Annotated in this window: 59 protein-coding genes and 1 tRNA gene (2 of these 60 running past the window's edge); 39 read left to right on the top strand and 21 right to left on the bottom strand. The window is 35.3% G+C overall.

The genetic code is table 11. The features are described from left to right. From EG344_RS08455 to clpB, 9 genes are all read right to left on the bottom strand, one after another. A protein-coding gene (locus EG344_RS08455; RefSeq protein WP_185145601.1) for a phosphatase PAP2 family protein crosses the window boundary here: on the bottom strand, positions 1-269 show its start. 1,117 nt of this gene lie to the left of the window's left edge; 269 of the gene's 1,386 nt are visible here — the first part of the coding sequence; its start codon is at positions 267-269; its stop codon lies beyond the left edge, outside the window. Positions 270-380: 111 nt separating this feature from the next. Continuing rightward, entirely contained in the window at positions 381-1,394 is a 1,014-nt protein-coding gene (locus EG344_RS08450; protein ID WP_123909081.1) for a zinc metalloprotease, read from the bottom strand. Between the two features lie 405 nt (positions 1,395-1,799). After that, positions 1,800-2,438, bottom strand: coding sequence for a response regulator transcription factor (locus tag EG344_RS08445; RefSeq protein ID WP_123909080.1), 639 nt, complete (start codon positions 2,436-2,438; stop codon positions 1,800-1,802). Then, positions 2,435-3,220 (bottom strand): sensor histidine kinase, encoded by a 786-nt coding sequence (locus tag EG344_RS08440; RefSeq protein ID WP_123909079.1) that lies wholly within the window; start codon positions 3,218-3,220, stop codon positions 2,435-2,437. Before EG344_RS08440 ends, EG344_RS08445 begins: the two co-directional genes overlap by 4 nt. Beyond that, the gene (locus EG344_RS08435) at positions 3,202-3,846 is read right to left on the bottom strand and encodes a hypothetical protein (RefSeq protein ID WP_123858912.1); all 645 of its coding nucleotides are present in this window, start codon (positions 3,844-3,846) and stop codon (positions 3,202-3,204) included. Before EG344_RS08435 ends, EG344_RS08440 begins: the two co-directional genes overlap by 19 nt. A gap of 30 nt (positions 3,847-3,876) precedes the next feature. Then, positions 3,877-4,395 carry a hypothetical protein gene (locus EG344_RS08430; RefSeq protein ID WP_123909078.1) on the bottom strand — a complete coding sequence of 173 codons (519 nt, stop codon included), beginning with the start codon at positions 4,393-4,395 and terminating at the stop codon, positions 3,877-3,879. Between the two features lie 194 nt (positions 4,396-4,589). Beyond that, positions 4,590-4,742, bottom strand: a complete 153-nt coding sequence (locus EG344_RS23870; protein WP_164464409.1) for a hypothetical protein — start codon at positions 4,740-4,742, stop codon at positions 4,590-4,592. 99 nt (positions 4,743-4,841) lie between these two features. Beyond that, the gene (locus EG344_RS08425) at positions 4,842-5,738 is read right to left on the bottom strand and encodes a hypothetical protein (RefSeq protein ID WP_123909077.1); all 897 of its coding nucleotides are present in this window, start codon (positions 5,736-5,738) and stop codon (positions 4,842-4,844) included. 104 nt (positions 5,739-5,842) lie between these two features. Further along, on the bottom strand, positions 5,843-8,437 hold the full coding sequence (gene clpB, locus EG344_RS08420; RefSeq protein WP_123909076.1) for an ATP-dependent chaperone ClpB: 2,595 nt from the start codon (positions 8,435-8,437) through the stop codon (positions 5,843-5,845). Between the two features lie 283 nt (positions 8,438-8,720). Here clpB and EG344_RS08415 point away from each other — a divergent pair, with 283 nt between their 5' ends. The 21 genes from EG344_RS08415 (at position 8,721) to EG344_RS08315 (ending at position 29,456) form a co-directional block, all read left to right on the top strand. Next, the gene (locus tag EG344_RS08415) at positions 8,721-9,377 is read left to right on the top strand and encodes a TetR/AcrR family transcriptional regulator (RefSeq protein WP_228412890.1); all 657 of its coding nucleotides are present in this window, start codon (positions 8,721-8,723) and stop codon (positions 9,375-9,377) included. After that, on the top strand, positions 9,349-10,068 hold the full coding sequence (locus EG344_RS08410) for a hypothetical protein (RefSeq protein WP_123909075.1): 720 nt from the start codon (positions 9,349-9,351) through the stop codon (positions 10,066-10,068). Before EG344_RS08415 ends, EG344_RS08410 begins: the two co-directional genes overlap by 29 nt. 89 nt (positions 10,069-10,157) lie before the next feature. Beyond that, on the top strand, positions 10,158-11,474 hold the full coding sequence (locus EG344_RS08405; RefSeq protein ID WP_123909074.1) for a phenylacetate--CoA ligase family protein: 1,317 nt from the start codon (positions 10,158-10,160) through the stop codon (positions 11,472-11,474). Continuing rightward, on the top strand, positions 11,474-12,559 hold the full coding sequence (locus EG344_RS08400; protein ID WP_123909073.1) for a 2Fe-2S iron-sulfur cluster-binding protein: 1,086 nt from the start codon (positions 11,474-11,476) through the stop codon (positions 12,557-12,559). Before EG344_RS08405 ends, EG344_RS08400 begins: the two co-directional genes overlap by 1 nt. 85 nt (positions 12,560-12,644) lie before the next feature. Further along, positions 12,645-13,583, top strand: a complete 939-nt coding sequence (paaA, locus tag EG344_RS08395) for a 1,2-phenylacetyl-CoA epoxidase subunit PaaA (RefSeq protein ID WP_123909072.1) — start codon at positions 12,645-12,647, stop codon at positions 13,581-13,583. A gap of 123 nt (positions 13,584-13,706) precedes the next feature. Then, positions 13,707-13,988 carry a 1,2-phenylacetyl-CoA epoxidase subunit PaaB gene (paaB, locus tag EG344_RS08390; RefSeq protein ID WP_002981782.1) on the top strand — a complete coding sequence of 94 codons (282 nt, stop codon included), beginning with the start codon at positions 13,707-13,709 and terminating at the stop codon, positions 13,986-13,988. Positions 13,989-14,057: 69 nt separating this feature from the next. Then, positions 14,058-14,807, top strand: coding sequence for a 1,2-phenylacetyl-CoA epoxidase subunit PaaC (paaC, locus tag EG344_RS08385; protein WP_123909071.1), 750 nt, complete (start codon positions 14,058-14,060; stop codon positions 14,805-14,807). Positions 14,808-15,059: 252 nt separating this feature from the next. After that, the gene (gene paaD, locus EG344_RS08380; protein WP_123909070.1) at positions 15,060-15,524 is read left to right on the top strand and encodes a 1,2-phenylacetyl-CoA epoxidase subunit PaaD; all 465 of its coding nucleotides are present in this window, start codon (positions 15,060-15,062) and stop codon (positions 15,522-15,524) included. Between the two features lie 152 nt (positions 15,525-15,676). Beyond that, positions 15,677-16,477, top strand: coding sequence for an enoyl-CoA hydratase-related protein (locus tag EG344_RS08375; protein ID WP_123909069.1), 801 nt, complete (start codon positions 15,677-15,679; stop codon positions 16,475-16,477). Positions 16,478-16,570: 93 nt separating this feature from the next. Continuing rightward, positions 16,571-17,704 carry a 3-hydroxyacyl-CoA dehydrogenase NAD-binding domain-containing protein gene (locus EG344_RS08370; protein ID WP_123909068.1) on the top strand — a complete coding sequence of 378 codons (1,134 nt, stop codon included), beginning with the start codon at positions 16,571-16,573 and terminating at the stop codon, positions 17,702-17,704. A gap of 89 nt (positions 17,705-17,793) precedes the next feature. Then, positions 17,794-18,108: a hypothetical protein gene (locus EG344_RS08365; RefSeq protein WP_123909067.1), complete on the top strand. Its 315-nt coding sequence runs from the start codon at positions 17,794-17,796 to the stop codon at positions 18,106-18,108. A 5-nt stretch (positions 18,109-18,113) separates the two neighbouring features. Further along, the gene (locus EG344_RS08360) at positions 18,114-18,527 is read left to right on the top strand and encodes a PaaI family thioesterase (protein WP_123858924.1); all 414 of its coding nucleotides are present in this window, start codon (positions 18,114-18,116) and stop codon (positions 18,525-18,527) included. Between the two features lie 108 nt (positions 18,528-18,635). After that, the gene (pcaF, locus tag EG344_RS08355; protein ID WP_123909066.1) at positions 18,636-19,841 is read left to right on the top strand and encodes a 3-oxoadipyl-CoA thiolase; all 1,206 of its coding nucleotides are present in this window, start codon (positions 18,636-18,638) and stop codon (positions 19,839-19,841) included. Between the two features lie 97 nt (positions 19,842-19,938). After that, positions 19,939-20,532 (top strand): transferase hexapeptide repeat family protein, encoded by a 594-nt coding sequence (locus tag EG344_RS08350; protein ID WP_123909065.1) that lies wholly within the window; start codon positions 19,939-19,941, stop codon positions 20,530-20,532. 19 nt (positions 20,533-20,551) lie between these two features. After that, positions 20,552-21,379 carry an alpha/beta hydrolase gene (locus EG344_RS08345; RefSeq protein ID WP_123909064.1) on the top strand — a complete coding sequence of 276 codons (828 nt, stop codon included), beginning with the start codon at positions 20,552-20,554 and terminating at the stop codon, positions 21,377-21,379. 114 nt (positions 21,380-21,493) lie between these two features. Continuing rightward, positions 21,494-23,989 (top strand): phenylacetic acid degradation bifunctional protein PaaZ, encoded by a 2,496-nt coding sequence (gene paaZ, locus EG344_RS08340; protein WP_123909063.1) that lies wholly within the window; start codon positions 21,494-21,496, stop codon positions 23,987-23,989. Positions 23,990-24,085: 96 nt separating this feature from the next. Then, positions 24,086-24,796 carry an XAC2610-related protein gene (locus EG344_RS08335; protein ID WP_123909062.1) on the top strand — a complete coding sequence of 237 codons (711 nt, stop codon included), beginning with the start codon at positions 24,086-24,088 and terminating at the stop codon, positions 24,794-24,796. A gap of 138 nt (positions 24,797-24,934) precedes the next feature. Continuing rightward, entirely contained in the window at positions 24,935-25,195 is a 261-nt protein-coding gene (locus EG344_RS08330; RefSeq protein ID WP_123909061.1) for a transposase, read from the top strand. A 64-nt stretch (positions 25,196-25,259) separates the two neighbouring features. Beyond that, a complete protein-coding gene (locus EG344_RS08325) occupies positions 25,260-26,036 on the top strand; it encodes a DUF4241 domain-containing protein (protein ID WP_123909060.1) in 777 nt (258 codons plus the stop codon). Positions 26,037-26,041: 5 nt separating this feature from the next. After that, on the top strand, positions 26,042-26,728 hold the full coding sequence (locus tag EG344_RS08320) for an SMUG2 DNA glycosylase family protein (RefSeq protein ID WP_123909059.1): 687 nt from the start codon (positions 26,042-26,044) through the stop codon (positions 26,726-26,728). 43 nt (positions 26,729-26,771) lie between these two features. Next, a complete protein-coding gene (locus EG344_RS08315) occupies positions 26,772-29,456 on the top strand; it encodes a DEAD/DEAH box helicase family protein (protein ID WP_123909058.1) in 2,685 nt (894 codons plus the stop codon). A gap of 90 nt (positions 29,457-29,546) precedes the next feature. On the opposite strand, the gene EG344_RS08310 is transcribed toward EG344_RS08315, so the two are convergent. Further along, positions 29,547-30,368 carry a T9SS type A sorting domain-containing protein gene (locus EG344_RS08310; RefSeq protein WP_123909057.1) on the bottom strand — a complete coding sequence of 274 codons (822 nt, stop codon included), beginning with the start codon at positions 30,366-30,368 and terminating at the stop codon, positions 29,547-29,549. Between the two features lie 33 nt (positions 30,369-30,401). Further along, on the bottom strand, positions 30,402-30,950 hold the full coding sequence (locus tag EG344_RS08305) for a phage tail protein (protein ID WP_123909056.1): 549 nt from the start codon (positions 30,948-30,950) through the stop codon (positions 30,402-30,404). A gap of 346 nt (positions 30,951-31,296) precedes the next feature. Between EG344_RS08305 and EG344_RS08300 the strand changes: the two genes are divergently transcribed. From EG344_RS08300 to EG344_RS08270, 7 genes are all read left to right on the top strand, one after another. Beyond that, positions 31,297-32,061 carry an enoyl-CoA hydratase/isomerase family protein gene (locus EG344_RS08300; protein ID WP_123909055.1) on the top strand — a complete coding sequence of 255 codons (765 nt, stop codon included), beginning with the start codon at positions 31,297-31,299 and terminating at the stop codon, positions 32,059-32,061. Between the two features lie 275 nt (positions 32,062-32,336). Further along, positions 32,337-35,288 (top strand): SusC/RagA family TonB-linked outer membrane protein, encoded by a 2,952-nt coding sequence (locus tag EG344_RS08295; protein ID WP_228412889.1) that lies wholly within the window; start codon positions 32,337-32,339, stop codon positions 35,286-35,288. 6 nt (positions 35,289-35,294) lie between these two features. Then, positions 35,295-36,812: a RagB/SusD family nutrient uptake outer membrane protein gene (locus EG344_RS08290; RefSeq protein ID WP_317126491.1), complete on the top strand. Its 1,518-nt coding sequence runs from the start codon at positions 35,295-35,297 to the stop codon at positions 36,810-36,812. 124 nt (positions 36,813-36,936) lie between these two features. Then, positions 36,937-37,554: a hypothetical protein gene (locus EG344_RS08285; RefSeq protein WP_123909054.1), complete on the top strand. Its 618-nt coding sequence runs from the start codon at positions 36,937-36,939 to the stop codon at positions 37,552-37,554. A 72-nt stretch (positions 37,555-37,626) separates the two neighbouring features. Then, complete coding sequence (locus tag EG344_RS08280) at positions 37,627-37,917, top strand: winged helix-turn-helix domain-containing protein (RefSeq protein WP_123909053.1); 291 nt, start codon at positions 37,627-37,629, stop codon at positions 37,915-37,917. A gap of 73 nt (positions 37,918-37,990) precedes the next feature. Further along, positions 37,991-38,296: a hypothetical protein gene (locus tag EG344_RS08275; RefSeq protein WP_123909052.1), complete on the top strand. Its 306-nt coding sequence runs from the start codon at positions 37,991-37,993 to the stop codon at positions 38,294-38,296. A gap of 50 nt (positions 38,297-38,346) precedes the next feature. Continuing rightward, positions 38,347-38,832: a Coq4 family protein gene (locus EG344_RS08270; protein WP_123909051.1), complete on the top strand. Its 486-nt coding sequence runs from the start codon at positions 38,347-38,349 to the stop codon at positions 38,830-38,832. Positions 38,833-38,967: 135 nt separating this feature from the next. On the opposite strand, the gene EG344_RS23865 is transcribed toward EG344_RS08270, so the two are convergent. Further along, the gene (locus EG344_RS23865) at positions 38,968-39,123 is read right to left on the bottom strand and encodes a hypothetical protein (RefSeq protein WP_164464408.1); all 156 of its coding nucleotides are present in this window, start codon (positions 39,121-39,123) and stop codon (positions 38,968-38,970) included. 98 nt (positions 39,124-39,221) lie between these two features. On the opposite strand from EG344_RS23865, the gene EG344_RS08265 reads away from it, so the two are divergent. The 4 genes from EG344_RS08265 to EG344_RS08250 all read left to right on the top strand — a co-directional run bounded on the left by EG344_RS08265 (position 39,222) and on the right by EG344_RS08250 (position 42,541). Continuing rightward, a complete protein-coding gene (locus EG344_RS08265; protein ID WP_123909050.1) occupies positions 39,222-40,592 on the top strand; it encodes a DUF4173 domain-containing protein in 1,371 nt (456 codons plus the stop codon). A gap of 12 nt (positions 40,593-40,604) precedes the next feature. Then, positions 40,605-41,291 (top strand): DUF1361 domain-containing protein, encoded by a 687-nt coding sequence (locus EG344_RS08260; protein WP_123909049.1) that lies wholly within the window; start codon positions 40,605-40,607, stop codon positions 41,289-41,291. 138 nt (positions 41,292-41,429) lie between these two features. Next, positions 41,430-41,969 carry a hypothetical protein gene (locus EG344_RS08255; protein WP_123909048.1) on the top strand — a complete coding sequence of 180 codons (540 nt, stop codon included), beginning with the start codon at positions 41,430-41,432 and terminating at the stop codon, positions 41,967-41,969. 59 nt (positions 41,970-42,028) lie between these two features. Then, the gene (locus tag EG344_RS08250) at positions 42,029-42,541 is read left to right on the top strand and encodes a hypothetical protein (protein ID WP_123909047.1); all 513 of its coding nucleotides are present in this window, start codon (positions 42,029-42,031) and stop codon (positions 42,539-42,541) included. Positions 42,542-42,668: 127 nt separating this feature from the next. Here EG344_RS08250 and EG344_RS08245 read toward each other — a convergent pair whose 3' ends face one another. The 4 genes from EG344_RS08245 to EG344_RS08230 all read right to left on the bottom strand — a co-directional run bounded on the left by EG344_RS08245 (position 42,669) and on the right by EG344_RS08230 (position 45,908). Further along, a complete protein-coding gene (locus EG344_RS08245; RefSeq protein WP_123909046.1) occupies positions 42,669-44,318 on the bottom strand; it encodes a S8 family peptidase in 1,650 nt (549 codons plus the stop codon). A gap of 152 nt (positions 44,319-44,470) precedes the next feature. Further along, on the bottom strand, positions 44,471-45,064 hold the full coding sequence (locus EG344_RS08240) for a hypothetical protein (protein WP_123909045.1): 594 nt from the start codon (positions 45,062-45,064) through the stop codon (positions 44,471-44,473). 14 nt (positions 45,065-45,078) lie between these two features. Beyond that, positions 45,079-45,528, bottom strand: a complete 450-nt coding sequence (dtd, locus tag EG344_RS08235) for a D-aminoacyl-tRNA deacylase (protein ID WP_123909044.1) — start codon at positions 45,526-45,528, stop codon at positions 45,079-45,081. A gap of 8 nt (positions 45,529-45,536) precedes the next feature. Continuing rightward, entirely contained in the window at positions 45,537-45,908 is a 372-nt protein-coding gene (locus EG344_RS08230) for a hypothetical protein (protein ID WP_228412888.1), read from the bottom strand. A gap of 200 nt (positions 45,909-46,108) precedes the next feature. On the opposite strand from EG344_RS08230, the gene greA reads away from it, so the two are divergent. From greA to EG344_RS08195, 7 genes are all read left to right on the top strand, one after another. Continuing rightward, complete coding sequence (gene greA, locus EG344_RS08225) at positions 46,109-46,579, top strand: transcription elongation factor GreA (protein WP_068938932.1); 471 nt, start codon at positions 46,109-46,111, stop codon at positions 46,577-46,579. 57 nt (positions 46,580-46,636) lie between these two features. Next, the gene (locus tag EG344_RS08220) at positions 46,637-47,026 is read left to right on the top strand and encodes an HIT family protein (protein WP_045492597.1); all 390 of its coding nucleotides are present in this window, start codon (positions 46,637-46,639) and stop codon (positions 47,024-47,026) included. A 66-nt stretch (positions 47,027-47,092) separates the two neighbouring features. Then, positions 47,093-48,280, top strand: coding sequence for an ATP-dependent Clp protease ATP-binding subunit ClpX (clpX, locus tag EG344_RS08215; protein WP_123909042.1), 1,188 nt, complete (start codon positions 47,093-47,095; stop codon positions 48,278-48,280). A gap of 75 nt (positions 48,281-48,355) precedes the next feature. Further along, positions 48,356-50,311: a T9SS type A sorting domain-containing protein gene (locus tag EG344_RS08210; RefSeq protein ID WP_123909041.1), complete on the top strand. Its 1,956-nt coding sequence runs from the start codon at positions 48,356-48,358 to the stop codon at positions 50,309-50,311. A 5-nt stretch (positions 50,312-50,316) separates the two neighbouring features. Further along, positions 50,317-50,529 carry a signal peptidase gene (locus EG344_RS08205; protein WP_123909040.1) on the top strand — a complete coding sequence of 71 codons (213 nt, stop codon included), beginning with the start codon at positions 50,317-50,319 and terminating at the stop codon, positions 50,527-50,529. A gap of 62 nt (positions 50,530-50,591) precedes the next feature. Then, entirely contained in the window at positions 50,592-51,884 is a 1,293-nt protein-coding gene (locus tag EG344_RS08200; RefSeq protein ID WP_123909039.1) for a peroxiredoxin family protein, read from the top strand. 44 nt (positions 51,885-51,928) lie between these two features. Then, a tRNA-Met gene (locus EG344_RS08195) sits at positions 51,929-52,002 on the top strand. Positions 52,003-52,493: 491 nt separating this feature from the next. On the opposite strand, the gene EG344_RS08190 is transcribed toward EG344_RS08195, so the two are convergent. The 5 genes from EG344_RS08190 to EG344_RS08175 all read right to left on the bottom strand — a co-directional run. Then, entirely contained in the window at positions 52,494-53,792 is a 1,299-nt protein-coding gene (locus EG344_RS08190; RefSeq protein WP_123909038.1) for an HlyD family secretion protein, read from the bottom strand. A 46-nt stretch (positions 53,793-53,838) separates the two neighbouring features. Beyond that, positions 53,839-54,033: a bacteriocin-like protein gene (locus EG344_RS08185; protein WP_123909037.1), complete on the bottom strand. Its 195-nt coding sequence runs from the start codon at positions 54,031-54,033 to the stop codon at positions 53,839-53,841. A gap of 70 nt (positions 54,034-54,103) precedes the next feature. Further along, complete coding sequence (locus EG344_RS08180; RefSeq protein ID WP_123909036.1) at positions 54,104-56,296, bottom strand: peptidase domain-containing ABC transporter; 2,193 nt, start codon at positions 56,294-56,296, stop codon at positions 54,104-54,106. Between the two features lie 82 nt (positions 56,297-56,378). Further along, on the bottom strand, positions 56,379-56,543 hold the full coding sequence (locus EG344_RS23860; RefSeq protein WP_164464407.1) for a bacteriocin-like protein: 165 nt from the start codon (positions 56,541-56,543) through the stop codon (positions 56,379-56,381). A 93-nt stretch (positions 56,544-56,636) separates the two neighbouring features. Continuing rightward, a protein-coding gene (locus EG344_RS08175; RefSeq protein WP_123909035.1) for a vitamin K epoxide reductase family protein crosses the window boundary here: on the bottom strand, positions 56,637-57,671 show its 3' portion. Its footprint extends 474 nt past the window's final position; the window shows 1,035 of its 1,509 coding nt (coding positions 475-1,509); the start codon falls outside the window, past its right edge; it ends in the stop codon at positions 56,637-56,639.

The following is a 57,671-nucleotide window of genomic DNA, read 5'->3' as shown; positions in this document are numbered from 1 at the left end:
TTAACTTTGAAATTGGGAAGATATCGGTTCCTTACCTCACGGATATTCTCTTTTTCTCCCCATGTAGCTGCAGCTGCAGTAAAAAGAATAGCAGGAGCCACAGATTTTTTAACCCATTCTTTCTTGAAAAATGGAGTAGGTTCCTTTATCGTTGAATTGTTATTGAGTAACGAAATATCTTGCTGAAGGTTTCGATTCTGGATGGTATCCTGTGCTTTCATACAAGCTAGGTGCAATAGTATTCCTGATGCTAGTGCTATTTTTTTCATCTTAGTTAAGGGTGCTGAAATTAAATCGCGTAAAAATATAAAAAAAATCTATCCCAAAAATTGAGATAGACTATTTTAATGATTTTATAATATTTCAATCGATTTTGTTGATTATCTTAATCCAGATCTTGGTCCGGATGCAGATACTACAGCTTGCATTCTTGTTTTTTGATTGGCAGAGAACATAAACATTGCTTTATCATCCACATAATCCATATAGTTCATAAACATCTGAGAACGGCTTACCCCTCCACAAACTCTGTTCAGAGGATATGTTGGAGTTCCATAATTTGGACCTGGCGAAGTTGGAGTATCATTAGAGTAATCTGTCTGGCAGCCTGCATTAGACGATCCCCAAAGGTGTGGAAGGTTTAAGTAGTGGCCTACTTCATGCGTTACTGTTCTTCCTAAGTTGAATGGAGCAGAAGCACCGGTTTTTCCTATATACTGATATCCTATTACAAGACCGTCATACCATTGGCCTGCATTTTCGGGATAATAAGCATAACCTAAAGTTCCAGGCTGGCTATTTTCGTCAAGGATTGAGTTGACAACCCATATGTTCATATTTTTATTCACATCAGTTGCATCAATGCCTCCGGTGCTCGCTTTTTTCATCTGTTCGAGATCAGATCTCCAGCCTGTTTTTGTGCTCTGTTTACGGTTAGTCGCTACTAATTTAAAACGGATTTTTACATCACCAGCTGCTGAAGGTTGAAAGGCAGAAGGAATTTTAGTAATGTCGGAATTGGTAGCCCCATAATCAGCATTCAATACTGCAATTTGTTCTGCGATTCTTGCATCGGAAACATTTTGAGCAGAAGTATTGTAAATTACATTAAATACAACCGGGATCTCAACAGTTCCATCTGCGAGCACTTTTCCTAATTTAAGATTTTCAGAGAATTTTTCGGTATTGAACTCAATATCTGCCATTTTTTGCTTAAGTGCAGGGTTCTTCAGAAGCATTGCTTGTCTTAGTTCTTCTGACGGACAGCTTCTTTGAACAGCGCTTGGAGTAGGTTTTCCCTGATCCAGTGGCGCTTCGTTTTGATTGGTTAAGCTGTCAGAGTTACATGCTGACAAAAAACCTAGAGCTAAAGCTCCAAATAAGAATTTTTTCATATCGTTATAATATAATGTGGTTGAAGGTGTGAAATTATATTATTTAAAATTGATATGCAAATAATTTTAGCTATTATTTAACAAATACTTATTTAATATTTATTTTCTTTATGTATATTGTAATATAATTTAATTTGTATTGAATTTTAATCATTTTTAATTAATTGTTTTATATTTCACATTTGAGTGTATTTTTAAAGAAAATAATTTTATGCTTTATTCGTTTTTCATAGAATTTTTTTTACAATGAACTGGCCCGGAAAGGCTATGTTAGAAGAAGGGAAGAAATTATTTTTTTGATTGATTCTTTTTATTAGAGTTTTTTCAGGATGATTATATGTTCAGAACAAAAAAATCTATCTCAAATCGAGATAGATTTTAAAGTGGTAAGTCTTTCCTTATAATTTAATTGGCAAAACCGTTTTTAATAGCAAAAACAGCAAGGCCAACACGGGTTTTTAAATCCAGTTTTTCGCATAACTGATCACGATAACTTTCTACTGTTCTCGGACTACAACACATTCTGTCTGCTATTTCTTTATAACTTAGCTCTGTTACAGTGTATTTTAAAAATTCTTTTTCCCGCTCAGAGATTTTTACTGATGTTTCAATGTCATTTTTATTGAGATTGGAGAAAATAATCTTTGAGGCCCATTCAGGATAAAAGAAACCGTCTGTATTTAATCTTGTAAGTGCTATTTCCAGATCTTTGGGATGGGTATTTTTTAAAAGATATCCTTTTGCCCCATTTTTAATCATTTTAATAACACTGTTATCATCACCCTGCATACTGAGTGCCATTATTTTAATATCTGGATGATTTTTGGTGACCCAGGCTGCAGTTTCAAAACCGTCCATAATTGGCATGCTGACATCCATAAGAATAATATCCGGAATTGTATTTCCTTCTTCGAATTTTTGAATCAGGTCTTTGCCGCTTTCACAGACATAGATAACTTCGAACTCACTGAAGTTACCAATAATCCCTTCCAGGGCCTTAGCAATAAGTATATGATCGTCAACAATTACTATTGTTTTTTTCATGGCTGTTTCTTTAAGATAATATTAAGTTGGGTTCCTATATTCTTTTCGCTCTCTAGACGGAAATCTGCTCCAATAATTTCAGCTCTGTTTTTCATATTAGTGAGACCAATTCCATTAGATTGAGTCCGGGTTGGGTCAAATCCGATTCCGTCATCACGAATGGTAAGTTCCCAAAGTATGTTTTCCGATGTATTTAAGCTGATGAAAATATTTTTGCAGTGAGAGTGTTTTATACTATTTTGGATAAATTCCTGAGTGATTCTTAGCAATAGATTTTTATGAACAAAGCCAAGATCCAGGTAGTCAAAATTATGTTCAAAACTGATCAGGCATTTCTTCAAAGAATTGGTATTATCAACTTCTTCCTGAATTAAAGTTACAATTTCTTTTTGACTGATATTATCATCAGTCAATGTTTTTGAAAGGCTGCGCAGATCCTGCAATGACTGATTGATGATCTGGGAAACCTGGTCAATTCTCTCATTGGCTTCAGGAACTTTGTTCTCATAAAGCATTTGCTGAACATATAAGCTCACCAATGTCAGCTTTTGCCCAATATTGTCATGCAATTCTCTTCCAATCTGCTGCATGGTAGCTTGCTGGATCTCGAGCTGAGTAGAAAGGAGTTCTCTTTGGTGAATTTCATTTTTCATCTCTATTTCATTAAGATATTCTTTTTTACGCTGTCTGTAATTTCTGATATAGATGGCCACAGCAACGGCAAACATTACAAAGAATGTATTGAAAAGGATGATCGTAATTATTAATTCTGCTTTCCCCATATGAATGAACTTGCAAATAAAAGATACATGATAGTTCCCGAAACCTGAAAATAAGCAAAATATAGATCCCATAGATCTCTATATTCCCAAAGAAGAGACATGAAGGTCATAAACGGGAGTGTTCCTATATAAAAAAGAGTATTACCCAGATTAATATAAAACATCCTGTTGGTACTGAATTTTAGGATTTCTGTTGAATTAACCTGCTTATAATATTCCATAACGACCAGAACCATCAAAAATATACATCCTAAAGTGTAATTGGGAGCATACACAACTTTTCTTTCTACAAAGAGTGAAAGTTGTGGAATAAACGCTGCAAAATATAGCAAAGAAAAGATATAGAATAGTTTGGGTTTCTTCAGAGATTTTATCGCATATAACCAATAAAAGAAAATAAACTGCAATGGCATTACAAAATAATTGTAAAAAATAATCCTATCGATACGAAGCTCCTCCTCTGCCCATTTCACAGATGATTCACATAGGAATATAGCAATAAGATACAAAGCGAAAAGTTTCCAATGCAGCTTTTTTTCACGGTTAAAATAAATAATGGATACTAAAGCAGCGATAGCCTCTCCGGTATACATAAATTGTGAGAAAAACCTTTGGAATTCAGTCATAGTTTATAATAAGTTCTTTTTTAATTAATACTAAAGCATTCCTATTGAGCTTGCTGGAGGTGATAAGGTTCCTTGATTTTCTCCTATACCTTGGAGTTTTGGACCACGTGCATTGAGTGTAAGGTTTTTCAGGTTATTATTTGGTAATGAGTTGAAGTCAAAATGTATAATTTCTCCGTCTTCATTTTCTTTTTTCAATGTAGGGACCATTATAAGGGTATGTCTTTCAGAATACTCCTGCGGAACGGGATGACTTTCCATCATATCCCAATTTTCGATTTTCGGGTAGGCGGCATAATAAAATCTGATTCCTAAATCTTCCTGGGTACATTCAGGATTTATTTTACTGGCCTCATGTTCTAATTGGTTAATGAAATTTTTTAGCTTAGGAAGATCAAACCATATGCAATGGGCATCTGTTATTCCCATAGTTTCATTAATAGCATTCATTTGGTTCTGACGATAGTTCTCAATAAGAGCCTTTATCAGATCATTAGACATTCCTCCTGCATCAGGAGACTGTCGATCATTAGTAGATTCTGTTTTCATAACTTAGTTTTATAATGGAATATCCGTATTTCTGCAAATTTCGTAAAAAAATGTATTAGAAAATAGAGTAGGGAATAGGGAATTACACTATTATTTTTACCGTATTTTTACGGGTTGTGTACTAATAGAAAAAAGATAAAGATAAAATCGTGTTATTATGCATAAAAAAACGGAGAATTTTTCTCCGTTTTATTCTAAATACAAGGATGCTTTCTCGGATCCCTGCAAATCATTCCTGATGAACAACAAAGACCGCTGGGGCAGTTCCAGTTTTCATCACATTCAACTATTGGAGCAAACATACCGCCGGAAATTTTCTTTAATTCTTGTCTTTTTAACTTTTTCATGCTGATTTTGTTTAAGTTATTAATTTGTTGAAGCCTAAAATTAATAATATTTCACGTTAAAAAGATATAAATTATAAAAAAGTGTTACTATTTTCCAGTTTATTCGATAACTCGGGAAGTATATAAATCAGTTATTTTTTGAGATTTATCTTCAAAGTTGTATTGTATCATACGCCATGAAGTACCAAATGTAATATGCCATATTGCAATGCCGGCAGGAGTTTTAACCTTAAATGTCGATATTTTACCATTTTTGATAACTTTTTCAAAGTTACGTTCTAATATACCATCTGTTACTTCTTTATATTCATCTCGTAGCTGTTCCAACATAGGCTTTTTTAAGAGTTTACTGCTTATTTTTATAGCCTGTTCTTTAGTCAGCTTAAACTCTTTATCCCAATCTGCAATGAATATGAGTTTTCCATTGATATCATATTCTTTTGAAGTCCCAGTTGCATCCTGTGATGGTAATTTTGAGGTATCAGTTCTTTTTAATTGTCCATTGTTGGGATAGTAGCTATTCCAGGTTCTGAGTGTGTTGTTTTTATTAATAACAATTTCTGTATTTCCGTAGCTGTTGTAATCAATCTTAATCCCCTTATCAGTTGTAATGCAAAGCTGGTTATTATTTTTAAGGAAATAAGTATATCCTTTTTTTCTGATCTTGAAATATGCCGTATCAATATAGGTTTCTATAATGAATAAGGTTCTTGATAGTAGATATTTATCTGTGATTTGTGAAAGAGGTTTTCCGTCAGCAATCATTTTCTTTTTCAATTCTTCCATTTTAAGATGGATAAGACTGTCTTTTTTTGATTTTATAAAATAAAAGTGATCTTCAAAGACAACATCCACTGTATCTTTCTTCACGGTGTCAAGATACTCCTTAAGCATATTCTCATAGTCATGCAGATTGAAAGGTGAAGTAACCTTATTTTGAGCTCTAGTGAAAAGTGAGATCAAAAAGAAAGAGATCAAAAAAAGTTTTCCAGGCATCAGTATAATTTTGTTTTAAAAGTATAAAAAAATAAGTGCCGCAGATTTCTCTACAGCACTTATCTACAAAAATTAATGTATATGAAAAAAACTACTTTATTCTTTTATTGTTCAGTAGGTCTGAACACCAACCCTGTTTCTACAAAATAATCCAGGGTAATTCTGTCACCGTCATTTACATTTCCTGCCAGGATTTCTTTAGACAGTTTATTCAATACCTCTTGTTGGATGACTCTTTTTAAAGGTCTTGCTCCAAATACCGGATCATATCCTTTTTCCATCAGATAATCCACAGCGTCCTGGGTGAAAGTCATGATGATGTTACGTTTTGCCAACATATCATTGAACCCTCTCAACTGATACTGAACGATTTTTCCGATTTCTTTCTTTTTTAAAGGCTGGAACAGTACAATCTCATCAATCCTGTTCAGGAATTCCGGACGTAAGGTCTGTTTCAGTAAATCAAAAACTTCCTCTTTGGTCTTTTCTACAACTTCGTCTACATTTTCATCGGTAATCTTTTCAAAATTCTCCTGAATCAGGTGTGAACCTAAGTTCGAGGTCATAATGATGATTGAATTTTTAAAATTCACAACACGACCTTTATTATCAGTCAAACGGCCGTCATCTAAAACTTGTAACAAAGTATTGAAAACATCTGGATGTGCTTTTTCAATCTCATCCAAAAGAACTACGGAATAAGGTCTTCTTCTTACCGCTTCAGTCAATTGTCCACCTTCATCATATCCTACATATCCCGGAGGAGCTCCTACCAATCTGGAAACACTGTGACGTTCCTGATATTCACTCATATCAATTCTCGTCATATTGTTTTCATCATCAAATAAGAATTCAGCTAATGCTTTTGCAAGCTCAGTCTTACCAACACCGGTTGTTCCTAAGAATAAGAAGGATCCGATTGGTTTTTTATCATCACTCAATCCGGCTCTATTTCTTCTGATCGCATCTGCTACAGCCTCAATAGCTTCATCTTGTCCCACAACTCTGTGGTGAAGTTCTGCTTCCAGATTCAATAACTTGTCTCTTTCAGACTGCAATAACTTGGTGACTGGAATACCTGTCCATTTTGCAATCACTTCAGATATGTTTTCAGAGGTTACTTCCTCCTTGATAAGCTCATTTTGATGGTTTTGCATTTCAAGTTCAAGCTTTGCCAACTCATCTTCTTTTTCACGAAGTTTTCCGTATTGTATTTCCGCTACTTTGGCATAATCTCCAGCTCTGGAAGCTCTTTCTGCTTCTAACTTCAGAGATTCAATATCTTTTTTGATCTGGGTAAGATCTTCACTTTTTTGTTTTTCTTTCAACCACTTGGCATTGATCTCATTTCTCTGCTCAGAAATTTTAGCAATATCTTCTTTTAAATGGTCAATTTTAGTCTGATTACCTTCTCTTGAAATAGCGGCTAACTCGATTTCAAGTTGCATGAGTCTTCTGTCTAAAACATCCAGCTCTTCAGGTTTTGAATTGATTTCCATTCTTAGCTTAGCAGATGCTTCATCAATAAGGTCAATCGCTTTATCCGGTAAAAATCGATCTGAAATATATCTTTGAGACATTTCCACCGCAGCAATAATCGCTTCATCTTTGATTCTTACCTTGTGGTGAGCCTCATATTTATCTTTAATCCCACGAAGAATAGAAATTGCAGATTCAGTATCCGGTTCTTCTACCATAACCTTCTGGAAACGTCTTTCCAACGCCTTGTCCTTTTCAAAATACTTTTGGTATTCACTCAATGTAGTGGCTCCAATCGCTCTTAATTCACCTCTTGCAAGGGCTGGTTTCAAAATGTTGGCAGCGTCCATCGCTCCTTCACCACCTCCGGCTCCTACTAAAGTATGGATCTCGTCAATGAAAAGAATAATCTGTCCATCAGATTTGATTACTTCATTCACTACAGATTTCAGACGCTCTTCAAATTCACCTTTATATTTTGCTCCGGCGATCAAAGCTCCCATATCTAGTGAGTACAATGTTTTATCCATTAGGTTTTCAGGAACATCTCCACTGATAATTCTATGAGCAATTCCTTCAGCGATAGCCGTTTTACCTACACCCGGCTCTCCGATTAGGATCGGATTGTTTTTTGTCCTTCTGGAAAGGATCTGTAATACTCTTCTGATCTCTTCATCACGTCCGATTACCGGATCCAGTTTTCCTTCAGCAGCTAACTCGTTGAAGTTTTTAGCATATTTATTTAAGGATTGATAAGTCTCTTCTGAACTTGCAGAAGTAGCCTTGCTTCCTTTTCTTAATTCTTTAATAGCTCCTTCTAATAGTTTTTTAGTTACTCCCATGTCTTTCAGCATTTGAGAAACTTCGGAACTGGTTTCAATAAGAGATAACCATAAATGTTCAATGGTTACATATTCATCCCCCATTTTTTTAGCAATGTTGGGAGCATCCAGCAATACTTTGTTTGCTGATTGTGAAAGATAGATATTCCCTCCCTGTACTTTGGGAAGCTTTTCTAAATTTTCACGGTTTCGTTCTCTTACTAAATTGGCATCTGCCTCAGATTTCTTTAATAAGAAAGGCGATATATTTTCATCCACCTGAAAGATTCCTTCAAGGAGGTGTTGAGGTTCAATACTTTGATTGCCCAATTCCATAGCAACTTGTTGTGCTGCCTGGATGGCTTCCTGTGATTTTACAGTATATTGGTTTAAGTTCATATTTCTATATTTTTGGTAATGATTCGTTTAAAGTTTAGTTTTAAAAAACATCAAGAAACTAAATTTTCAGGCTCAGTTTCTTAATGCCAATCAATTATTTAATCATGTAATCGATGACTGTATCGCAAAAACTGTTCAATTATTAAATTTACAAAAAAAAAGGACAAAATTTCCGGATTATGTATTTTTAACGATAATTTAACTTGACAAAATTTCCGATTCTCTAAAATTTCCTCTCAAATTAATGAACATTCCGTCAGTCTTGAATTTGAAAGCCTGGAGGATGGGTTTGAAAATATATGAATTTGAGTATCAGGAGGGCATAATTTATTTCAGAATAACTACTTTTGCATTTTTACAGATGGAACTTAAAGAAAAACAAAGGAAAATATTAGACGTCGCCGTAGAACTTTTCAAGGAGAAAGGGTATATGGGCAGCTCGGTAAGAGATCTGGCTACGAAGCTAAATATCAAGGCCGCATCATTATATGCACATATCCGTTCGAAGGAAGAAATCCTGGAATGGGTTTGTTTTGGTATTGCACAGGAGTTTTTCGATGAGCTTCAGGAAGTAAAAAATACGGATATTGCTCCAAGGGAAAAGCTGAATCTGTTGTTAGATAAACATTTATCGGTTGTTCTTAAAAACCGCGATGTTACCCATATTTATTCCATAGAATGGAGACATCTGGAAGAAAGGCTTTCTGAATTTGTAGAATTAAGAAAAAGTTATCAACAGGAAGTGGAAAAGTTAATTTCCGAAATCTACCAGGCAGAAAACTGGGAATTGAAATCGCCGTCATTTACCACCAGATTCATTCTTCATACCCTAAACAATTCCTATTTCTGGTTCAAAAGAAGTAGTGATTCTACCGATGAAATTACCGATGAAATAAGGGATAAGATCCTTTATGGGCTGTTGGGCAATGAAAAGCAATAAAATTTTTTCGATCATAACAGATTTTATCAAATTTATCTATAAACCTAATTATGATAAGTCTGATGATTGTGTTGGCAGAGCAATTAGTAAGTTATTACTTTTATTTCTTGTCGTTTTTGTCTTAAGAGTATTATTTATTTTTGCCGATGAGTTTTTTCTTTTAACGCATTTAAAGAAAAGTATTGCACAACCCGATCTCAAAATTCTTATACTATCCTGTTCATTGGTTCCTATTATCGAAGAAATTGCATTTAGATTGCCACTCATTTTTTCACCAATTCATCTCTCTCTTTCAACATGTATTTTATCTTTTTATATCATTAATAATTTTTTTTCTGTAGAGAACCAATATGATATCGAAAACTATTTCTTTCTAAGAGTTCTTATTGCAGTAATAATTGGTTTTATTGTTTGGTTTGTGAGTAAAAGCTATGCTGATGCTCTGAAGACTTTTTATAAAAGAAATCCCTTTCTTATCATATATACTTATAGTTTAGTATTTGCGATGATGCATATTGGAAATTATATAATAGATTCGAATTTTCTGTTGACTTATGTATGGGTTATACTACCAGTTTTTATTTCTGCTTTATTATATAGTTTTGCAAGATTGAAATATGGCTTTTTTTATTCTCTTTCTTTACATGTTATCAATAACTTAATTCCTACAATCATTCATTTTATTATTTAGAATCATTCAAAATATGACGAAAATCATAAAAATTTTGTCAGCTTCCAAAATCTTTTTAAATTTACACCTAACAAATGTTAGTTAGTTTTATGGATTTTTCAGTTGAATATCTGGAGCTGGGTCAGTTGAGACAGCTTCAATCCGACCGCTTAGTAAATCTCATGGGTTATCTGAACGAGAAATCGGAATTTTATAGAAGAAAGTTTGATGAATTGCAGATATCTCCACAGGATATAAGGTCAATTGAAGATATCACGAAACTTCCAATTACTTACAAACAGGATTTAAGAGACAACTACCCATTCGGATTATTTACGGTTCCTAAAACTGAACTTCAGAGAATTCACTGTTCAAGCGGAACTACAGGAAAACCTACAGTGGTAGGATATACTAAAGAAGATGTGGAACTTTTCAGTGAAGTGGTAGCTAGGTCATTAAATGCCGCAGGAGCAAGACCGGGAATGCAGTTACATAATGCGTATGGTTATGGGATTTTTACCGGAGGTTTAGGGCTTCATTACGGTGCAGAAATGTTAGGAATGAGCGTTCTTCCAATTTCAGGAGGAATGACAGCCAGACAGGTAGATCTAATCATAGATTTTAAGCCGGAAGTGATCTGCTGTTCACCATCCTATGCTCTTACCATTGCGGATGAGTTTGCTAAAAGAGGAATTTCAGCTGATGAAATCAGTCTTAAGTATGCTGTATTGGGATCAGAACCGTGGACAGAGATTATCAGAGGCCACATTGAAGAAAGATTAGGCGTTCATGCCACCAATATTTATGGTTTGAGCGAAATCATTGGTCCTGGAGTTTCTATGGAAGATTTTGAAGAGAAAGGAGGAGCTTATATCTGGGAAGACCATTTTTATCCTGAAATTCTGGACCCTGTTACTAAACAGCCTGTCCCGTTCGGAGAAGAGGGAGTATTGGTTATAACAACCTTAACAAAAAAAGCGATGCCGCTTCTGCGTTATTGGACGAATGATATTACAAGTCTCTATTACGATGAAAATGCCAAAAGAACTATGGTGAAAATGAAACCGATTGTTGGCAGAGCAGATGATATGCTGATTGTAAGAGGAGTAAATGTATATCCAAGTCAGATTGAAGAGGCATTTTCCCACGTAAAAGGAGTGGTTCCCAACTATTACTTAACTCCCATTGAAAAAGAACATATGTGTGTTGCTTTGGATATTGATGTTGAAATTGATGATGAACTGGTAAATACACAAAAAATACAAGCCAATACCGATGATTATTTTAATTTTGTCGGAAGCTTCGGAAGAAATATTGAAAACGAAATCAAAAAGAGAGTAGGCATCACTACAAAAGTGAAAGTTCATGCTCAGGACAGTTTGCCGAAGTGCGAAGGTGGAAAAATTAATAGAATACTAAAAAAATAATGAATTCATTTTATAAACTTAAAACTGTAAAGGTTCAGAAGGATACTTCAGACGCTGTAAGTGTTGCAGTGGAGATTCCTGAAGAACTGAAAGACAAGTTCAGGTTCAAACAAGGGCAGTACCTTAATTTCCGAATGACAATCAACGGAAATGAAGAGAGACGTTCTTACTCTATCTGCAATGCCCCAAGCGAAAAAAGCAATACTTTGGAAGTTCTGGTAAAATTGCTTGAAGGAGGAAAAGTATCAGGATACTTCAATGAGCATCTTCATATGGATGAAATGCTGGAAGTAATGCCTCCAATGGGTGGCTTTAATACTTCTTATCACCCTACAAATGTAAAAACATACATAGGATTAGCGGCAGGAAGTGGGATCACTCCGGTTTTATCCAATATTAAAGAAAGTCTTTATCAGGAACCCAACAGTAATGCTTATCTGTTTTACAGTAACAGAAGTATGGATCATGTTTTGAGAAAAGCTGAAATAGAAAAACTGGTAGAACAGTTCAATGGAAGACTTAAAGTGATTTATTTAGTAAGTCGTCAAAAACATGAAGATCCTGTTTTTGAAGGAAGAATTTCTCCTGAGAAATTAGATCAGCTGTTTGAAAGATATACAGAGATTGATGTAAAGGAAGCAACTTACTTCATTTGTGGTCCTTCAGAAATGATTAAAGGCATCTCCGATTATTTAAAGAAAGATAAAAAAGTACCTGCTATCCAGGTCTTATTTGAATATTTCACAGCTCCTGACGAAGAAAATACGGAGGAAATGAGTGATGAATTCAAAGCGATTGCCAATATTGAAAGTATGGTAACGGTAATTATTGATGATGATGAGTATTCATTCCACCTTAATTCCAAAAAAGAGAGTATCTTAGATAAAGCATTGAAAGACAATCTTCCTGTGCCTTTTGCATGCAAAGGAGGAGTATGTTGTACGTGTAAAGCGGAAGTTTTGGAAGGAGAAGTTTTCATGGAGAAAAACTACGCACTTACCGAAGACGAAGTAGCCAGAGGTTACGTTCTTACCTGTCAATGTCACCCGACAACGAATGTGGTGATGCTTAATTATGATGTTTAAACATTAATGTAACCATGTAACAATTTACCAGTGTAACAATCATTGTTACATTGCTAGACTGATACATTGCTAAATTGAAAAAATTATGGACTTAGAAAAATTTGTTGAATACGTTCACGAAGAAAATAAAGTAGAGCCAAAAGATGTAATGCCTGATGATTACAGGAAATTATTGGTTCGTCAGATTTCACAGCATGCCCATTCTGAAATTGTAGGAATGTTACCGGAAGCCAATTGGATTTCCAGGGCTCCTTCCTTGAGAAGAAAAATGGCACTTCTGGCTAAGGTTCAGGATGAGGCAGGACACGGTTTATACCTTTATTCTGCAACAGAAACTTTAGGAGACGGAAGTATCAGAGCAGACAGAGATGCTACTTATGATGATATGCTGGAAGGAAAAGCAAAATATTCAAGTATTTTCAATTATCCTACGCTAAGCTGGGCAGATATCGGTGCTATCGGCTGGTTAGTAGATGGTGCAGCCATTATGAACCAGGTAATGTTGATGGGGAACTCTTATGGACCTTACTCAAGAGCGATGGTAAAGATCTGTAAAGAGGAGTCTTTTCATCAAAGACAAGGATATGAGATTCTAATGGCGCTTTGCCGTGGTACCAAACAACAGAAGGAAATGGCTCAGGCTTCATTAAACCGTTTCTGGTGGCCGGCTCTAATGATGTTTGGACCTAATGACGACAGCTCGCCAAACTCTAAGATCTCTATGAACTACAGGGTAAAAAGAGAAAGTAACGACAGTCTTCGTCAGAGATTTATTGATGTGACTGTTTCTCAGGCTGAATTCTTAGGACTAACGATTCCTGATAAAGACCTGAAATGGAATGAAGAAAGACAGCATTACGATTTTGGAGAGCTTCCTTGGGGTGAATTTATGGAAATATTAAAAGGAAACGGTCCTTGTAATAAGAAGCGTATTGAAACTAAGAGAAAAGCGCAAAGAGAGAATTCTTGGGTAAAAGAGGCGGCAGCTGCTTTTGCAGAGAAACAACAAAAAGAAGTAATATAATTTGAAAATGTGCTAATTTGAAAATTTGAAAATGACTTTAACCACGTTATTTATACTCAAATTTTCAATGAACACGATTCATCAATTTTCAAATTAACCAATTTTCAAATTTTCAAATTAATTATGGCAAATTTAGATATGTGGGAAGTGTTTATTCAGACTAAACCGGGATTATCTCACAAACATGTTGGAATTGTACAAGCACCAACAGCAGAAATGGCTTTGCAGAATGCAAGAGACGTTTATACCAGAAGAAAAGAAGGAACTTCTGTTTGGGTAGTTCCAAGTAAATATATTGTGACTTCAGAAGGAGTAGATAAAGAGGCTTTCTTTGATCCTGCTGATGACAAACTGTACCGTCATCCAACTTTCTACGAGATTCCAAACGACGTAAAAAATATGTAAAACAGCTATTGGCTGTTAGCTACCGGCAATTCGCCAAAAGCTAGATGCCAAAAGCCAAAAGCTAAAATAATGAACCCATTATATAATTATTTATTAAAACTAGCAGACGACAGTTTCATTATGGGACAGCGTTTATCTGCATGGTGTGGTGAAGGTCCTTATTTGGAGGAAGATATTGCATTAACAAACATTGCGTTGGATGAACTTGGTCAGGCTAATAACTTTTATGTGTATGCTTCAAGAGTGATTGACAACGGTAAAAGTGAGGATGATATTGCATTTTTAAGATATGAACACGAGTATCTAAATGCACACTGGACAGAGCTTCCTAATGAAGATTATGCACAGACGATTCTTAAAGTATATGTTTTCTCGATATACCAGAAATTGATGTATGAGGCATTATCAGATTCTGCAAATGAAGAACTTTCTGCGATTGCTCAAAAATCATTAAAAGAAGTAAGATATCATTATACTCATACGGCATCCTGGATGAAGATTTTTGCGCAGGGAACAGAAGAAAGCCGTCAGCGTTTGGAAAAAGCCATCGAAAACATCTGGGAATATACCAAAGGTCTGTTTGCTAAATCAGAAGGAGAAGATGATCTTGCTGTGTTGAATATCGTTCCTAATGTTGATGACTTGTACAAAGAGTTTGTTGCCATTACAGAAAAAGACTTCCAGACTTTCGGATTAGAATATCCAACCAATCCGTTTATGCAGCCAAAATCAAGAACCGGATATCATACAGAATACTTTGGATTTATCCTTTGTGAACTTCAGTATATGCAGAGAGCGTATCCAGGTTGTACTTGGTAAAAAGTGTGGTTTGAAGGAAAAATATTTTAAAATATTGATAATCATTTTGGTTATTTTAATCCCCATATTTTACTTTGGAATCATTAACACACAAGTTAGTTTAAAGTATGAAACCAATAATCCCGGGGACTGTATTTCACAAATAACCAAAAGAGATTTATGTCAGGATATAAGACAGAATAAAATATTGATTGTTGCAGATCTTGTTTTAATTGTTGTTTTATTAGTGTTTAGAAGAAAAATAATAAGAGATTGAAAAATCCTTTAGAAATATTAGAACTAGTTCCCGATCCGGAAATTCCGGTAATTAATATTGTAGAGCTGGGAATTGTAAGAGAGGCACAAATCACAGGAGAAAACTCCTGTGAAGTAACGATCACTCCTACCTATTCTGCCTGCCCGGCAATGTTTACTATCGAAGAAGATATCATGAAAATCATGAAGGACAACGGATGGGAAGCTAAAGTAGTCACCAAAATGTTTCCGATATGGACAACGGATTGGCTGACAGATGAAGCGAGAGAAAAGCTCCGTGCTTTCGGAATTACACCTCCTGAAAAAGGAGCTGATGAACACCACATCGGGAAACCGAAAAAATGTCCGCGTTGTGGTTCTGAGCACACCAAACAGATCAGCAGGTTCGGGTCTACCTTGTGTAAGGCTTCTTATCAGTGCTTAGACTGTCTGGAACCTTTTGATTATTTTAAATGTCATTAATAGATAACAATAAGTCAAAGTATAAGTTTAATTCTAAATTTTACGGACTATGCAAAACATAACGATGATAAGACTAGATTGTTAAATTGTTAGACGGTTACATTGATTTATATTGTTAAATTAGTGCATTGTTAAATATAAAATACAAAACTATGTATACACAACTCGATATTGAATCGCATTTTGACGGGAAGCTTAAAATCGCCTACCTCAATCAACCTGAAACGATGAATGCGCTTACAAAGCCTGCTTTAGCTGATCTGAGAGATTTTGTTAAGGAATGCAGTGAAGACGAAACGGTAAGATGCGTTGCCATTTCCGGAAGAGGAAGAGCATTTTGTTCTGGTCAGAATCTGGATGAAGCATTCGTGACAGGAAAAGAGCACCATGATCAGGATATCATCAGAAAAATTGTGGTAGACTACTATAATCCATTGGTAATGGAGGTTACCCGTTGCAAAAAACCGGTTATTGCATTGGTAAATGGACCTGCAGTAGGAGCTGGTGCAATGTTAGCTTTAATCTGTGATTTTGTATTGGCTAACAACAAGGCTTATTTCGCTCAGGCATTTTCAAATATCGGTTTGATTCCTGATACAGGAGGAACTTATTTCTTACCGAAACTTTTAGGTAGACAGTTGGCTAATTATTTAGCGTTTACCGGTAAAAAATTATCTGCTGAAGAATCTAAAACTCACGGTCTTGTCGCTGAGGTTTTCACTGAAGAAGAATTTGGTCCAAAATCAATGGAAATCCTTGAGAGAATGGCAAACATGCCAACAGCAGCACTTAAGTTAACGAAAAAAGCCTTTGCTAATTCTTATACTAATACTTTAAAGGAGCAGTTGGAACTTGAAGGTGATCTGCAACAGGAAGCAGCAGAAACAGAAGACTTCATAGAAGGGGTAAATGCCTTCTTAGAGAAAAGAAAACCTAATTATAAAGGAAGGTAAAATTCGTATTAATGTATTCATGTAAAATGTATTAATGATTTTAAAACTGGTTTACATGAATACATTTTACATTAATACATTGTACAGATAAAAATGAATATTGGAATTATTGGGGCAGGAACTATGGGTGTTGGAATTGCCCAGGTAGCTGCAACAGCAGGATGTAAGGTCGTTTTATTCGATGTTAATACTCCACAAATAGATAAAGCACTTATAGGTTTAGAGAAAACCCTTCAGAAATTAACTGAAAAAGGAAAAATTTCTCAGGAAAAAGCCACAGAGATCAGGAACAATATCGTAAAAGGTGAAGCCTTACAGGATCTAAAAGATTCCAATTTGGTTATCGAAGCGATCATTGAAAACAAAGATATCAAAACCAGAGTTTTTACAGAATTGGAGACCTATGTTTCCGAAGACTGTATTATCGGTTCCAATACATCATCTATTTCTATCACCTCTCTTGGTGCAGAACTAAAGAAACCGGAGCGTTTCATCGGAATACACTTTTTCAATCCGGCTCCGTTAATGCCTTTAGTGGAAGTAATTCCATCCTTATTAACAGAAAAAACTTTAGCGGAAAAAATATACAACCTCATGAAAGAATGGGGGAAAATGCCTGTGATTGCTAAAGATATTCCAGGGTTTATTGTCAACAGAATTGCTCGTCCATACTATGGTGAAGCATTAAGAATTGTAGAAGAGAACATTGCAACACCAGAACAGGTAGATGAAGCAATGAAGACTTTAGGAAACTTCAAAATGGGACCATTTGAATTAATGGATCTTATTGGGGTAGATGTAAACTTTGCTGTAACCACAACGGTTTATAAAGATTATTTCTATGATCCTAAATACAAGCCCTCTTTACTTCAACAGAGAATGTCTGAAGCTAAACTTCATGGCAGAAAAACAGGAAAAGGGTTTTATGATTATAATGAAGGAGCTGTAAAACAAGAAGCACAAAAAGATGATGCCCTTTATCAGCAGATCTTTTTAAGAATCATTTCAATGCTCATCAATGAAGCTGTAGAAGCAAAAAGATTAGGCGTTGCCAATGATGAAGACATTGAACTGGCGATGCAGAAAGGAGTCAATTATCCAAAAGGATTGTTAGGTTGGGGACAGGAAATCGGGTATTCAAAAATTTCTGAAACCTTGCAGAACCTTTACAACGAATATCAGGAAGAAAGGTACAGACAAAGTCCTTTGCTTCGTAAAATGAACTAGATAATTTGAGAATGTGCCAATTTGAAAATTGATTATAACAGGTTTTCATTTTCAAATTTTCAAATTTATTTAATTTTCAAATTAATATTATGAATATAGAAGAATTCAGAGCTGAATTGGAAACAAGGCTTCTCATTGAAAAGCAGTATTTAACCGAGGAAGCATCTTCCATGGATAGTCAGGACAGGCTTGAATTGCTGGGGAAGTTTAATGAAAAATACAGAACGTTAATTCAAAGACTAGCTAATGAAAATGGAATTGATTTAAACGCAATGTATGAAGGAGAAAATACCTCTGAAAACACCAATATCCACCTTTCATATGAACAGGTCATTTTAGGTAAAACAATGCGTGTTTACGATAAATTATCGGATGAATTGTATGAAGAAATAATAAACGAATAGTAGAAATGAATCCAAGACAGTTAGCAGATTATATGTTCAATCAGGATTATTTTTCCCAGTGGATGAATATCAAAATGATTGAGGTTAAAGAAAACTATTGCTTGATAGAAATGCCTATCAAAAAAGATATGATTAACGGACTTAAAACCGTTCATGGAGGAGTAACGTTTGCTTTTGCGGATTCTGCACTGGCATTTTCTTCTAATAATACAGGAGATGCAGCTGTAGCTTTAAACTGCATCATCAATTTTACAAAGGCAGGAAAAGAAGGTGATATTTTCAGAGCAGAAAGTATTTTGGTGAATGATACCAGAAAAACAGCAGTTTATGATATTAAGATCACTAATCAAAACAATGAGCTGATTGCTAAGTTTGTAGGAACAGTATATAAAATCGGGAAAAAAGTAACAGAATTATAAAGAATTTGAAAATTTGAAGATGAGGTAATTTGAAAATTATTGTATTCTTTAAATCTTACTATCAGACATTTTCAAATTCTCAAATTGACTCATTTTCAAATTAAAATTATGAACAACGTATACATCATAGACTATGTCAGAACTCCTATTTCAAAATTACAGGGAGGATTATCAGAAGTAAGAGCCGATGATTTGGCAGCTATTGTTATCAGGGAAGTGGTTGCAAGAAATCCTGAAGTTCCTGTAGAGGAAATTGAAGATGTAATTTTCGGATGCGCTAATCAGGCTGGTGAAGATAACAGAAACGTAGCCAGAATGGGACTTTTATTGGCTGGACTTCCTTATAAAATTGGAGGAGAGACCGTAAACAGACTTTGTGCTTCGGGAATGTCGGCAGTAGCCAATGCTTTCCGTTCTATTGCAGCTGGTGAAGGCGAAATTTACATTGCGGGTGGAGTAGAGCATATGACACGTTCACCTTATGTAATGTCTAAACCAAGTGCCGCTTTCGGAAGAGACAGTCAGATGTATGATACCACTTTTGGATGGAGATTTATCAATCCGAAAATGAAAGAAATGTATGGGGTTGATGGTATGGGCGAAACTGCAGAAAATCTTGCAGACATGCACCAGATCAATAGAGAAGATCAGGATAAATTTGCCCTTTGGTCTCAGCAGAAAGCTACCAAAGCACAGGAAAGCGGAAGACTGGCGGAAGAAATTGTAAAAGTTGAAATTCCACAGAGAAAAGGAGATCCGATCGTTTTTGAAAAAGATGAGTTTATTAAACCAACCTCTTCTATGGAAGGATTAGGAAAACTTCGTCCGGCTTTCAGAAAAGAGGGAACGGTAACTGCCGGAAACGCTTCAGGAATGAATGACGGAGCAGCAGCACTGATCTTAGCCAGCGAAGAAGCAGTTAAGAAATATGGTTTAAAACCGAAAGCTAAAATTTTAGGATCATCTGTAGCAGGTGTTGAGCCAAGAATTATGGGAATAGGACCTGTAGAAGCTACTCAAAAATTATTAAAGAGATTAAATTTGTCTCTGGAGGATATGGACATTATTGAACTTAATGAAGCTTTTGCAGCGCAAGCTTTAGCGGTAACAAGAAGTTTAGGTTTACAAGATGATGACGCAAGGATCAATCCAAATGGAGGTGCTATTGCCATCGGTCACCCACTGGGTGTTTCCGGAGCGAGAATCATCGGTTCTGCAGCCATAGAACTTCAGAAGCAGGATAAAAAATATGCATTGTGTACCCTTTGTATCGGTGTTGGGCAAGGGTATGCAATGGTGATTGAAAAAGTATAAATCAATTTGAAAATGAAACAATTTGAGAATTTGAAAATGTTTAGTGGCATTATTAATTTTCAAATTAACTCATTCTCAAATTCTCAAATTAAAAAATATGAACATCTACTCATATCACGGTATCCGTCCCATTATAAAACCTTCTGCCTATATTCATCCACAGGCAGTGATTATCGGGAATGTGGAAATTGGTGAAGAAGTCTATATTGGTCCGAATGCAGTGATTCGTGGCGACTGGGGAAAAATTATGATTAAAGACGGAGCTAACGTTCAGGAGAACTGTACGCTTCATGTTTTTCCGAATATAGAAACCATTTTAGAAGAATCAGCTCACATTGGACATGGGGCAATTATTCACTCCGGACATATAGGGAAAAATTGTTTGATTGGTATGAATTCCGTTGTGATGGATAAAGCTTATATTGGTGATGAAAGTATTGTTGGTGCTTTAGCGTTTGTTCCTGCCAACTTTAGATGTGAGCCTAGAAAACTGATTGTAGGAAGCCCTGCAAAAATAATCCGTGATGTTTCTGATGAAATGATTCATTGGAAAACAGAAGGAACAAAACTATACCAGGAATTGGCAAGAGAAGGAAAAGAAGCGATTCTGCCTTGTGAACCATTTACAGAATATGTTCAGCAAATTCCAACAAAGATTGTTGATTATAGTATCTGGGATGATGTGAAATAATAACCATTCAAAATTAAATATGATTAAGAAAATTGCTCTTGTATGCAGCATGATGTTTGCGGTTAATTATACGGTTTCAGCACAGACTGTTACTACAAAACCGCTTACGATAGGAGAAGTGAGGACTTTTAAGTCTAAAACACTGAATGAAGAAAGAACATTAAACATCTATCTTCCTCAAAACTTTGATAAATCAAAAGCCTACCCAATTATTTATCTTTTAGATGGAAGTATGAATGAAGATTTTATCCACGTTTCAGGGTTGGTGCAGTTCTTCAATCAAATGTATTCTATGCCGGAAACCATTGTGGTAGGAATTGCGAATATAGATAGAAAAAGAGATTTTACTTTTTACACGGATTTGAAAGATTTACAGAAAGATTATCCTACAACAGGGCATTCTGATAAATTTATCACCTTTTTTGAAAAAGAATTGAAGCCTTATGTTGAAAGTCAGTTTAAAACAACAGAAAAATATTTGTTTGGACAATCTCTAGGAGGGCTTTTAGCAACAGAGATCTTATTGAAAAAACCTGAAATGTTCAACAACTATTTCATCATCAGTCCGAGTTTATGGTGGGATGATGAAAGTCTTCTTAAACAGGCTCCTCAATTACTTTCAAAATCTGCTGATACTAAAAAATTCGTTTATGTTTCCGTAGGAAAAGGAGAACATCCTGTGATGATAAAAGATGCAGAAACGCTATATGATGTTTTGAAAAAAGCAGGAAAGAAAAACTGGACATTAGAATATAAAATGATGGAAACAGACAATCATGCAACCATTCTTCACAGAAGTTTATACGAAGGATTGGTGAAATTGTTTCCGTATCAGGAGCCAAAATAAACTATAAGTGTAACAATATACCAATGTAAAAATGTAACAATTCTTTTCATGCCGGATACAGTAAGTATTTATTGGTAAACTATTAGATTGATACATTGTTAAATTAAATTCTATATGGAAAAACTAAAAAACTATATATACGGTGAATGGGTAGAAGGAGCCGGTACCGGAATCCCTTTATACAACGCTGTAACAGGAGAGCAGGTAGCCGTTTCCGATACTGAAGGTCTTAACTTTGAACAGGCTCTTGATTACGGTAGAACTGTAGGGTACAAAAACCTTTCTTCCATGACGTTCTATGATCGTGGGGAAATGTTAAAAAAAGTAGCCCTTTACCTGTTAGAAAGAAAGAAAAAATATTACGAATTGTCCTATAAAACGGGAGCTACTCACGTTGATTCATGGGTGGATATTGAAGGAGGTTTCGGAACATTTTTTACCTATTCAGGATTAGCAAAAAGAATGCTGCCTAACACTTCATTCTGGGTTGACGGTGATACTCAGAAAATTTCAGCTAACGGAACGTTTTTAGGTACTCATATTTTAACACCAAGTGAAGGGGTTTCTGTACAGATCAACGCTTATAACTTTCCTGTTTGGGGAATGTTGGAAAAATTATCCACATCATTGTTAGCAGGGGTACCATCTATTGTTAAGCCATCACCCTTCGGATCTTATCTTACGAATGCCGTATTTCAGGATATGATTGAAAGTGGAATATTACCTGAAGGAGCAGTACAATTGGTATGTGGAGAACCTGGAAATATCCTTGATTATGTTCAGGATGGAGATTCTGTATTGTTTACAGGTTCAGCTACTACGGGAAGAAAACTGAAATCACTTCCATCTGTTGCAGGAAATGCCGTTCGTTTCAATATGGAAGCAGATTCTTTGAATTGTTCTATCCTTGGATTGGAAGCAAAACCAGGAACTCCGGAATTTGATTTATTTGTCAAAGAAGTTCGAAACGAGATGACCACAAAAGCAGGTCAGAAATGTACAGCGATCAGAAGAATCATTGTTCCTGAGCATTTGATTGGTGATGTTCAGAACGCTCTATCCAAAGCTTTAGATCAAACCAAGATCGGAAACCCATTAAGCAGAGAAACAAAAATGGGATCTTTGGTGGGAAGACAGCAATATGAAGAAGTTTTAAGAAAAGTAAATATTTTAAAATCAGAAACAGAACTTGTCTATGACGGAAAACATGAACTTGTAGACGCCAGCTATGAAAACGGAGCATTTATGAGTCCTAAGTTATTCCTGAATGATAAACCTTTCGAGAAAAATATCTCTCATGATGTAGAAGCTTTCGGGCCAGTATCTACATTAATGCCATATAAAGATGCTGAAGAAGCAGCTGCTTTGGCAAAAAGAGGAAAAGGAAGTTTAGTTGGATCTATTGTTTCCCACGATGAAAACTTTATTGCAGAAACATCATGGAAAATGGCCTCTCAACATGGTAGAATCTTTGTATTGAACAGAGACAATGCTAAAGAAAGTACTGGTCATGGCTCACCACTTCCTACATTAATGCACGGCGGACCTGGTAGAGCAGGAGGCGGAGAAGAAATGGGAGGATTAAGTGGTCTGCATTTCTTCCTACAGAAAACAGCTATTCAGGGATCTCCGGATGTATTGAAAGCGATTACTAAAATTTATCAGCAAGGAGCAGAGAAAAAATTCTCAGATAAACATCCTTTCCAGAAATATTTTGAAGAAGTTGAAGTAGGAGATTCTTTAGAAACTGCAGGGAGAACAGTTACTGATGCAGATATCGTAAACTTCTCAAACGTTTCATGGGATCATTTCTATGCACATACAGATGCTACAAGTTTAACCGGGACCATTTTTGATAAAACCGTTGCTCATGGATACTTCATCCTTTCAGCTGCGGCGGGACTGTTTGTTTCTGGTAAAAAAGGACCTGTTATCGCGAATTACGGATTAGAAGAATGTAGTTTCTTCAAACCAGTCTACGCCGGAGATACGATCACTGTTTATTTAACAGCAAAAGAAAAAATTAACAGAGGAGTAAAAGGAAGAAATATTCCATCTGGTGTGGTAAAATGGTTGGTTGAGGTTATTAACCAAAGAGATGAGGTCGTTTGCGTAGCAACGATTTTAACTTTGGTGGCAAAACAATCTCCTTTCATTGATCTGACGGTGAAAAATGTTCAGAAGATATTAAGTGGATTAACGGAAAGTACTCCTGCACTTTGGGGGAAAATGTCTCCACAGCAAATGATTGAACACTTAGATCAGGCTGTATTGGTAAGTTTAGGGGAACCAGAAGCAGAGAAATGCTTTACTCCTGAAGAACATCTTGAAAAATGGCAGGATTCTCTTTACAACCACAGAGCAATGCCGAAAGAATTTACCGCTCCGTTCTTACCACAGGATGGTTCACTTCCAGAACTTACTCATAAGAATCTGGAAACAGCAAAACAATCTTTCATTGATAACTTGAAACGATTTGTAGTATATTACAAAGAAAATCCACAGGCAGAACACATGAATTTTGTTTTTGGAAAACTAAATAAAGAAATGTGGGAACTGATGCATAAGAAGCATTTCACCCATCATTTTGAACAATTTGGATTGATTTAATTCAAAATAGATACTCATTAAACTCCCTTTCAGCTAAATGTTGAAAGGGAGTTTATTATTCTGTTTTTATTCTCTAAATTCAGGAAAACTTTTAAGATGAGGGATTGGATTATTTTTATGGCTTTTGGGGGACTGGCTTTTTTTTCTTGTTCTGGGAACCCCAAATCTGGAAGTGAAGGTTATTTTTCTGAAGAGAAATTTGTAGACAGCCTAAATGCAGGAATAAAAGGTGAAACGAAAGTAGTCTTTGAAAAGTTTAGGCATACCGGAAATGGAGATGCATATGCTTCCATTCATTTTTATGACTTGAAAAAGATCTGGGTGGAGTCCAAAGACTCAGAATTTACCACATGGGAGCTTAAGAACAGTTTTAAATTTGACAAAGATGGAATCACCGATCTTAATGTGGAGATTAAGGATTTCAATAATGATGGATTTGATGATATAACTTATCAAAGTGCTATAGCAGGAAGAGGAGGAAATATCGTAATGACTTTATTCGTATATGACCCAAAAAGTAAAGACTTTATTCACATTAAAAACTCAGATAGGTATCCGAACTTAAGTTATAATACAAAATTAAACTGCATAAATTCTTTGATATTAACTGGCTATACTACCACAGTATTTCTTAAAATTAAAAATGATTCTTTGGATGAATTTGCAAGAGTAGATGTTTCAGATACCATTAGGGTAGAAGTAAAAGATACTATGGGAAAGTTCAAAATTATTCAAAAGAAACCATTTCTAGGTTCTGATGAGGATACTTACAGAGTCTTTAGAAATTACAATCCCTTGGAATACTAACTTTATAGTATTTATTGTAATTACTACGGAGATTTTTTGATTTATCCTTGTTGAGATTCAAAATCCTACCATGCATAATCTGGACTAGATTTAAAAATATTTTTTATCTTTCTAATGTTAACTTAAGAAACACAGAAGATGGCAGATATCAGAACTACTTCAATTGAAGCAGATTGTTTTTACCATATTTATAATCGTGGTATTAATGGAGAGAATATTTTCAAATCAGATCGAAATTATCTGTTCTTTTTCAAGAAAATGTCCGAATCTCTTTTTCCTGTATGTGATGTATATGCCTATTGTCTGATGCCAAATCATTTTCATATTTTAATTAAAATAAAATCAGACTTTGAATTGGGCAGCCTTGTCAAGGTTTTAAACTTGGACAAGGATAGTTAGGAAAAGATTTTGACAATCAATAAACGAATAGTATTTTTAAACTTCAATCATAAAATAAGCAATAATGAACGAAAGCTGGCAGCAAAAATGGGAAGAGATAAAAGACAAATTGATATCTCCTGTAGATATTGAAACCTATTTTACCTCAGATGAAATTATGGAACAGAGAATGGAGACAATGGGAATTGGTAATGTTTCTCTGCCATCAGGAAAAGTAATCGTAAGAGATCCCCTGGTATATCTGAATCAAAGAGAGCAGCCTTTTTTTGTTGAAGTTCCTAAAGGAAATTTTCCTGTAACCATTGCCGTAGTAAAATTGGAAGATTGGGGAGATCGGTATGCTGCTGCAAAAGTTGAGTTTACAAAAGAAAAGCCGGTTATCTATAGAGAAGCATTAATAGGTATTGAAAATATTGAAGATGCCAATGAAGACGCATTTTTTGGTTTCAACGTAGATGCCGGTTTAGCCTGTATTACCGATCCTGAAGTGGTGCCTTATGTGGATAAGTTTATTGAGGAACTGGATGTTGAGAATATTTACGATGATTATTTTGCAGAACTGTTTGCCAAAAGCTATAAAGAAAACCCGAGAAACCAAAGAGATCCTGGAGACTGGATCAATTGGAAAGTACCCAATACAGAATATCAGATCCCAATTTTTGCCAGTGGAGTAGGAGACGGTGTATATCCGGTTTACTTTGCTTATGATGAACAGGATAAATTATGTGGAGTATATATTCACTTTATCGATATTGAGTTAGAATTATCCGAATATGATGAAGACGAGGAGGATGAAGATGACGATGCAACTCAGTCAGATAATTTTGTCTTTCTAAAATAAATTCAATGAATAAGACTTTTGCAGATCAGGTTATTGAATTCAATGAAAATTTAACGTATTCAGGAAGTCTTCCTGAGGGCTTTGAAGTATTGAACCCGTACCTGGACAATCCGGAGACGATGCAGGTGATGCAAAAGTTTTATCACAAATATTACAATGATTCCAAGAAGAGAAAGTTTATTATAGGCATCAATCCAAGCCGTCATGGAGCCGGTGTTACAGGCGTTCCGTTTACCGATACCAAACGATTGGAAAGTATCTGTGGGATCAAAATGGAATCTGCCCATACTCATGAAGTCTCTTCCGTATTCATGTATGATATGATCGCAGACTATGGTGGAGCCGATTTGTTTTACAAAGATATTTATATCAATTCTCCATTTCCGTTGGCCATCGTACGAAAAACAAAAAATGGCTGGCTCAATGCCAATTATTATGATGATAAAGAACTTTTCAAGGATGTGAAAGACTTCATGATCGATTCATTGAAAAAACACATCAGCTTGAATCTGGATACCTCAGAAGTCTTTGTCCTTGGTAAAAAGAATGCTGAATTTATTTCAAAACTCAATAAAGAAGCTCAGCTTTTTGGAACGATGACGGTCTTGGAACATCCACGGTATATTCAGCAATATAAATCAAAAGAAAAACAGCTGTATATAGATAAATATATTTTAGCTCTAAAAAGATAAAAGCCAATAATTTTAATACTCTGTTTCTTATTAAATTGTGAACATGAATGTTTTCCCTAAAAACACAATCTTTAAATACAACTGGCGGGCTTATCAGAAGAGATTTCTGGATCATCTTGATGAATATCTTGTAGATAACCACCTGCATGTCTCTGCACCTCCGGGTTCAGGTAAAACAGTACTTGGATTGGAAGTAATGGTAAGACTTGGCAAACCTACGCTCATTGTTGCCCCTACATTAGCTATCAAAAATCAGTGGATTCAAAGGTTTTGTGAACTATTCCTTCATTCAGAAACGGTTCCTGCATGGATATCTTCAGATATCAGAAAACCAGGAATCATTACCGTAACAACTTATCAGGGCATTCATTCTGCTACTGAAGCCACCGAAGAAGAAGAGGAAACACTGGCGAAATCTTCAAAAGTTCCGGCTTCAGAAATTATAAAACGGCTTCAAAAACAAAAAGTAGGAACCCTTATCCTGGATGAAGCTCATCATTTGAAAAATGCCTGGTGGAGGAGCCTCATGGAACTTAAAGATAAAATTGAACCCACTGTTGTATCCCTTACCGCCACACCGCCTTTTGATGTTTCCGGTACAGAATGGCAAAAATATATTCAGTTGAATGGTCCCATAGATGCAGAAATATCCGTTCCTGAACTGATGATTGAAGGCGATCTTTGTCCACATCAGGATTTGGTACACTTTGTATTACCTTCTCGGGAAGAACAAAAGAAAATTGAATATTACCATGAGCAGGCCTTAGTATTTTTTGAAGAAATTAAAAAAGATGAAATATTTCTTAATGCTATTGAACAGCATCCTGTGTATCAGAATCCACTGGAACATTTAGATTGGATCTATGAAAATATATCTTCTTATACTTCTGGTCTGGTCTACCTTCATTTCAGAGGAGAAGAAATTCCAGAAGTTCACTTTGAAATCATTGGTGACCAACAAAGGTATATTCCTCAATTTGATTTCTTCTGGATGGAAGAACTTCTCGACTTTTATTTACTGGTAGATGAGGTTCATTTTAAAAATTACGAAGATCACCGTACTAATTTAGGGAATCGATTAAAAAGGCACGGATTTTTAGATCAGAAGACTTTGAGCTTTTTTAATAGTAAAAATGTAAACCAGATTCTCAATTCAAGTATAGGCAAACTTCAGGGGATAAAAGATATCGTCGATTTGGAATTTTCCGTGCTTAAAGATGATCTGAAAATGGTTATTCTTACTGATTTTATCAAAAAAGAATACCTGAATAACGGAACTGAGAATATACTCAACCTTGATAAAATAGGAGCCGTTCCCATATTTGAAAAACTGCGACGGGAAAACTTCCAGCAGAAAAAAATAGGCATTCTTACAGGAAGCCTGGTGATTATTCCGGCAAGTGCAAAAAGTATATTTGAAGAACTCTGTAAGAAAAAAAAATTATTTGGAATAGGGCTTTCACCATTGAGCTATGATCCGGATTATCTCGTAATCAGCCTTTCGGAACAGGTAAAACATGATATTGTACACATTATTACGGAAATTTTTCAACATGGAGAAATTCATGTTTTGATTGGAACCAAATCTTTATTGGGAGAAGGTTGGGATGCTCCTAAAATGAATACTTTAATTCTGGCAAGTTTTATCAGCTCCTTTGTACTTTCAAATCAGATGAGAGGAAGAGTCATAAGGACAGATAAGGATATTCCTCATAAAACTGGAAATATATGGCATCTTGTATGTTTTGATACCAAAGATGAAATCGGAGGCCAGGATCTGAATATTATGAAACGAAGGTTCAAAACCTTTGTTGGGATTTCCAATAAAGATATTCCCACCATTGAAAACAACATTGAAAGGCTCAATATTAAGACCATAGAAAATAATGAGGAAATACAGGAGATTAACCAGTCATTTTTTGTTTTGGCTCAAGATAGAGAGAGCCTTATCAACCGTTGGAGAAAAGCGCTTGATCTTGGAAATATTTTAGTAGAAGAAATACATGTTCCTGCCATCAATATGACTGCCATGAAGGATGTGAAGATGAGTTATATCGGAGAAATGTCTAGAAATATGATTAAGGTGATGGTTTCTTCTATATTATTATTCTGGCAGAATCTTCTATTGGGAATCTTTAGAAATTTTCAGGCAATTGATTCTGTAAAAACCTTTTCATTATTTGCTTCCTTGTTTGGATTGGCAGGTTTCATAGTATATGGAAGAAAGTTATTTATATCCGCAAAGCAATACTGGAGATACAGAGATATAGGAAAACAACTAGGAGCAATGGCAGAGGTGGTTTTATATGGTCTGATTAATGAAAGATTGATAAGAACTTCTTTGGAACAATTGAAAGTTATAAGCTCATCCAATAGCAGTGAAGGTGCATTTTGCTATCTGAAAGGAGGTAGCCAATATGAGAATGCACAGTTTATCCAGACTTTACAGGAAATGGTCTCTCCGATAGATAATCCGAGGTATGTTCTGAGACAGAAAAAGAGATCTTTTCTTTTCAAGAATGAACAGTACTTTCCGGTACCTGAAATTTTTGCAAAAAATAAAAAAAGTGCAGAATTTTTTACTAAAACATGGAATAAAGCGGTAGGAAAATCAGAGTTAATTTTTACAAGAACCATTGAAGGACGCAAAATCCTATTAAAACTAAGATTTGAAGCTCTTTTAAAAAGAAATGGAAGAATAGAGCATCTCCACAAATGGACAAGATAAAAAACAAATCCCTCAATATAATCGAGGGATTTTGTCTTTCATGAATTAGAATCTTTGTGGGAACAAGATCGGATGTGGAACTTTTAAATATTAGTTTTTAATAACTTTAGTAGACTCAGTGGCTGTTTTGATAAAGTAAACTCCTTTTGGAAGTTCTGAAATACTGATTTCATTAGAACCTTTTTGAACCTGAACCGTTTTTAGGACTTTACCATCAACACTATAGATTTTAGCCTCTGAATTTTTTTCAGAACTGATAGAAAGAGGTCCGTTGGTTGGGTTAGGATAAAGAGTCAAGTTTTTTTGAGTGCTTTTAGTTTCTGAGGTTCCCAATACAATATTGCTGTCTTTTACCCATGTAAAAGCATCAAGCCCTAGGTAATAATAGTTACCGCCAAGAGTTAGTTGAAGTTGGTCAATCACAATATTGGAATAATTTTGTCCATTAAGATTAGTAAGGTCAATGAGAGTATATCCGTTTGTAGTCCCCAAACCTACTGTGAAATTATTGGTCTTTGTTGCTGAGAATTTAGTTACTCCACTCAATTTTCCTGTTACAGTAAGAGTACCTGTAACATTAGGATTTGAAAACTGATTAGCAACATACACCCAAAAACGGTTTACTTTAAACAGATTGGAAGTTGTTTTTATACTAAACGATGCACTAGTAGGCCCTACATTAGTTGTATTGTCAATATATCTGTTATCGTTTGCGGTACCACTCCATCCTGTACCTGGAAAAACTCCTATATTGAAAGTAGAGGAATGTGAAATGATATTGAAAGTAACTCCATTATCTGTAAAACTGCTACTTCCACTAGATTCGGTTTCAAATGTCTCTGTACTGGTCTGCCCGAATGAAAAAATTGAAATGAGCAGACTACAAATGGTTAAAAAGATAGTGCTTTTCATGATTTCTGTTTTAAATATTAGGTTTATAGTATATTAATCCCGAGGAGGATAAATGCCTTCAATACAAATAATGTAATTTAATCCAAGATAAGGAGGCATATTATTGACTGGAAGATTTTGTCCTACAAATGAAATAGACTTGGTATTGATTGCTGTGTCTGGGTCTGCATCTATAAAACTTGGAACTGCCTGAAAATTTCTGCCGTTAGGAATCCCTGTGATAGCAAACGATGAAGCTGCAGAAGGGGTTACGCTGTTGGCATTCTGATTTGCTACCTTAAGTTGAAAACCAGCCCCAACGCTTGGTAGATTTGAAGACAATAATGTGTTTTGTGTGGTTCCAGCCACTACACCCAGTGGATAATTTTCGTTGGCATTTACATTTCCGGCCCCCAACGCCATTCTTCCCTTTAAGTTAGGAAGGGCAAAGGTAGTTCTTCCGTCGCCACCATAGGTTGTTCCTAAAATTGAAAATACTGCTGAATAGTTAGCGATACTCAATAACCTTCCATCACAGAACATCCATCCTCTTGGTGCAAAATTTCCTGCAAATAATTTAACGATTCCAATGTACTCTTCCATGGTATAATTTTTTAGCCTTTAATTGTCTTACTCTGTTGATGGCTTTTCAGATTCCGCCGTTAAGTGATTTATTTTCTTATCCAAAGGAACAACTAATCAAAAGGCAGTACTAGAGTAGAAAATACCAAATTGAGCATTCCGTATTTCTACGTAAAGGGATATTATTTGTACTTAAAAATTGAATTGAGTATTTTAAATAAAGTAATTAATAATTGTTTGTTCAATAGTAATTTCCAATTTACTTTCTTTCAGTCTTCTGCTTAAAAAATAAGATGAATTTGTTTGTTTTAAGTTTTACTAAAAGCGCTGTATTTAGTATTTTTGTAAGAATCCAATAAAAATTAAAATGAACGAATTCGTTGCATCAGAAATCAAAAATAATATTGCCGAAATTACTTTCGGAACCCCAAAAAGTAATTCCCTTCCGGGAGCGATTTTAGAAAAACTGGCTCAGACTATTTTAAATGAAGGAGCTAAAGATGAGGTAAAAGCTATTGTTATAAAAAGCGAAGGTGAAAAAGCATTCTGTGCAGGAGCAAGCTTTGATGAACTTCTGGCTATTGATGAGCTTGACGCTTCCACTAAGTTCTTTGGAGGTTTTGCTAAAGTACTGAACGCAATGAGAAACTGTGGAAAGATTGTTGTTGTAAGAGTGCAGGGAAAAACAACAGGAGGTGGAGTAGGAATAGCCTGTGGCGCTGATTATTGCTTTGCAACAAAAGATTCTGCATTAGCACTTACGGAAATCAATTTAGGAATAGGGCCTTTCGTAATTGGTCCTTATGTAGAAAGAAAAATCGGAAAATCACAATTCTCAGCAATGGCTATTGATGCTGATTTCAGGTCAGCAGAATGGGCAGAACAACATAATGTATATCATTCTGTTTCAAAAAATATTCAGGAAATGGATGAAAAACTGGAAAAATTTTTACAGACATTAGCATCAAGGAGTAGTGATGCTTTAGCATTAATCAAAAAAGTTTCCTGGGAAGGAACAGATCATTTTAATGAACTGATGCCAGCAAGAATTCATATGAGTGCAAGCCTTATTTTAGAAGATTCTGCTAAGAAGAATATTGAAGCTATTAAAACTCGATTAAAAGTGAAATAAGTAATAAAAAGCTATTTTTATTTAAAAATACTTAGCCGTTGATTGTTTCAACGGCTTTTTTGGTTGTGAAATCATTTTATTTTGATGTTTTTCGTATTTTCGAATGTTTTTTAAGTTCTTCGTTTATTGAACTATTATTAAAATTATAAATAATTAATTAATTATTTATTTATAATTTTCATTCATTAATTATATTTAGTTAATTTAACCTTTTTTATTATATTTTGTGATTTATTAATATATATTTGCTTCCACACTGTTAAATTTAGTTAAATATGAAAATGCGATTGTCATTAATGACTACGGCTGTCCTCTTTTTTGCAGGAGGGCATTTCGTAGAAGCCCAAAAGGCAAAACGCGACACCACAACTCAGGAAACAAAGATTGATGAGGTTGTTGTTGTAGCGTACGGTAGTCAAAAAAAGGAAACTTTAGTAGGCTCCAATACAGAAATTAAAGCAAAGCAGTTTGCTGATCGTCCTATTACCAATATAGGACAAGCTATTGACGGGGCTAGTCCCGGAGTTAACGTGAGTACGGGAACCGGCCAACCAGGAAGTGCTCCAAGTGTACAGATTAGAGGAATCGGGTCCTATAATATCTCCTCTGCTCCCTTGTATGTTGTAGATGGTGTAATTTATACAGGTTCTCTTTCAGCGCTCAACCCTAATGATATAGCATCTTTTAACATCTTAAAAGATGCAGCATCAACCTCCCTTTATGGCTCAGCAGCAGCTAATGGAGTAATCCTTATTACTACAAAATCGGGAAGAAAAGGTACTGATGTTTTAAACTTTAGTATGAGTACTGGGTATGTAGGACGTTCAATTCCCGAATATGACCGTGTAAATGCTGCTCAATACTATCCTTTGATCTGGGAAGCTTTGAGAAACGGTAGACTTACATCGGTTCCTGGAACTACTGTTGCTGCAGCAAATGCATATGCTTCATCAAATCTTATTTCTGGGGTGTTAAAGACTAATATATATAATGTTCCAGATAATCTGCTGGTTGTAAATGGTATTTTGAATCCCGAAGCTCAGTTGAAGTATACAGATTTGGATTGGCAGCAACCACTTATGAAAACCGGTTTCAGGCAGAATTATGAACTTAATTACAGTGGAGGAACAAATAAGACAACCTACTTTGCATCTGTAAGTTATACTAATGAGTTAGGGTATATTATTAAATCTGATTTTGAACGTTTTACGGCAAAACTGAAAGCAGATTCTCAAATCAAAAGCTGGCTTAAAGTGGGGACAAGTCTTAATGCAGTCTCTACTTATGGAAATAACTCAGTAGATGGAGCTAATAATAATGCGGCTTATATCAACCCTTACAGATGGACAAGATTTATGGGACCTATTTACAGTCCGTATGCTCACGATCCATCTACTTTTGCTAATCTGTACGATATTTCCGGTAATCTGATGTTTGATGCAGGAAATGCAAGAGGTGCTGATGCAGCAGCAGGAAGAAATGTTATCCAGGAAACCCTTTTAAATAAAGATATTTCAAAAAACTACTATATTATTTCAAGAGCTTATGCCGAAGCTAAAATAGATCAGTATTTAACAATTTCAACGAACGTTGGATATGATATTAGAAATAACAGAAGAAGTACTTACGGAAATAAAATAATCGGGGATGCAGCCCCTGCTGGTTCTGCAGAGAAGACCTCAATTCTTGAGCAGACACTTACTTTTAATCAACTCTTGAACTACAAAAGAAAATTCGGTAAACACAATATGGAATTCCTTTTGGGACATGAAAACTACAAATACCAGTATGAATACCTTTATGGGTACAAGCAGGGACAAGTAGTGGATGATAATGATGAGCTTATCAATTTTGTGACAATTAGGTCACTTCCGTCATGGACTGATAATTATCGTAAAGAGAGTGCGTTTTCAAGAATCAATTATGATTTTGCTTCCAAATATCTTCTATCCGGGTCTATACGTTGGGACGGATCGTCAAGATTTAAAGAAGATGTAAGATGGCATTCATTCTGGTCATTAGGTGCAGGCTGGAGAGTAAAAGGAGAGGATTTCCTTCTAAGCTCAGGAACTGTTAGTGAGCTTAAACTTCGTGGATCATATGGTGAAGTAGGTAATGATAATACCAACAGTTATTATATGTACCAGAACACATTTGATTTAGGATATAATAACGGAGCTGAACCGGGAATACTGTTTGGGTATTTGGCGGATCCTAAAATCACATGGGAATCTAACAAGCAAACAGATATAGGAGTTGATTTCGGATTTCTTAATAACAGAATTTCAGGATCTGTGGAATATTATAACAGAATTACCGATGGGTTGATCTTTCAGGTTCCTGTACCTGTTTCTGCTGGGGTGCCGAACAGTTACATTTATAAAAATGTCGGAGCAATGTATAATAGAGGTCTTGAAATCAGCTTAAGTGGAGATGTTATCAAAAATGAAAATTTCCAATGGAGTCTGAATGTAAATGCTTCTACCCTTAAAAATCAGATTACAAAATTATCAGATGGAATCACTGAGATTATCAACGGTACCAAAAAAATTTCTGTAGGTCATTCTGTTTACGATTATTGGTTGAGACAATGGTATGGGGTAGATCCCGCAGACGGTTCTCCATTGTTTTTGGTTGCTGATGAGCTTGCCGGAACAACTGCTTCAGATATAAGAACAGTGAACGGAACTTTGGTTACTACCAACCTGAATAAAGCAAAATATGATTACTCAGGAACAGCAATTCCTGATCTTTTTGGAAGTTTTGGTACATCAGTTAGCTATAAAAACTGGTCATTGTCTGCAATGTTCACTTATCAGCTCGGAGGGATGACATATGATTCAAATTATGCTTCTTTAATGTCAAGTTATTCTCAGGGAGGAGCATTAAGTACAGATATTTTGGGCAGATGGACGACCCCGGGTCAGATTACGGATATTCCTGCTTTAAATACATCCACATACGTTAGTTCTAATGCTGCATCAAGCAGGTGGTTAGTAAAATCAGATTTTATTTCTCTAAGACAGGCTTCATTAGCTTATAGTTTTAATCCAAAAGATATTGCTCAATATGGTCTGACATCATTTAGAATTTTGATTTCAGGAGAAAACCTTTGGAGTAAAACAGCAAGAAAAGGTTTGGAGCCTGGACAAAGTTTTAATGGTACGGCTTCTAACAGATATACACCGTCCAGAATTATTACAATCGGGTTTAATGTTTCATTTTAAGAAATTATGAAAAATATAATACAAAAAAATAAAAAATGGGCCGTGTTGTTGTCGGCTACTGCAATGTTGTTTCTAGGATCTTGTAAAAGTGATTATCTTGATACAGAACCTACAGCCGCAGTTTCTGAATCGGTTGCTTTTTCCAGTGCTGCAGGTGTGATGTCGATTATCAACGGAATGCATAGAGATCTTTATTCAAGACAGACCAACAATAATAACAGTCAGGGACAGAATGGACAGGGAGGTATCATGATTATCATGGATGCTTTGGGAGAAGATCTGGTTTTTCCTTCTACCGGAAACAATTGGTATATTTCCACTGTACGATGGCAGGATCAGGCCAATGCCAACAGTGACTATGCTTTTTATCCATATCAACTGTATTATGCGTTGATTAGAAATGCTAATTTGGTTATTGCCAGAGCTCCAGGAGTTCCTGTAGGGTCAAATGAAGAAGCAAATACTATTAAAACAGCAATAGGAGAAGCACATGCTTTCAGAGCATTTTGTTATTATATGTTAGTTCAGATTTATGGTAAACGATATGTACCCAATACCAACAACAGTCAATTAGGTGTTCCTATAAGACTAATTGCAGATGAAAGTTCACTTGCAAGAAGTACTGTTGAAGAGGTGTATAAGCAGATTAATTTGGATTTAAATGAAGCATTAGTAAAACTTGCAAATACCAAAAGAATCAGTAAATCTCACTTTGATAAGCAGATCGTACAGGGGCTCATTGCTAGAGTTGCTTTAACTCAGGGGAATTATTCTTTAGCTGCAGCTTCTGCCAATTCAGCGAGATCTGAATTTAAGTTGATGGATAATTCAGCTTATCTTTCAGGATTCAATAACTTAGGAAACCAAGAATGGATGTGGGGATCAGCTATTGCTGCAGATCAGGGAGATTCTTTCTCTAACTTTGGTGCTTATATGTCAAGAAACTATAATTCTACTAATATCCGTCAGGCTCCTAAGGCTATGAATACAAAGCTTTATGCAATGTTTCCTAAAACTGATGTTAGAAAGAAAGTTGTAGATTCTACCGGAAAACATTTGGATTTAGCACTTCCAGCCACTTACGCAAAATTTCCCTATACAAGCCAAAAGTTTTTATCAGTAAGTACTTCTGATAGTAGAGTGGATCTTCCATTGATGAGAGCTGCAGAAATGTATCTTATAGAAGCTGAAGCATTAGCTAAAATGAATCAGGAATCTGCATCAAAAGCTGTGTTTTTGCAATTACAGAAAAATAGAGATGAAAGCTATAAGGGAACTGTAAAGACAGGAGCAGCTTATATTGATGAAATTCTTAATAGCAGAAGAATAGAATTATGGGGTGAAGGCTTTAGATTTCTGGATCTGAAAAGACTGAATATGAACCTTGACAGAACGGGTGCTAATCATTCTTCCACTGTGGTAAATAATTTATTTACTGCCCCTAATACTGATAAACGATGGGAGTTTTTAATTCCACTTAAAGAGATTAATGCCAACCCGCTTATTGTACAGAATCCTTTATAAAGTCACTTTTTAATATATTTTAATGCAATGAATCCTGTCCAAAAGAGGCAGGATTCTTCATTTTTCAAAAAAATATTTTGCAAATTCAAAATAAATTATAACTTTGTAATTCAAAGTTCTTTTTATGGATTCAAAAAACTATCACGAAGATTTGTCTCATATCCGTTCTATGATGGAGCGCTCTTCCCGATTTATTTCTTTGAGTGGACTCTCAGGAGTTGTGGCGGGTGTAGCAGCACTTTTAGGTGCCGGATATGCTTATTTTGCCATGGAAAGTGAAAAAATGGAGTACGTTAACGGAGGTAGACTTCATTTTACAACCGCATTGGTTCAGGAATTAATTATTACTGGGTTAATAGTTTTGGTGGTTGCTGTTTTTAGTGGATATATTTTTACAGCCAATAAAAGTAAAAAGAAAGGATTAAAGATTTGGGATGCTACTACCAAGCGACTTTTAACTACCTTTGCAGTCCCGTTAGCAGCGGGTGGAATCTTTTGTGCAGCCCTTATTTGGCATCATTTAGTAGTATGGGTAGCTCCTACAACTTTGATCTTCTATGGGCTGGGTCTGATAAGTGCAGAAAGGTATACTTTACCAGATGTAAAATACCTGGGGTATTGTGAAGTAACTCTTGGGCTCTTCTCTCTGTTTTTTCTAGGATGGGGATTGTTTTTTTGGGCTATTGGCTTCGGTGTTCTGCATATTGTTTATGGACTTATTATGCATAAAAAATATAAATAAAAATTAACTTTGCAGATTCTTAGGTGCTATTCTTTACAAGCATTGACCTATATCTGCAACCTATTATCTATTATGATCAAAATCAGTCAACTCAATAAAGAATTTGAAAGTCGTGTAAGACTGGGCATTATGTCTGTTCTTATGGTCAACGACTGGGTTGATTTCTCTGAAATGAAAGGATTGTTAGAGATTACAGACGGAAATCTTGCCAGTCATAGTAACGCCTTGGAAAAAGTGGGGTATATTGAAGTAAAAAAAGAATTTGTAGGGAAGAAGCCTAAGACCTCTTATCGAGTCACACAAAACGGAAGACAGGCTTTTACCGATCATTTGGATGCCCTGGAAAAATTATTAGGACGATAGTTCTATATTTTTTTGAATTTTCACTTTGTAATTCAAAGTTCTTTGTTTTAAAATAAACTAATTATTATATATTATGAAAGACCGGGAAATTATCAATCTAAGTAAATCAATATTTGGAATATGCCTCACCATCGGAAGCATTTGCCTTTTAGGAGGATTGTTTAAGAATGAATCATTTGCAGTCGCTGGCTACCTATTGCTTCTTTTTGCTGCCCCACTCAATTTATTATTTGTATTAATTTTTTTGACCTGTGGACTTGTCAACAGATCCAGATTAAAAATTTTTGTAAAATCAATAGGTATCCTTTCCATCAATATTCCAATTGCCGTGCTGTATACTGTAATTGGCCTTTATCTCTTTTCTGATGGACACTGGTAATGTTTCTGTTATGAATAGATTAGAATATTATTTTAAAAATACATAATACTATGAAAAAAATACGCGTTCAGTTTCTGCTTTTTGTATACGATAAAACTCAAAAACTTTACAGAAAATACTTTAAAAAGAAAAAAAGGCAGTGGCAGTTTAATGAAAGACAGCTGCTGGAGTTCCAGGAAGATTCGTTAGGGCGGAAATTAGGAGAGTTCTATCATAAACATGGATTTTCAATGATTCCCAAAATGGAAAACCATGATGTCCATCATCTAATCACTGGCTGTGGAACCAATTTCGAGGATGAAATTGCCATGCAATACCTTTTACTGGGAAACGGAAAGCTCAATGCCCATTTGCTGGCGGCTATTGTACTGGGAACGCTTATTCTTCCCGAATATATCAAAATATATGTCAAAGCTTATAGGAAAGGACAGACAATGAAAGCTTTTCATAAATGGGATTTCGAGGGTTTACTTTGGCAGAATTTTGAGCACCTGAAAGATTTTATCCAACAGAAAGATGCCGTTGTTTTACATTAAAGTTATTGATATGGAAAATATAAAGTTTAGTTATACCGGAAAATATACATTTATTATTTCTTTCCTTTTAGGGACCTTTCTGCTTATCCTTCTGCTGATAACAAGATGGGACTTTCTTTTGATGCTAGGGTTTATTTATGTGATTGCTGCCATCATTGTAAATGTAATAATTTTCCTATTAGAGCTTATTGAATACTTAACGGAAATATCTGCGAAAATAACATCCAGAAACTCCATGTTTCTCCTGATAGCTAATATTCCCATTGCTTTTATATACTTTCTGATAGTCATCAATTTTTGTTAACACAACTCGAATTTCTAGTACAGATTTTTTAATCTATTCTTTTTTAGCTTTTTATCTCTTATTCTAACTTCTAAATCTTAATGTCATGAAAACACATCATTATATATTTTTAACAACAGCCCTGTTTGTCGTTCTATTTTACGATCAGGATATGGGGCTGAATTTTGGAATCCTCGGAATTCTATATGCAATTCTGAACTTCTTTAAAACACCGGAAAAAAACAAAACCAGGATATTTTATATCCTTACCGTGGCAAGTGTACTTTCGGGGATTGCATTTGCGTGGTATGGAGACTTTGCGTCATTTCTGGCTGTTGCAAGTTCGCTTCTTTTGCTGGCTTACAAATCAAGAAACAGGAAGGTGAAGATCCTTTTTCTGATTCCTGTTTTTATTACCAACTGCTGTACCTCAATTTGTAGAATCTTTATGCTTGATAAATGGCTGCCTCAAAGAAATGTTCCGGGAATGTGGCAGAAAATGATGGCCTTTGTACTCATTCCGTTAGTTTTTATTTCCATTTTCTTTGGAATTTATGCCGCAGGAAGTGATCATTTTGCAGCGCTTTTTACAGATTATGAACTGGATCTCAATCTTTGGCAGGTTTTCTGTCTTTCCGTTTTAGGCTTTTTTATTGCTTTTAACTTCTGGAATTTTGCAGTTGAAAAACTGATCTATAAAAACCATCATTTTTTGGATAATGATTTTCAGAAAAGTGATCAGATTCCTAAATCAACCTATTCGTTTCTTGATCTGGCCGCAGAAAGAACGAGTGGCGTAATATCCTTCTTTTGTCTGAATATTTTGTTGGTATTCTTTATTATTACCTATAATTATGAACAGTTTTATGAAGTTTCAAAAACACCGGTTCAGCTTTCGGAAGAAACCCATGAGCGTGTCAATGCAGTGATTATGTCTATTGTGATGGCTATTCTGGTAATTATGTTTTACTTTAAATCTGGTTTCAATTTTGACCCTAAAGCAAAAATGCTGAAAATTTTAGCAAAAGTCTGGATTGTTTTAAATGCAATACTTATCCTCTCTGCTGCTGTCAAAAACTACGAATATATTGTCAACTATGCCTTTACTTATAAAAGACTAGGTGTTTTTGCTTTCCTTCTTTTATCTCTGATCGGACTTTCTTTAACCTTTATTAAAATCCAAAGACAAAAAAGAAACGCATTCCTGTTCAATACCATGGCTTGGTATCTTTATGGAACCATTTTGATTTGCAGCTACATCAATTGGGGTGGTTTTATTACTTCTCAGAATATTACCCGTAAAAACTTTGATTTAAATTACCATTCCGCATCGGTTAATTTTAATGAAGAAAGCCTGATGAAATATGCAGATGAAAAAAATAATCTAAAGCTTAAAAAAGATCTTCAGAACAAAATTAAAATAGAAAAATCGAAATCATTTCTTTCTAAAATCATTTATTATGAAACTACTAAATAATAAACACACACGATGAAAAAGTTTATAAGATCTCCGAGATTTAAAATGAATGCATTGTTGGTACTTATGACCTTGTTCTGTTTCAGTCTTTCTCTCTTCAGGTATTATATTAGTGAGACGAAAGTGTTTTTCTTTCTGAACTGGAACCTGTTCCTGGCATGGATCCCTTTGTTTCTGAGTACTTTTTTATTGACATTTAATATTAAAAGTAAAATATCCATTGCCGTAATTATTATAGTCTGGATTCTATTTTTTCCCAATTCACCCTATATACTAACTGATTTGTTTCATTTGAAAGCAAGAAATACGATTCCGATCTGGTATGATCTGATCGTAATACTTTCTTATGCCTGGACAGGGCTGATCTGTGGTTTTTTAAGTCTTAATGATATTGAAAAACTCTTATCGGGCTATAGTAAGCAAAGAATTATCAATGGTATTGTTGTCCTCTTTCTTTTTATAAGCAGTTTTGGAGTATATCTGGGAAGATTTCTGAGATGGAACAGTTGGGATGTTCTGAACAATCCTTTTGGATTATTTAATGATATTGTTGTACGGTTGATCTATCCACTCGAATATACAAAAACCTGGGGCGTAACCCTTTTAATGGGAATTATGCTCAATTTTATGTATTTCACGTTTAAGCTTATTAGAAATAATAATGAAAAGCTTTTGGAGCCTGAAAATACAGTTCGTTAAAAAGATTTGGAACAATTTTAGCATTTAAAAAGGACTGATTAACCAGGATTGTGTTGAAAATAGAGCTAAAGACTTTATGAAAAGATAGGTAAGCGTTAACAATATCCTTCTGTAGGCACATCCTTAAATTTAATTATTATGAAAAAAAGCTTATTGTTAATTCCATTGATCATTATTTCATGTAAAAAAGATCCGGCTGTGGCAGATGTATCTCAAAAGGATTCAACTATTATAACAGAAATGCCAGACTCTACCTATAAAGCAGATTCTGTAGCTCTAATAAAAAAAGATTCAATCATTAACAATGCCCCTGCTACCAAGGAGGTTTTACGTAAAGGTGTCATGAGAAATGTAAAAGAAGGTCAGATTGTAAGAACAGCAGATGCCTCCCAACTTCCTTTCACCTTGGGAGAAGAATTCAAAAGTGACGATCAGGAGTTGGTTTTAAAACTAACCCATTTTGAAAAATCAAATATCAAAGCAAAGATTTCAACCAAAGAAAAAGATTTTAATATCAGATTTAATCAGATCAAACTTCCCAATGGAGATTATGATGGTCCTTTTGGAAGAGAAATTACCTATGAAATTCCTGATAAAGGAGAAGTATGGCTGATTATCGGAAAAAGTAATATGGCTTCTGGAAACACGAAAGGGCATTTTACGGTAAGTATTGAGTAGCATCAATCAATTTGGTACAGTTTCTGCAAATTAACATCATAAGTTTAAATATAAAAATTATGAAAAATATAGTTCTAACAGCAATGGCCGCTTCAGCTGTACTTGTAAGTTGCGGAACCGTACAGTCGCTGGTTCAGAATACATTTCCCTATACAACGAATGTTTTAGTTTCCACAGGAGTACCTGCTGATAAAGAAGTTTCTTCAACAGCAACAGCAACTAATGTACAAACATGGTTTGGAGGAAATAATAATGCTCTGATAAAAGATGTAAGAATCTCTGACGCAAAAATTTCCGTAGCTTCTCCTTCAGGAGGAAACCTAAGCGCATTTAAAACGATTAAAATATATGTATCATCCAGTGGAACAGGGGAGAGGCTGATAGCATCCCGTTCTAATATATCTACCAATTCGTCCAGTATGAACCTGGATCTGAATGATACAGGTTTTCTGGATAGTATTGTAAAAAGTTCAGGACTTACCGTAAGAACAGTTTATGAATTGAAGAACCAGACTTCTTCAGATATGAACATAAAAGTAGCCCTTAATTTCAGCAGCGTTCCTGCGAAATAAGTTTTAAAGGGTAAGAATAAAAAAACTCCTTTCAATTGCTGAAAGGAGTTTTTATTTATATTAAAGTGAGTTTAAAATAACGTTTAGCCAATTATATGAGTAAAAGTAACTTCAAACCTCATTCTTCCTATAATTTAGTAAACTTTTCCACAACCCGTCTTGATCCTTCATTGATATTGATAATGTACTGACCGATAGGAAGTTCAGAAATAGTAATCTTTTCACCTGGAGAAACCGTGCTTTTTATCACTGATCTTCCATTCATATTGATGATTTCAATGTCCAGCCTTTTATCTTCAGCACTCTGAATGGCTATATAGCTGCTGGATGGATTAGGATAAATTTTCACTTCCAGAGCATGTAAAGCTTTAGATACGGATTTACCTTCCAATTGCAAAATGGCATTTTTTACATTCGGAAGTGGACCAATTTTTTTATTAACATCGGTTCCTCCCTGTGGAATACCAGTGGAAACCAAAAGATTCCTCATCGCTGCCGGACTTAAATTTTGGCCCGTAGTCTGACGATAAAAAGACTGGATAAGTACAGCGGCTGAGGCTACAGTAGGAGTAGCGGAACTTGTTCCACTGAAATAATTGTAAGTCCTGTTATTATCATTATCATACTTTGCATAGGAACCATATCCTGCAGCCAGAACGCTGCTTCCCCATCCTTGTACATCCACTCTGCTTCCATAAGTACTGAAGCTTTGTTTTGAATGGGTGGTATTAGGAGTTCCGGCTCCTACGATGATGGCTCCACTGTTTCCTCTTGCTCTGTAAGTTGCATAGAAAGGTTCATCAAGATCCTGGTTTCCATTTCCTGCTGCCGCAATGATGATAATTCCTGAATCTGTAGCAGCTTTTGTAAGATCCCATATCACACTATCATATTCAGCAGGACAATATTCACCGTTTTTCCCACCAGTCTGCATTTCATATAAGATAATATCTCCAGACTGAGATGCATTGATGGATCTGCTTACTGCTGAAGCTCTGTTGTATCCAACCGTTGTCCATTCCATATATCCTTTTATTTCTGAAGCATTATAAACAGCACCTGTAAGCCCGATATTATCTTTTACAGATCCTAGAATACTGACCACAGCTGTTCCATGATCCCGGTAATTATTTCCAGATAATCCTGAGTTGGGAGAATAGCCGGGTTCCAGTTGAATAGAATTTTGATTGCTAAGCATTTCATGGGTTTTGTAGAAGCCATATTCTACATCACGAATGCGAATGTTTTGTCCCGTAATTCCTCTCGACCAGGCATATTTTGCATTGATGCCCGGATTATCATTCAGGTAGGTTTGAAGGTTTTCCAGATCCGGAGTCGCTACAAACATATTGACCAAAGGAGGCTCAACAGGAGTACTACTCATTACGGATACATATTCTATTTCAGGAAATTTCTCAAGAACCTGAGTAAGCCTTTGAAAAGAATCGCCATCCTGAACAGGGATATTTGCCTTAAATATCCTTTTCAGTTTTTGAACAGACTCACCAGAATTTCCGTTCTGTCTGCTGCTGGCCATCATTTCATTAATTTTTTCATTGCTAAATCCCAGATCATAAGTAAATGATATTTTATTTTCGCGGGCAAATCTTTCCAGTTCCGGATTTTTACTTAGGGCGTCTTTTTCTGAAGTGATACCTTTTGAAAAGCATACATAGATAATATCGTTTTGCGGAGCACTGCGACCTAAGGGAGATTGTGCAAATGAAAGGAAGAAACAGAATACAAATAGGGTAAAGAGTTTGATTTTTGTTTTCATATTATTTTTATTAAATGATTGTGAATCGGTTTGGATAATGTCAAAAATAATAATAAAATGAAAACAAATCACGTTTTTGTGAATTTATTTTTCAATGAACAGGTTTCGCCTTTGTGTAAAGGATTTTTATTCGGTAAAACAAAGGTTGAATTTTACTCAAACCAGTTTTCGTTGACTTTATGATAAAAAATCTGTTTTTTATTCGTGATTTGATATTCGATACCAATACTGTCTTTATTGGCCATAATGAGCTTTGCCCTTTGAATGTTTTCTTTTTTGTCATCAACAGGAAGATCAATCGAAGAGCACTGAAAAACCTTTTCTAAAACTTCATTATAAGGTATTCTGCTGATTTGCTTTTCAACAATTCCTTCCCGTCTGTAAATAGTTACCTGTGGGTTATATAAAACATTGGGACGGTTTCTGTCAATGCGATAGTGATCATCAAGTTGAATTCTCTGGTAGCTGCCAATAGTAGAAAAATAATTGACGATTCCGAAAAACGGGATCATCATAGGCAGAATACTCAGAATAATTGCTCCTACTAAAAGTCCAAAATATACCTTGACTGCTTTTTTCTTCCAAAGTTTAATGATGATAAAGACTGTCATGGCCAGCCAGAGCCAGCCAATAATTTTATCAGAATAATATCCGGCGTAGCTGTACTTGTTGAGATTTAAAATAATCTCACTCAGGAGGATTAAAGTCACAACAAGATAAGCGATGACTATATTTTTGTTCTTCATGCAGGTTTTAACTATCAACTTTTTGTAATTGAATCCATAACGATGGTTACAGGTCCATCATTGATTAATGAGACTTTCATATCTGCCCCGAAAATGCCGCTTTCAGTCTTCAATCCGGATTTTACCATTTCTTCTTTAAAATAATCAAATAACGGAACAGCTTGATCAGGCTTGGCAGCTTTGATGAAAGAAGGACGATTTCCTTTTTTATAATCTGCAATAAGGGTAAACTGGCTGATGCACAGGATCTCTCCGGAAATATCTTTTACCGAAAGATTGAGTTTGTCATCTTCATCACCAAAGATTCTGAGATTCAATATTTTCTGAACCAGCCAATCTGCATCTGCTTTTTCATCATTTTCATCAATGCCTACCAACAGCATGAGTCCTTTTCCTATTTCTCCAACGATTTTTCCCTCTACTTTTACATGGGCTTCAGAGACTCTTTGTATAACAATCTTCATTTCTTATTTTAATAGTAAATAGTTAAAGTTTTGCTTGCGGGATCATAATTATAAGTGGTATAGGTTTTAGGAGGTAGAGAGGTTTTCGCTCCATCCAATGGTTGACCTGTTCTTAACATCCATTTGGTGCCGTCTTTGGGACATAAAATAGCAAGATTATCTTTAGTGACCTCGAGGGTTGTATCATTATCAGGGCATAAATGAGGTGCGTTGCGATCATAAATCTTGAATGCATTTCCAACGCGGACAATGATTAATCCTCTTGTTCCAGATTGTTGTTCATTAACATAAATCCAACCGTCATCATAATTTAAAGCGTTATATGCGGGAAGGTTTAAATTTAAAGTAACATTGATTGGATTGCTCGGAAAGCAGTTCACAGTATCTTCTCTACTTCCGCATGAGTTAATGGATAAATTGCTGAAAATCAATAAAATGAAAATAGATAATATCGAAAAAGTTTTTTTCATTTCAATTTAAATTTTTATATATTTGTAAAAATTAAACGATTATAACACGTAAAACATTGTCCGACAAATGTCGGATTATTTTTTTATACTAAAACTAAATTTTGAAAATTATGGCAAGCTATGTAACAAAGGAGGGCCTTGAGAAAATGAAAGCTGAGCTGGAACAGTTGGAAACTGTGGAAAGACCAAAAATTACTCAGCAGATCGCAGAAGCTAGAGACAAAGGTGATTTGTCTGAAAATGCAGAATATGATGCGGCTAAAGAGGCTCAGGGAATGCTTGAAATGAGAATTTCTAAGCTAAAAGATGTTATCTCAACTTCTAAAATTATAGACGAAAGCCAATTAGATACTTCAAAAGTTTCTATCTTAACTACAGTGAAGCTTAAGAATAATGCAACGAAGCAGGAGCAGGTATTTACATTGGTGCCGGATAACGAAAGCGACCTTAAATCAGGAAAGATTTCTGTAAACACTCCGATTGCTAAAGGATTACTAGGTAAAGTTAAAGGCGAAACCGCTGAAATTACTTTACCCAACGGAAACAAACTTTCTTTTGAAGTATTAGACATTTCTCTATAGTCTGATACACCCTTTCATTTCTAAACTTCCAGTATTTAATCTCTAACTTTTATAAAAATGAGCACTATATTCACAAAAATCATCAATGGCGAAATTCCCTCTTATAAAATTGCCGAGGATGAAAACTTTATTGCATTCCTCGACGCGATGCCTTTGGTGAAAGGACACACGTTAGTAGTTCCAAAAAAAGAAGTGGATTTGATTTTTGATCTTGAAAGTGAAGAATACAAAAACCTTTGGGGATTTGCCCAAGAGGTAGCCAAGAAGATCAAAACTGCAATTCCATGTGTAAGAGTAGGAGTAGCGGTTGTAGGACTTGAAGTTCCCCATGCTCACATTCATCTTATTCCTTTAAACAAGATGGAAGACATGAACTTCAGAAATGAAAGACTAAAATTAACGAACGAAGAATATACAGAGATTCAAAACTCAATTATTAATTCTTAAAACACAGAAAATCGTAAAAAAGTAATTTTTTACGATTTTCTTTAACATATACATATATTATATAATATGAATCCAAACCAATGTTCTTTCTGCGGAAGAAAAAGAAATGAAGTACAGATGTTAATTTCTGGGCAGAACGGTTTTATTTGTGAAAATTGTATAGAGCAGGCACATGTAATTGTGAAAGACAGTGCTTCCAAAGCAGAATATTCACCAGCAGACAATATGGAAGATCTTAAAAAGCCAAAAGAAATCAAAGTATTTCTGGATCAATATGTCATAGGGCAAGATCAGGCAAAAAAGCAGCTTTCTATTGCGGTGTATAACCATTATAAAAGATTGCTTCACGCTCAGGACGAAAACAGAGACGTAGAGCTTGAAAAATCCAATATCATCATGATAGGGGAGACAGGAACAGGAAAAACCTTACTGGCTAAAACCATTGCAAGAGAACTTAATGTTCCCTTCTGTATTGTGGATGCTACAATCCTAACAGAAGCAGGATATGTAGGAGAAGATGTAGAGAGTATCCTTTCAAGGTTATTGATGGTTGCAGACTATGATGTTGAAAAAGCAGAAAAAGGAATTGTTTTTATTGATGAGATTGATAAGATTGCAAGAAAATCAGACAATCCAAGTATTACAAGAGATGTATCCGGAGAAGGGGTACAGCAGGGGTTATTGAAGCTGTTAGAAGGTAGTATTGTAAACGTGCCACCACAAGGAGGAAGAAAGCATCCTGATCAAAAGTACATTCAGGTGAATACCCAGAATATTCTGTTCATTGCCGGTGGAGCCTTTGACGGGATTAAAGAAATCATCGAAAGAAGAATGAATAAGCAGGCTATTGGTTTCAGTTCCGAAAAAATCAATAAAACTGATGAAGATGAATATGTATTAACAAACATTAATGCCATCGATTTACGTTCTTTTGGATTAATTCCCGAACTTTTAGGAAGGTTTCCAATCATCACTTACCTCGATAAACTCTCAAAAGAGACATTGGTAAGAATTATGAAAGAGCCAAAAAATTCAATTGTAAATCAATTTGTGGAACTTTTCAAAATGGATGGCACGGATTTGGTAATTACAGACGGTGCAATCGAAAAAATTGTTGAGGAAACCATTGAAAAAGGACTAGGAGCGAGAGGTCTTAGAGGTACTACTGAAAAGGTTTTGGAAGACTATATGTTTTCAATCGGAGAGGAGAAAAAGATTGTATTAACGGAAGATAATATTTTGATTAATAGATAAAAAAGTTTTTTTTTTAAAGAAAAAAATAATACCTTTGCGGGTGAAGATTGTATTAACACACAAATAATTTATACAATGAGAAAAAGTTTATTTGCTATAGGTCTTTTAGCAATCAGTTATTCTGTTCAGGCGCAGATATTATGTCATGTTGACACTGGTGCTAATATGTATGTGAGCGAAGGCACCCTAGTGTATAGTGGTGGAGGTGTACAGACAAAAGACAATGGTGTTTTGGATGTACACGGAAATGTAATGGTCGTAGGATCAGGTACAGACACTTTTAAAACGATTACTACCAGTGGTTCAGATAAAACTGACGGTGGAAATATCATTTTAAGAATGAATACACCTGCTACGTATGCGACTTCTACGTATGGTCAGTTGTACATTGATGGATTATCCCAATCCAATATTACTGGTATTGTAAGTAAAGAGTATAGAACAACCAGTCACGGAGGTTCTACAACTCCTAGTTATTATCAGCAAGTTGCTTTGCCTTTCTCTGGCAAGGTATTAAGTACATTATCTACAGAAATTGGTAAAACTTTCGATACAGGAAGATACAGCAATCCTGTCCTTAAATGGGATAATACGAATGCTGTAGCCAATAATTTCACCAGTCTGGCAACTGCAACAAGTGATCCTTCCGGATACTACATGTTAAAGGTTACCAATCAGGATTGGAATGCAAGTGCTCCTACAACAGGTAATGTATTCACGATTAACGGAAAGCCTTATGCTCCTCTTGCTGGTGCTGTTACCCTTCAAAATGCAGCAGCTAATGTAGCTTTTGGTGCAGGAGGAAATAATAACAACGCTTACAACGAGAAGTATAACACTTATCTGGATGACAGTTTTGAGTGGACAACTTCTGCATGGCAGGGAACGTTTGGTAAAAACTGGTATCAATTCGGGAACCCGTTCCTAACGAATATTGATTTATCCAAAATAGGCTACACTGAAGGACCTAACGGAGATGGAAATGCCGTGAAGAATATCTGGGGTGTTGAATATAATCCAGGTACAGTAAACACACTGCCAAGTGGTTCTACCTATGCAACCAATAACAAAGTGGTAACTTTCATGGCTACTGGTGATGGAGTTGCTCCTGCTGTTGGAGATGTTGACTTGGTAGTAATTAAGCCTATGCAGTCATTCAAAATAAAGTTAAGAGATAATTCTCTTCAGACTTTAAACTTTAATACCTTAAGAAGGTTTAATGGAACTGCAAGAGCAGCCGGAACTCCATATGATGTATCTGCTGCTAAAAATACAAATAGTATTAATAGTTCTGTAAAACAGCTTGGTGTTATTGGTCTTGATGCGAATAAGAATGAAATTTCAAGAACCTATTACGTAGTTTCTAATTCATCAACTACAGGACACCAAACCTCTATTGCAACCACAGTACAGGCTTCTGCTGGTAAGAATATCATTGGTACTTTTGAAGAAGACGTTAATGGAGGTTATGACAATAACAATCTTGGTTATTGGTTATACATTAACGAAGCTAATGAAAATGATTTTAAAGGGAAGAATGTTAAATTGGTAAACTATTATCAGGATAAAGTTCAATTCTATAAATTTGAAGTAAGAGAAAACGCAGAATTAATTCCTGCTGGATCTCACCAATTATCTTCAGGTATCGGATTTTACTATAAAGCTGAAAATGGAAATGTAATACCAGCCAAACAAGGAGATATTATTCCTGTAACAAACGAAGAAGCGAACCTATATTACGGAGAACCTGCTAAGGGTACTCTAGCTGTTAAAGAGAAGAATACATCACCATCAAGAACATTGGTGGTTTATGATCCTTCAATTACAAATTATATTGTAAGATTTGATCCAAATTGGAAGAAAGCTGATATTGAAGTGTATGATATGAGCGGTAAACTAGTTATTTCTAAGAAAGCTGTTGATACTTCTAGAGATTTTGTAATCGAGCTTAATAACTCTATTAAAAACTCTTATGTTGTAAAAATTGTCTCAGATAAGGGAGAAACTGTTAACACAAAAATCTTAAAATAAATAATATGAAAACTATTAATAAGCTAGTATCCGCATTTTTTCTTTTTGCATTAGCATTAGTGCAAGCTGCTCCGCCAATTCCTGGAGGAGGAGGTGGTGGTGGTAATGGTACAGGTGCCCCATCTTCACCCATTGATATGTATGTATACGTATTGGGTATTGTAGCAGTCGCTCTGATTGTTTACTTTACAAAAAAGTACAAGAACGTTAAAGTATAAAATTTTATTAAAATAATATTAAACTCTCTGATTAATCAGAGAGTTTTTTTTATTTTTACTCTATGAAAAAGATTTATACACTATCTGCGGTTTTAGCTGCATTTGCATTGCAGGCTCAGTTTACAGTTACAATTCAGACACCGGCAGATTTTAAAGATCAGGATGCTATTCTATATACACTAAACGGTTCAAAAGATATCATTGTTACCAAAGAACAAAGCAAGAACAATACATGGACGTTTAAATATCCAAATAATTATATGGGGATGATGAAGATTTACTTCCCTACAACAAACAATACCGTAAGTTTCATTTCTGAAAACAAGAATGTAAATATCAAACTAGACATTCAGAACAATAAGGTGAAGGATGTTACTTATCTTGACGAGGCTAATGAGCTAATGAGCAAACAACAGGAAGGCTCTCAAAAGAAAGAACTTATTCTTCCTGCTTTAACTCAGATTAAAGAGTATTATAAAGATAATACAGATTTTGGAAAAGCGCTGAAAACAGAGATTGACAGGCTTGCGGGTACATCTTCTTCCATAGATGCTGCCAAACATCCGTTTATAACGTATTACAATACCAATTATAGCAAGTTCATTGGAAACTCATCAGAGGGTAATAAAAAGGTTGATCAGGAAGAAATTATCAATTTCCTGGATAAGTCTAATGATATGCTTGAAAGCTCATCGCTATTGAGACCTATATTAGTATCTTATTTGAACTCCGGAGGAAATACTAATGTTGCGGGCTCTGTAGATAAGCTTTTAGACCGTTTAAAGGTAGAAACTCCAAGAGGGCAGACTGTATTATCAGAACTTATCGATATTTTTGATGTTTATCAGATGGATGAGTTTAAGAATAAATATCTTGGCTTAGCTAAAAACCTTAAATGTACTATTAATGATAGGTTGGCTTCTACGTTAAAATCCAATGCGAATGTAGAAATGGGAGCCGTATTTCCTAATTATAAGTTCCAATCGGCAACTAATACGACTGCAAAATCAATTCACGATGTAAAGGCCGATAAGAAGGTCATTGTATTCTGGTCATCTACATGTTCACACTGTGAAACCGAACTTCCAAAACTATTGGAAAAGTATAATGATTTAAAAGCAAAAAATATTCAGGTTATTGCTCTGTCTTTAGACGTGGACAAAAATTCATATTCCAAAAAGATCGCTGCTTTTCCATGGATCAATGATTCGGAATTGAGAGGATGGAACAGTAGTTATGTAGATATGTACAATGTTCATGCAACTCCGACATATTTTATTTTAGATGCTAACAACAAGATAATCAATAAACCAGATCATGTTGGGAATGTTTTAGAATATTTTATGCTAAAATAATTTTGGAGGTAAAGAATATTTTTCTATATTTGCACCACCAAAACGGCGAGGTAGCTCAGTTGGTTAGAGCGCAGGATTCATAACCCTGAGGTCACGGGTTCAATTCCCGTCTTCGCTACAAAAACCGCAATCATTAATTAATGGTTGCGGTTTTCATTTTTATACAGTATACTTTATTTTTCCAGAATAGTTTTTTGCATTACGGTAATTCTTTCCGGCTTAGACATTATAAACTGGTTATTTTAATTCTTAAAAACCAAATTATGTAGATCAACAGGATATCATACCCATAAGTTTGGTAAAAAGCATACAGCTGATTTTACTTTGATCTTTACGTATAATTATTATTAAAATTTTCATATTCATTTTTAATTGCCTGATACTTTCTGCTTTTGTAGTATAATAGGATGTTTTTTTGTTTTTGAAATACTAAGAACTTCAGTTAAGATCATAAATACTTCGGTAAACCCTTATTATTGTTGCATTTTTCCTCTTATTTTCTTTTTGACGGGTAAATATCATAATTGAATTAATAAGCTAAAAATGGGCATGAAAAAGCCGTTTCCATAATTTGAGAAACGGCATGTTTTATTTGTTGAAAAGCTTTTATCAGGCTTGATATCCTAATAGCTTTCTGATTTGATAGAAAAATCTTTCAATAAGTCTCAGATCTTCAGTTACAATTTCTGCACTTCCTCTAAGTTCTTTATCAAATTTCAGATTTTTATTATAGCTTGTTTTTAATCCTTTTGGTAAAATCACATCTACATAATAATTTCCTTTATCATCAGGAATCAGGGATATATTCTGAACTTTTCCTTCTACAATCCCATATTCCTGGAAGCGGTAGTTATCCAATTTGATTAATACTTTCTCTCCTGGGTGAATCTTTCCGGAGTTTGCCGTAGGAACAGACATTCTACCTACTAATTTCTCTTTATTCTTAGGAAGGATAGATACAATAGCTTCTCCTGCTTTTACGAACTGATTTTCACCGAAAAACTGCTGGAAGCTGGCTACACCATCTGTAGATGAAATAACAAGATAATTTTGTTCCCAAAGTTTTAGCGCTTTTCTTAATTGTTCAAAAAGCTGTAAGGTTTGTGAAGAATAATTGATTTTATCTTTTTCTGTATTAATTACTGTTCCGCTTTTGGTTTTATTAAGGTTGGAAATCCCTTCTTCAGCCTGTGAAATAGAAATATTGATATTTTCAAGGTTCTGTTGAGCCTGAAGATATTTGATTTTTTCACTCTCAAGTTCCATGGCAGAGATTACTCCCTGATTGAACAGCTCCTGAGACCGCTGAAAATTCTTTCTGGTAAGATCGTATTTGGCTGATTCCAGACTTTTCTGTTGTTTTAAAGTAGAAATCCTTGCTCTAGACTCGGAAAGACTTAGATTGGTAGCCAAATTTTCCGGAGCATAAGGCTGTAGTCTTGTAAAAAGTTCTTCGTCCTGAAAAGCTTTTGCAAAGCTGTTGTATTCTCCCTGCAGTTCACCCAGTTTATATCTTGAAGTCTGGGCGATAGGAAAGGAGCTAAGCTGATTAGGAGACGTAGAGTCTACCAATTTTTTTAATGCTATTACATCTTTATAATTGGCGGCAGACAGCATTACCATCAGTACGTCATTTTTCTTTACTTCCTGATGGTCTTTAATGAATATTTTCTCAATCTTTGAATTGATCCTCGCTTCTAATTTTTCCGGAGGATTTTGAGAAGTTACGATAATGGGGGCCGGTACAAATTCCGGATATTTTATAATGTAACTCATTATAAAAATGAGCAGAATAATTATGAATATAAGCGTGTTTCCCCAACGGATCATCCAATTAGGCGGCTGGGTAAGGATATCCTGTACACTTTCTGAGCGGAGTTCAATATTGTCTAAAACGTCTTCTTTCATTGTTTCTGAGGTAAAATTTCCCCCAATATTTCAGGGGGAATATAATTTAAATACGTGGGCAAGTCCCGTCATACCATGATGGTGGTGAAGTATCTGCGTCTGGTGGACATGCAATATGATGCATACGACATGGCATCCAGCTACCCAGACACCATGATCCGCAACAATTATCATCCGGAATTACTACACCTCCACTGACAAAAACTAAATCTTTTCTGGAAAGTTTTTTTAGATTTTTCATAATTAATAGATGTTTATAATTTCCTACTCTATAAGCTTTTCGGATTCCGCTGTATGTTGATTCTCTTTGGTTAATTTCCTAATTCAAGCTGATTTCTTACCAATCGGTAATATTCACCGCGTAGATCTACCAATTCAGCATGGCTGCCTTCTTCTACAACTTTTCCTCTGTCCAGTACAATAATCTTATCGGCATGTTTTACAGTAGAAAGTCTGTGGGCAATCACTACTGCTGTCTTGCCTTTAAAGAACTGTTCAAGGTTTTCCATAATAATCTTCTCATTATTGGCATCCAATGCGGAAGTAGCTTCATCAAATAAAATGTATTCAGGGGATTTATAAACGGCCCTTGCAATGAAAAGTCTTTGCTTCTGTCCTCCACTTACTCCAACACCTTCATTTCCGATCTTTGTATTATAACTAAGTGGTAATCCTTCAACAAACTCTTTGATATTGGCTATTTCTACTGCACGTCTTAATTTCTTTTTGTCGATATGATCTTCACCAACAGCGATGTTATTGGCAATCGTATCATTAAATACATATCCTTCCTGCATTACAACTCCGCAATGATCTCTCCAGAATCGTGGTGAAATATTCTTAAGGGCGGTATTCCCGATTTTAATATCTCCTTGGTCTGGCTCATAAAACTTCATCAGAAGCTTCAATAGGGTAGTTTTTCCACTTCCACTGGCTCCAACAATTGCTGTCGTTTTCTGATAGGGAATAGTAAGGCTCAGGTTTTCAAAAACCGGGACATCAGATCCGATGTATCTGAATGACATATCGGAAATCTCTATATCCCTTTGAGGAATTTCCATAGCATATTGCTCATCCTTACTTTCTTCATCTTCTTTATCGTGAATTTCCCCTAATCTTTCAAGGGAGATCTTAGCATCCTGCGTTTGTTTAATAAAATCAATAAGCTGGAGAAGCGGGCTGTTCAACTGTCCAATGATATATTGTACAGAAAGCATCATCCCTAAGGTTAAGTTTCCGCTCAATACTAATTTTGCAGAGAGGAAGCTTACCAGAATATCTTTCATCTGATTAATGAAGTTTCCTCCTACAGATTGCCATTGCTCTAAAGACAATGATTTTATTCTGATTTTAAATAGTTTTACCTGAAGGAATTCCCAATCCCATCTTTTTTGCTTTTCAGCATTATGCATTTTTATTTCCTGCATTCCGTTGATAAGCTCAATGACCTTACTTTGTTCCTGAGAAACCTGGGAAAATCTTTTGTAATCAAGTTCTTTTCTCTTTTTCAGGAAGAAACTGATCCATCCGATATATGCTACGGCACCTACAAGATAAACAATGAATAGTCTGTAATCGTAAAGTAAAAGGACAATACTGAAGATAATCAGGTTGACCAATGAAAACAGGGTATTTAATGAAGAGCTGGTAAGGAGTTGTTCTATTCTGTGGTGGTCATTGATTCTTTGCATGATATCTCCGGTCATTCTGGTATCAAAAAAGCTGATAGGGAGCTTCATAAGTTTGATAAAGAAATCGGAAATAATCGAAATATTAATTCTGGCAGAAAGATGGAGAAGAATCCAGCTTCTGATCGTCTCAATACCCATTCTTCCAAAGAATAGCATAATCTGCGCAAGCAGGACAAGATAGATAAAGTTAATATCCTGATTCTGTATCCCGACATCTACAATACTCTGGGTAAGAAACGGGAAAACCAGAGATAATAAACTTCCTGCAAGAAGTCCTACAGCCAGTTGAAGAACAAGTGACTTGTATTTAAAGAGATATTTGGAAAGGAATGAAAAACTGGCTTTACTTTCTTCATTGTCAAATTCGGTTTGAAAGAATGCCGGTGTTGTTTCCAGAATAAGGGCTATTCCTTCCTCAGTATTTTCGTTGGCATTTTCTCCGATCCAGGATTTGATGAATTCCTCCTGATTGTAGGTAATGAGTCCGTAGCTGGGATCAGAGATGTATATCTTATTATTTTTATCAACCTTATAAACAACTACAAAGTGGTTTTTGTTCCAGTGTACAACACATGGAAGCGGAACTTCTTCTACGAGGGTTTTAAAGTCGACCTGAACTCCTAATGAACGGAATCCAAGATTCTCTGCTGCATCACTCAATCCTAGAAGGCTGCTTCCTTCACGGGTAGTTTCAGAAAGGGCCCGGATTTGTTGCAGGGATATACTTTTACCGTAATATTTACTTACAATTCTAAGACATGTAGGTCCACAGTCTTTAGTGTCTGGTTGTTTATAAAAAGGAAATTTCTTCAAAACTAATAATCATTATAAAATGTCGTCATATTCTGACGACATTTTTACTTTATTCAATATTATAACTCAATGAAATGATGAACTAGTAATAGCACCATTTGTTACATGCATTTATAGCTCCCTCCTTAGGTGGATTGGTTTTGGATTCACAATAGCTCGCTTCATACTGAATTCTTGCACATTCCTGAGTAATACCACCTTTCAGGATTCTTAGGCCTTCTCTTGAAAGTTTTTTTAGATTTTTCATAATAAATAGTTTTTGGTTTTCCTACTCTTTATAGCTTTTCGGATACCGCTTTTATTTTTCCTAAGATAGGGAATTTTGAATCACGAGGTATGATTAAATTTCTTCGTCTTCTATTAATTCATCAACAAAGAACAGAATATCTTCTCTGTCATATTTTTCCGGAAACTGATAGCCGTTAATCACGAGAATAGGAGTGAAGTTAAGTCCTGCATTACTGTTTTCTACGGACATTTGAACTAATGGATTCAGGTTTTCTGATGTAACAACTCCTCCAGATAAAATGTTGACTTTGTTTTCATCTCTTGTTTCGAACCATTCTTCAACCGCATGTAAGAATTCTTTTTCCGACTTATTGTTGTAAATGTGGGTTAGATCTGAGATCAATGCATTGTATTTTTCATTAGATCTTTCAGGGGTATAATTGAATCTCATTTGTAAAGAAACATCATCCGGATATTTCTTTAAAAGACTTTCTGCCAGTTTATGACCATCTTTACAGAAACCACAATAAGGATTAGAAATAATGGAAATACGAAGCCTTGCATCTTTTTTCCCCACTGAAAATGTTTCAGTATCCTGAAATTCTATTTTGTCTCTTTCTAATAGCTGGCTTTTGAAAAGCTCATAGTTTCTTTTGAATCTAAGATTTTTAGCATTCGATTTTTGAAGTTCCTCTTTCTGTTCAAGAAGGGTGTTGGAATACATTACAGCTGAAAAGATGATTGCCCATAAAATAACTGTCAGTAAAAGAGCACCAATCCCAAAAGAAAGATTTTGGAAAAAGAAAGCACTAATAACTAATTGGCCTACCAGGATAGAGATGATTAACAGACAAACTCTACAAAATGTTTTTTCAACAAAAGCCTGGATATACAAAGAATAACCTATTGCCAGTATAGAGACGAAAGTAAATCCTTTTACGATATAAGCTGTAGCGGGTAAAAATAATCCTAATATGGCAAGCCCGGTAAAGTAAATCAGCGAAAAGTCTGAAAACTTTAATCCTAAAATACTGGTTTTATCTTGTTTAATAATTCTGTCACATGAATTAGCCGTTTGAGTAGCTGGAGCAGCTCCACAAATACTTCCAATTACACTGGAGGTGTTTCCAAATTTTTGATTAAATAA

This window comes from Chryseobacterium sp. G0162 (genome assembly GCF_003815715.1).
Classification (GTDB): domain Bacteria; phylum Bacteroidota; class Bacteroidia; order Flavobacteriales; family Weeksellaceae; genus Chryseobacterium.
This window is presented reverse-complemented; position numbering and strand designations above follow the sequence as displayed.

Excerpts from the sequence above, each read along its gene's own strand:
- EG344_RS08260 (WP_123909049.1), top strand. The coding sequence starts at position 40,605 with ATGAAAAAGTTTATAAGATCTCCGAGATTTAAAATGAATGCATTGTTG.
- paaB (WP_002981782.1), top strand. The coding sequence starts at position 13,707 with ATGGCAAATTTAGATATGTGGGAAGTGTTTATTCAGACTAAACCGGGA.
- EG344_RS08275 (WP_123909052.1), top strand. The coding sequence starts at position 37,991 with ATGAAAGACCGGGAAATTATCAATCTAAGTAAATCAATATTTGGAATA.
- EG344_RS08425 (WP_123909077.1), bottom strand. The coding sequence starts at position 5,738 with ATGCCTGGAAAACTTTTTTTGATCTCTTTCTTTTTGATCTCACTTTTC.
- EG344_RS08320 (WP_123909059.1), top strand. The coding sequence starts at position 26,042 with ATGAATAAGACTTTTGCAGATCAGGTTATTGAATTCAATGAAAATTTA.
- EG344_RS08270 (WP_123909051.1), top strand. The coding sequence starts at position 38,347 with ATGAAAAAAATACGCGTTCAGTTTCTGCTTTTTGTATACGATAAAACT.
- EG344_RS08330 (WP_123909061.1), top strand. The coding sequence starts at position 24,935 with ATGGCAGATATCAGAACTACTTCAATTGAAGCAGATTGTTTTTACCAT.
- clpX (WP_123909042.1), top strand. The coding sequence starts at position 47,093 with ATGAATCCAAACCAATGTTCTTTCTGCGGAAGAAAAAGAAATGAAGTA.
- EG344_RS08435 (WP_123858912.1), bottom strand. The coding sequence starts at position 3,846 with ATGACTGAATTCCAAAGGTTTTTCTCACAATTTATGTATACCGGAGAG.
- EG344_RS08415 (WP_228412890.1), top strand. The coding sequence starts at position 8,721 with ATGGGTTTGAAAATATATGAATTTGAGTATCAGGAGGGCATAATTTAT.
- EG344_RS08245 (WP_123909046.1), bottom strand. The coding sequence starts at position 44,318 with ATGAAAACAAAAATCAAACTCTTTACCCTATTTGTATTCTGTTTCTTC.
- EG344_RS08255 (WP_123909048.1), top strand. The coding sequence starts at position 41,430 with ATGAAAAAAAGCTTATTGTTAATTCCATTGATCATTATTTCATGTAAA.
- EG344_RS08185 (WP_123909037.1), bottom strand. The coding sequence starts at position 54,033 with ATGAAAAATCTAAAAAAACTTTCCAGAAAAGATTTAGTTTTTGTCAGT.
- EG344_RS23865 (WP_164464408.1), bottom strand. The coding sequence starts at position 39,123 with ATGACTATCAGAAAGTATATAAAAGCAATGGGAATATTAGCTATCAGG.
- paaA (WP_123909072.1), top strand. The coding sequence starts at position 12,645 with ATGGACTTAGAAAAATTTGTTGAATACGTTCACGAAGAAAATAAAGTA.
- EG344_RS08370 (WP_123909068.1), top strand. The coding sequence starts at position 16,571 with ATGAATATTGGAATTATTGGGGCAGGAACTATGGGTGTTGGAATTGCC.
- EG344_RS08400 (WP_123909073.1), top strand. The coding sequence starts at position 11,474 with ATGAATTCATTTTATAAACTTAAAACTGTAAAGGTTCAGAAGGATACT.
- EG344_RS08205 (WP_123909040.1), top strand. The coding sequence starts at position 50,317 with ATGAAAACTATTAATAAGCTAGTATCCGCATTTTTTCTTTTTGCATTA.
- EG344_RS08430 (WP_123909078.1), bottom strand. The coding sequence starts at position 4,395 with ATGAAAACAGAATCTACTAATGATCGACAGTCTCCTGATGCAGGAGGA.
- EG344_RS08375 (WP_123909069.1), top strand. The coding sequence starts at position 15,677 with ATGTATACACAACTCGATATTGAATCGCATTTTGACGGGAAGCTTAAA.
- EG344_RS08365 (WP_123909067.1), top strand. The coding sequence starts at position 17,794 with ATGAATATAGAAGAATTCAGAGCTGAATTGGAAACAAGGCTTCTCATT.
- greA (WP_068938932.1), top strand. The coding sequence starts at position 46,109 with ATGGCAAGCTATGTAACAAAGGAGGGCCTTGAGAAAATGAAAGCTGAG.
- EG344_RS23870 (WP_164464409.1), bottom strand. The coding sequence starts at position 4,742 with ATGAAAAAGTTAAAAAGACAAGAATTAAAGAAAATTTCCGGCGGTATG.
- EG344_RS08220 (WP_045492597.1), top strand. The coding sequence starts at position 46,637 with ATGAGCACTATATTCACAAAAATCATCAATGGCGAAATTCCCTCTTAT.
- EG344_RS08410 (WP_123909075.1), top strand. The coding sequence starts at position 9,349 with ATGGGCTGTTGGGCAATGAAAAGCAATAAAATTTTTTCGATCATAACA.
- EG344_RS08240 (WP_123909045.1), bottom strand. The coding sequence starts at position 45,064 with ATGAAGAACAAAAATATAGTCATCGCTTATCTTGTTGTGACTTTAATC.
- EG344_RS08290 (WP_317126491.1), top strand. The coding sequence starts at position 35,295 with ATGAAAAATATAATACAAAAAAATAAAAAATGGGCCGTGTTGTTGTCG.
- EG344_RS08405 (WP_123909074.1), top strand. The coding sequence starts at position 10,158 with ATGGATTTTTCAGTTGAATATCTGGAGCTGGGTCAGTTGAGACAGCTT.
- EG344_RS08190 (WP_123909038.1), bottom strand. The coding sequence starts at position 53,792 with ATGAAAGAAGACGTTTTAGACAATATTGAACTCCGCTCAGAAAGTGTA.
- EG344_RS08345 (WP_123909064.1), top strand. The coding sequence starts at position 20,552 with ATGATTAAGAAAATTGCTCTTGTATGCAGCATGATGTTTGCGGTTAAT.
- paaC (WP_123909071.1), top strand. The coding sequence starts at position 14,058 with ATGAACCCATTATATAATTATTTATTAAAACTAGCAGACGACAGTTTC.
- EG344_RS08210 (WP_123909041.1), top strand. The coding sequence starts at position 48,356 with ATGAGAAAAAGTTTATTTGCTATAGGTCTTTTAGCAATCAGTTATTCT.
- EG344_RS08445 (WP_123909080.1), bottom strand. The coding sequence starts at position 2,438 with ATGAAAAAAACAATAGTAATTGTTGACGATCATATACTTATTGCTAAG.
- EG344_RS08325 (WP_123909060.1), top strand. The coding sequence starts at position 25,260 with ATGAACGAAAGCTGGCAGCAAAAATGGGAAGAGATAAAAGACAAATTG.
- EG344_RS08335 (WP_123909062.1), top strand. The coding sequence starts at position 24,086 with ATGAGGGATTGGATTATTTTTATGGCTTTTGGGGGACTGGCTTTTTTT.
- clpB (WP_123909076.1), bottom strand. The coding sequence starts at position 8,437 with ATGAACTTAAACCAATATACTGTAAAATCACAGGAAGCCATCCAGGCA.
- EG344_RS08315 (WP_123909058.1), top strand. The coding sequence starts at position 26,772 with ATGAATGTTTTCCCTAAAAACACAATCTTTAAATACAACTGGCGGGCT.
- pcaF (WP_123909066.1), top strand. The coding sequence starts at position 18,636 with ATGAACAACGTATACATCATAGACTATGTCAGAACTCCTATTTCAAAA.
- dtd (WP_123909044.1), bottom strand. The coding sequence starts at position 45,528 with ATGAAGATTGTTATACAAAGAGTCTCTGAAGCCCATGTAAAAGTAGAG.
- EG344_RS08250 (WP_123909047.1), top strand. The coding sequence starts at position 42,029 with ATGAAAAATATAGTTCTAACAGCAATGGCCGCTTCAGCTGTACTTGTA.
- EG344_RS08285 (WP_123909054.1), top strand. The coding sequence starts at position 36,937 with ATGGATTCAAAAAACTATCACGAAGATTTGTCTCATATCCGTTCTATG.
- EG344_RS08440 (WP_123909079.1), bottom strand. The coding sequence starts at position 3,220 with ATGGGGAAAGCAGAATTAATAATTACGATCATCCTTTTCAATACATTC.
- EG344_RS08305 (WP_123909056.1), bottom strand. The coding sequence starts at position 30,950 with ATGGAAGAGTACATTGGAATCGTTAAATTATTTGCAGGAAATTTTGCA.
- EG344_RS08360 (WP_123858924.1), top strand. The coding sequence starts at position 18,114 with ATGAATCCAAGACAGTTAGCAGATTATATGTTCAATCAGGATTATTTT.
- EG344_RS08265 (WP_123909050.1), top strand. The coding sequence starts at position 39,222 with ATGAAAACACATCATTATATATTTTTAACAACAGCCCTGTTTGTCGTT.
- EG344_RS08295 (WP_228412889.1), top strand. The coding sequence starts at position 32,337 with ATGAAAATGCGATTGTCATTAATGACTACGGCTGTCCTCTTTTTTGCA.
- EG344_RS08450 (WP_123909081.1), bottom strand. The coding sequence starts at position 1,394 with ATGAAAAAATTCTTATTTGGAGCTTTAGCTCTAGGTTTTTTGTCAGCA.
- paaZ (WP_123909063.1), top strand. The coding sequence starts at position 21,494 with ATGGAAAAACTAAAAAACTATATATACGGTGAATGGGTAGAAGGAGCC.
- EG344_RS08200 (WP_123909039.1), top strand. The coding sequence starts at position 50,592 with ATGAAAAAGATTTATACACTATCTGCGGTTTTAGCTGCATTTGCATTG.
- EG344_RS23860 (WP_164464407.1), bottom strand. The coding sequence starts at position 56,543 with ATGAAAAATCTAAAAAAACTTTCAAGAGAAGGCCTAAGAATCCTGAAA.
- EG344_RS08300 (WP_123909055.1), top strand. The coding sequence starts at position 31,297 with ATGAACGAATTCGTTGCATCAGAAATCAAAAATAATATTGCCGAAATT.
- EG344_RS08350 (WP_123909065.1), top strand. The coding sequence starts at position 19,939 with ATGAACATCTACTCATATCACGGTATCCGTCCCATTATAAAACCTTCT.
- EG344_RS08280 (WP_123909053.1), top strand. The coding sequence starts at position 37,627 with ATGATCAAAATCAGTCAACTCAATAAAGAATTTGAAAGTCGTGTAAGA.
- EG344_RS08310 (WP_123909057.1), bottom strand. The coding sequence starts at position 30,368 with ATGAAAAGCACTATCTTTTTAACCATTTGTAGTCTGCTCATTTCAATT.